57 protein-coding genes and 2 tRNA genes (1 of these 59 running past the window's edge) are annotated in these 57671 nt (G+C 42.8%); 9 read left to right on the top strand and 50 right to left on the bottom strand.

Annotated features, from left to right (window positions below; genetic code table 11):
• Window positions 1–396 carry the beginning of an Ig-like domain-containing protein gene (locus tag L2730_RS14670; RefSeq protein ID WP_248975277.1) on the bottom strand. The gene continues 3267 nt to the left of window position 1, outside the view, so 396 of the gene's 3663 nt are visible here — the first part of the coding sequence; it begins with the start codon at window positions 394–396; its stop codon lies off the left edge, out of view.
• Window positions 397–614: 218 nt separating this feature from the next.
• Here L2730_RS14670 and L2730_RS14665 point away from each other — a divergent pair, with 218 nt between their 5' ends.
• A complete protein-coding gene (locus tag L2730_RS14665; RefSeq protein ID WP_248975276.1) occupies window positions 615–1931 on the top strand; it encodes a dicarboxylate/amino acid:cation symporter in 1317 nt (438 codons plus the stop codon).
• 58 nt (window positions 1932–1989) lie between these two features.
• Here L2730_RS14665 and L2730_RS14660 read toward each other — a convergent pair whose 3' ends face one another.
• From L2730_RS14660 to L2730_RS14590, 15 genes are all read right to left on the bottom strand, one after another.
• On the bottom strand, window positions 1990–2544 hold the full coding sequence (locus L2730_RS14660; RefSeq protein WP_248975275.1) for a sugar O-acetyltransferase: 555 nt from the start codon (window positions 2542–2544) through the stop codon (window positions 1990–1992).
• Between the two features lie 88 nt (window positions 2545–2632).
• On the bottom strand, window positions 2633–3937 hold the full coding sequence (locus tag L2730_RS14655; RefSeq protein ID WP_248975274.1) for an inosine/guanosine kinase: 1305 nt from the start codon (window positions 3935–3937) through the stop codon (window positions 2633–2635).
• A 252-nt stretch (window positions 3938–4189) separates the two neighbouring features.
• Window positions 4190–5185: a ferrochelatase gene (gene hemH / locus L2730_RS14650; protein WP_248975273.1), complete on the bottom strand. Its 996-nt coding sequence runs from the start codon at window positions 5183–5185 to the stop codon at window positions 4190–4192.
• A gap of 129 nt (window positions 5186–5314) precedes the next feature.
• Window positions 5315–5959, bottom strand: coding sequence for an adenylate kinase (gene adk, locus L2730_RS14645; RefSeq protein ID WP_248975272.1), 645 nt, complete (start codon window positions 5957–5959; stop codon window positions 5315–5317).
• A 188-nt stretch (window positions 5960–6147) separates the two neighbouring features.
• Complete coding sequence (locus L2730_RS14640; RefSeq protein WP_248975271.1) at window positions 6148–6993, bottom strand: tetratricopeptide repeat protein; 846 nt, start codon at window positions 6991–6993, stop codon at window positions 6148–6150.
• Window positions 6994–7055: 62 nt separating this feature from the next.
• Entirely contained in the window at window positions 7056–8972 is a 1917-nt protein-coding gene (htpG, locus tag L2730_RS14635) for a molecular chaperone HtpG (RefSeq protein ID WP_248975270.1), read from the bottom strand.
• Between the two features lie 171 nt (window positions 8973–9143).
• The gene (gene recR, locus L2730_RS14630) at window positions 9144–9743 is read right to left on the bottom strand and encodes a recombination mediator RecR (RefSeq protein WP_248975269.1); all 600 of its coding nucleotides are present in this window, start codon (window positions 9741–9743) and stop codon (window positions 9144–9146) included.
• A gap of 270 nt (window positions 9744–10013) precedes the next feature.
• A complete protein-coding gene (locus L2730_RS14625; protein ID WP_020911867.1) occupies window positions 10014–10343 on the bottom strand; it encodes a YbaB/EbfC family nucleoid-associated protein in 330 nt (109 codons plus the stop codon).
• 100 nt (window positions 10344–10443) lie between these two features.
• Window positions 10444–13296 carry a DNA polymerase III subunit gamma/tau gene (gene dnaX, locus L2730_RS14620; RefSeq protein WP_248975268.1) on the bottom strand — a complete coding sequence of 951 codons (2853 nt, stop codon included), beginning with the start codon at window positions 13294–13296 and terminating at the stop codon, window positions 10444–10446.
• Between the two features lie 151 nt (window positions 13297–13447).
• Window positions 13448–13999: an adenine phosphoribosyltransferase gene (gene apt / locus L2730_RS14615; RefSeq protein ID WP_220736289.1), complete on the bottom strand. Its 552-nt coding sequence runs from the start codon at window positions 13997–13999 to the stop codon at window positions 13448–13450.
• 250 nt (window positions 14000–14249) lie between these two features.
• A complete protein-coding gene (locus tag L2730_RS14610) occupies window positions 14250–14618 on the bottom strand; it encodes a YbaN family protein (RefSeq protein WP_248975267.1) in 369 nt (122 codons plus the stop codon).
• 71 nt (window positions 14619–14689) lie between these two features.
• The gene (locus L2730_RS14605; protein WP_248975351.1) at window positions 14690–14839 is read right to left on the bottom strand and encodes a hypothetical protein; all 150 of its coding nucleotides are present in this window, start codon (window positions 14837–14839) and stop codon (window positions 14690–14692) included.
• Between the two features lie 62 nt (window positions 14840–14901).
• Window positions 14902–15663 carry an HvfC family RiPP maturation protein gene (locus L2730_RS14600; RefSeq protein ID WP_248975266.1) on the bottom strand — a complete coding sequence of 254 codons (762 nt, stop codon included), beginning with the start codon at window positions 15661–15663 and terminating at the stop codon, window positions 14902–14904.
• The gene (locus L2730_RS14595) at window positions 15663–16499 is read right to left on the bottom strand and encodes an HvfB family MNIO-type RiPP peptide maturase (RefSeq protein WP_248975265.1); all 837 of its coding nucleotides are present in this window, start codon (window positions 16497–16499) and stop codon (window positions 15663–15665) included. Before L2730_RS14595 ends, L2730_RS14600 begins: the two co-directional genes overlap by 1 nt.
• 79 nt (window positions 16500–16578) lie before the next feature.
• Window positions 16579–17016 (bottom strand): HvfA family oxazolone/thioamide-modified RiPP metallophore, encoded by a 438-nt coding sequence (locus tag L2730_RS14590; RefSeq protein ID WP_248975264.1) that lies wholly within the window; start codon window positions 17014–17016, stop codon window positions 16579–16581.
• Window positions 17017–17401: 385 nt separating this feature from the next.
• Here L2730_RS14590 and dusC point away from each other — a divergent pair, with 385 nt between their 5' ends.
• Complete coding sequence (gene dusC / locus L2730_RS14585; RefSeq protein WP_248975263.1) at window positions 17402–18358, top strand: tRNA dihydrouridine(16) synthase DusC; 957 nt, start codon at window positions 17402–17404, stop codon at window positions 18356–18358.
• Window positions 18359–18473: 115 nt separating this feature from the next.
• Window positions 18474–18830, top strand: a complete 357-nt coding sequence (locus tag L2730_RS14580; RefSeq protein WP_248975262.1) for a TraR/DksA C4-type zinc finger protein — start codon at window positions 18474–18476, stop codon at window positions 18828–18830.
• An 82-nt stretch (window positions 18831–18912) separates the two neighbouring features.
• On the opposite strand, the gene L2730_RS14575 is transcribed toward L2730_RS14580, so the two are convergent.
• From L2730_RS14575 to trmJ, 13 genes are all read right to left on the bottom strand, one after another.
• Window positions 18913–21672, bottom strand: coding sequence for a TonB-dependent receptor plug domain-containing protein (locus L2730_RS14575; RefSeq protein ID WP_248975261.1), 2760 nt, complete (start codon window positions 21670–21672; stop codon window positions 18913–18915).
• A 1504-nt stretch (window positions 21673–23176) separates the two neighbouring features.
• Window positions 23177–23608 carry a nucleoside-diphosphate kinase gene (gene ndk / locus L2730_RS14570; protein WP_020911854.1) on the bottom strand — a complete coding sequence of 144 codons (432 nt, stop codon included), beginning with the start codon at window positions 23606–23608 and terminating at the stop codon, window positions 23177–23179.
• A gap of 214 nt (window positions 23609–23822) precedes the next feature.
• A complete protein-coding gene (locus L2730_RS14565; RefSeq protein WP_220736297.1) occupies window positions 23823–23993 on the bottom strand; it encodes a hypothetical protein in 171 nt (56 codons plus the stop codon).
• A 198-nt stretch (window positions 23994–24191) separates the two neighbouring features.
• Window positions 24192–24389 carry a Fe-S cluster assembly protein IscX gene (gene iscX / locus L2730_RS14560; protein ID WP_248975260.1) on the bottom strand — a complete coding sequence of 66 codons (198 nt, stop codon included), beginning with the start codon at window positions 24387–24389 and terminating at the stop codon, window positions 24192–24194.
• Window positions 24390–24526: 137 nt separating this feature from the next.
• Window positions 24527–24865, bottom strand: coding sequence for an ISC system 2Fe-2S type ferredoxin (fdx, locus tag L2730_RS14555; RefSeq protein ID WP_248975259.1), 339 nt, complete (start codon window positions 24863–24865; stop codon window positions 24527–24529).
• A gap of 8 nt (window positions 24866–24873) precedes the next feature.
• Window positions 24874–26736, bottom strand: coding sequence for a Fe-S protein assembly chaperone HscA (hscA, locus tag L2730_RS14550; protein WP_248975258.1), 1863 nt, complete (start codon window positions 26734–26736; stop codon window positions 24874–24876).
• Between the two features lie 72 nt (window positions 26737–26808).
• A complete protein-coding gene (hscB, locus tag L2730_RS14545; protein WP_248975257.1) occupies window positions 26809–27333 on the bottom strand; it encodes a co-chaperone HscB in 525 nt (174 codons plus the stop codon).
• 17 nt (window positions 27334–27350) lie between these two features.
• Entirely contained in the window at window positions 27351–27674 is a 324-nt protein-coding gene (iscA, locus tag L2730_RS14540) for an iron-sulfur cluster assembly protein IscA (RefSeq protein ID WP_220736302.1), read from the bottom strand.
• 14 nt (window positions 27675–27688) lie between these two features.
• On the bottom strand, window positions 27689–28072 hold the full coding sequence (gene iscU, locus L2730_RS14535) for a Fe-S cluster assembly scaffold IscU (RefSeq protein WP_020911846.1): 384 nt from the start codon (window positions 28070–28072) through the stop codon (window positions 27689–27691).
• Between the two features lie 40 nt (window positions 28073–28112).
• On the bottom strand, window positions 28113–29327 hold the full coding sequence (locus L2730_RS14530) for an IscS subfamily cysteine desulfurase (protein WP_248975256.1): 1215 nt from the start codon (window positions 29325–29327) through the stop codon (window positions 28113–28115).
• A gap of 84 nt (window positions 29328–29411) precedes the next feature.
• Entirely contained in the window at window positions 29412–29873 is a 462-nt protein-coding gene (iscR, locus tag L2730_RS14525) for a Fe-S cluster assembly transcriptional regulator IscR (RefSeq protein WP_020911844.1), read from the bottom strand.
• Window positions 29874–30069: 196 nt separating this feature from the next.
• On the bottom strand, window positions 30070–30891 hold the full coding sequence (gene cysE / locus L2730_RS14520; protein WP_248975255.1) for a serine O-acetyltransferase: 822 nt from the start codon (window positions 30889–30891) through the stop codon (window positions 30070–30072).
• A gap of 13 nt (window positions 30892–30904) precedes the next feature.
• Window positions 30905–31669 (bottom strand): tRNA (cytosine(32)/uridine(32)-2'-O)-methyltransferase TrmJ, encoded by a 765-nt coding sequence (trmJ, locus tag L2730_RS14515; RefSeq protein ID WP_248975254.1) that lies wholly within the window; start codon window positions 31667–31669, stop codon window positions 30905–30907.
• Window positions 31670–31829: 160 nt separating this feature from the next.
• On the opposite strand from trmJ, the gene suhB reads away from it, so the two are divergent.
• Entirely contained in the window at window positions 31830–32633 is an 804-nt protein-coding gene (gene suhB / locus L2730_RS14510) for an inositol-1-monophosphatase (RefSeq protein WP_248975253.1), read from the top strand.
• Between the two features lie 237 nt (window positions 32634–32870).
• Entirely contained in the window at window positions 32871–33275 is a 405-nt protein-coding gene (locus L2730_RS14505) for a phosphate-starvation-inducible protein PsiE (RefSeq protein ID WP_248975252.1), read from the top strand.
• Window positions 33276–33365: 90 nt separating this feature from the next.
• On the opposite strand, the gene L2730_RS14500 is transcribed toward L2730_RS14505, so the two are convergent.
• The 11 genes from L2730_RS14500 to L2730_RS14450 all read right to left on the bottom strand — a co-directional run bounded on the left by L2730_RS14500 (window position 33366) and on the right by L2730_RS14450 (window position 43014).
• Entirely contained in the window at window positions 33366–33608 is a 243-nt protein-coding gene (locus tag L2730_RS14500) for a YecH family metal-binding protein (RefSeq protein WP_248975251.1), read from the bottom strand.
• A gap of 704 nt (window positions 33609–34312) precedes the next feature.
• Entirely contained in the window at window positions 34313–34858 is a 546-nt protein-coding gene (locus tag L2730_RS14495; protein ID WP_248975250.1) for a YaeQ family protein, read from the bottom strand.
• A gap of 118 nt (window positions 34859–34976) precedes the next feature.
• Complete coding sequence (locus tag L2730_RS14490) at window positions 34977–35888, bottom strand: precorrin-2 dehydrogenase/sirohydrochlorin ferrochelatase family protein (RefSeq protein ID WP_248975249.1); 912 nt, start codon at window positions 35886–35888, stop codon at window positions 34977–34979.
• 45 nt (window positions 35889–35933) lie between these two features.
• On the bottom strand, window positions 35934–36293 hold the full coding sequence (locus tag L2730_RS14485; protein WP_248975248.1) for a rhodanese-like domain-containing protein: 360 nt from the start codon (window positions 36291–36293) through the stop codon (window positions 35934–35936).
• Window positions 36293–36610 (bottom strand): putative signal transducing protein, encoded by a 318-nt coding sequence (locus L2730_RS14480; RefSeq protein WP_248975247.1) that lies wholly within the window; start codon window positions 36608–36610, stop codon window positions 36293–36295. Before L2730_RS14480 ends, L2730_RS14485 begins: the two co-directional genes overlap by 1 nt.
• A gap of 558 nt (window positions 36611–37168) precedes the next feature.
• Complete coding sequence (gene secF / locus L2730_RS14475) at window positions 37169–38116, bottom strand: protein translocase subunit SecF (RefSeq protein ID WP_248975246.1); 948 nt, start codon at window positions 38114–38116, stop codon at window positions 37169–37171.
• Between the two features lie 12 nt (window positions 38117–38128).
• Window positions 38129–39979, bottom strand: a complete 1851-nt coding sequence (secD, locus tag L2730_RS14470) for a protein translocase subunit SecD (RefSeq protein ID WP_248975245.1) — start codon at window positions 39977–39979, stop codon at window positions 38129–38131.
• 17 nt (window positions 39980–39996) lie between these two features.
• Window positions 39997–40329 carry a preprotein translocase subunit YajC gene (yajC, locus tag L2730_RS14465; RefSeq protein WP_012154722.1) on the bottom strand — a complete coding sequence of 111 codons (333 nt, stop codon included), beginning with the start codon at window positions 40327–40329 and terminating at the stop codon, window positions 39997–39999.
• 30 nt (window positions 40330–40359) lie between these two features.
• Complete coding sequence (gene tgt, locus L2730_RS14460) at window positions 40360–41493, bottom strand: tRNA guanosine(34) transglycosylase Tgt (protein WP_248975244.1); 1134 nt, start codon at window positions 41491–41493, stop codon at window positions 40360–40362.
• 182 nt (window positions 41494–41675) lie between these two features.
• Complete coding sequence (queA, locus tag L2730_RS14455; RefSeq protein WP_248975243.1) at window positions 41676–42713, bottom strand: tRNA preQ1(34) S-adenosylmethionine ribosyltransferase-isomerase QueA; 1038 nt, start codon at window positions 42711–42713, stop codon at window positions 41676–41678.
• A 139-nt stretch (window positions 42714–42852) separates the two neighbouring features.
• Window positions 42853–43014, bottom strand: a complete 162-nt coding sequence (locus L2730_RS14450; protein ID WP_248975242.1) for a hypothetical protein — start codon at window positions 43012–43014, stop codon at window positions 42853–42855.
• A gap of 154 nt (window positions 43015–43168) precedes the next feature.
• Between L2730_RS14450 and L2730_RS14445 the strand changes: the two genes are divergently transcribed.
• Together L2730_RS14445 and L2730_RS14440 are read left to right on the top strand one after the other, a co-directional pair.
• Window positions 43169–43762: an acyl carrier protein phosphodiesterase gene (locus L2730_RS14445; RefSeq protein WP_248975241.1), complete on the top strand. Its 594-nt coding sequence runs from the start codon at window positions 43169–43171 to the stop codon at window positions 43760–43762.
• A gap of 224 nt (window positions 43763–43986) precedes the next feature.
• Window positions 43987–44640, top strand: coding sequence for a pseudouridine synthase (locus L2730_RS14440; RefSeq protein WP_248975240.1), 654 nt, complete (start codon window positions 43987–43989; stop codon window positions 44638–44640).
• A gap of 83 nt (window positions 44641–44723) precedes the next feature.
• Here L2730_RS14440 and L2730_RS14435 read toward each other — a convergent pair whose 3' ends face one another.
• Window positions 44724–45137, bottom strand: a complete 414-nt coding sequence (locus tag L2730_RS14435) for a hypothetical protein (protein WP_248975239.1) — start codon at window positions 45135–45137, stop codon at window positions 44724–44726.
• Between the two features lie 305 nt (window positions 45138–45442).
• Between L2730_RS14435 and L2730_RS14430 the strand changes: the two genes are divergently transcribed.
• Window positions 45443–46813, top strand: coding sequence for a Gfo/Idh/MocA family protein (locus L2730_RS14430; protein WP_248975345.1), 1371 nt, complete (start codon window positions 45443–45445; stop codon window positions 46811–46813).
• Window positions 46814–46908: 95 nt separating this feature from the next.
• Here L2730_RS14430 and sstT read toward each other — a convergent pair whose 3' ends face one another.
• The 7 genes from sstT to L2730_RS14395 form a co-directional block, all read right to left on the bottom strand.
• The gene (gene sstT / locus L2730_RS14425; RefSeq protein WP_020911822.1) at window positions 46909–48129 is read right to left on the bottom strand and encodes a serine/threonine transporter SstT; all 1221 of its coding nucleotides are present in this window, start codon (window positions 48127–48129) and stop codon (window positions 46909–46911) included.
• A gap of 189 nt (window positions 48130–48318) precedes the next feature.
• Complete coding sequence (locus L2730_RS14420) at window positions 48319–49221, bottom strand: chemotaxis protein (protein ID WP_248975238.1); 903 nt, start codon at window positions 49219–49221, stop codon at window positions 48319–48321.
• A 78-nt stretch (window positions 49222–49299) separates the two neighbouring features.
• The gene (locus L2730_RS14415) at window positions 49300–50844 is read right to left on the bottom strand and encodes a phospholipase D-like domain-containing protein (RefSeq protein ID WP_248975237.1); all 1545 of its coding nucleotides are present in this window, start codon (window positions 50842–50844) and stop codon (window positions 49300–49302) included.
• A gap of 27 nt (window positions 50845–50871) precedes the next feature.
• On the bottom strand, window positions 50872–51342 hold the full coding sequence (locus tag L2730_RS14410; protein WP_248975236.1) for a phosphatase domain-containing protein: 471 nt from the start codon (window positions 51340–51342) through the stop codon (window positions 50872–50874).
• Between the two features lie 53 nt (window positions 51343–51395).
• Window positions 51396–52718, bottom strand: coding sequence for a DEAD/DEAH box helicase (locus tag L2730_RS14405; protein WP_248975235.1), 1323 nt, complete (start codon window positions 52716–52718; stop codon window positions 51396–51398).
• A gap of 129 nt (window positions 52719–52847) precedes the next feature.
• On the bottom strand, window positions 52848–53375 hold the full coding sequence (locus L2730_RS14400; protein WP_248975234.1) for a methylated-DNA--[protein]-cysteine S-methyltransferase: 528 nt from the start codon (window positions 53373–53375) through the stop codon (window positions 52848–52850).
• Entirely contained in the window at window positions 53372–54901 is a 1530-nt protein-coding gene (locus L2730_RS14395) for a DNA-3-methyladenine glycosylase 2 family protein (RefSeq protein WP_248975233.1), read from the bottom strand. The genes L2730_RS14400 and L2730_RS14395 overlap by 4 nt, the downstream gene beginning before the upstream one ends.
• A 173-nt stretch (window positions 54902–55074) precedes the next feature.
• On the opposite strand from L2730_RS14395, the gene L2730_RS14390 reads away from it, so the two are divergent.
• Window positions 55075–56904: an ABC transporter ATP-binding protein gene (locus L2730_RS14390; RefSeq protein WP_248975232.1), complete on the top strand. Its 1830-nt coding sequence runs from the start codon at window positions 55075–55077 to the stop codon at window positions 56902–56904.
• 547 nt (window positions 56905–57451) lie between these two features.
• Here the strand turns inward: L2730_RS14390 and L2730_RS14385 are convergent.
• A tRNA-Ala gene (locus L2730_RS14385) sits at window positions 57452–57527 on the bottom strand.
• Between the two features lie 35 nt (window positions 57528–57562).
• Window positions 57563–57638 (bottom strand) — tRNA-Glu (locus L2730_RS14380).
• Window positions 57639–57671 lie beyond the last annotated feature (33 nt).

The following is a 57671-nucleotide window of genomic DNA, read 5'->3' as shown; positions in this document are numbered from 1 at the left end:
TGGAGTCTGAGTTTCAGTCATTCCCACAACACTTGCCGAAACGCTGCCCGCCCCTTTTAGATTCAATGTGGCAAGCTCAATAGTTGCTATACCTTCACTATTTGTAAGCGCTGTACCCGTTGCAGGATCGAATGCACCAAGACTAACGTCACTTAGTGAAAAAGTGACTAAGGTGTTTGCTAAAGGACCATTTAAACTACTTTTAGCTGTTGCCGTAATAGTGGCTGGATTTGCAGCTGTAATTTCGGTATTTGTAATAGTCAACGTGACTGAAATAACATCTGTTGGCTCAGGAATTGGCGTATCGGGATCAGTGGATATACTCCCACCGCCTCCGCAACCAACGAGAAAAAACGACCATATTAACGCAATAAAAACACTATAAGCTGACTTCATTGTCAGACTCCCTGTTACTCTGATTATAATATCTGGTAATTATCTGATTACCTAGATGACAACACTACACAATTTACTGGTAACTTATCTACCACGAAAGGTAGTAAATTTATAAATTTCATCAAAAACTTTAACTTTAATACCATTTCAACTGAGGCTCTTTCTTGCTAGGCTTTAATGCGCAAATTGAAAAGCATAAAAATTATACAGGAAGCACTATGTCTGCTACGAAATCAAAAAAGCTTGGGCTAACGAGTAAAATTCTACTCGGTATGGCATCAGGTATTATTCTTGGGTTACTTCTTCGTAATCTTTTCCCTGAAAGTGAATTCATCAAAGATTACATCACCGAAGGCTTCTTAAATGTCATCGGTACTATCTTCATTTCAAGTTTGAAGATGTTAGTTGTCCCCTTGGTATTTGTATCGCTAGTTTGTGGTACATGTTCGTTAAGCGAACCGTCTAAGTTAGGTCGACTCGGTGGCAAGACCATCGCGTTCTATCTTTTTACCACCGCTATTGCACTGTCAATGGCGATCCTCATCGCGATTGCCGTTCATCCAGGTCACGCGACCTTGGTAACTGAGAGCATGCATTTTGATGCTAAACAGGCGCCAAGCTTGGCTGATGTGATCATTAATATCGTACCCACCAACCCGCTGCAGGCGATGAGTGAAGGCAACATGCTTCAAATCATCATATTTGCGGTTATTTTTGGTTTTGCTATCTCCCATATCGGTGAACGGGGAAAACGCGTTGCAGCGCTGTTTACAGACCTTAACGAAGTTATCATGCGCGTAGTTACGCTCATCATGCAACTTGCGCCTTATGGTGTATTTGCTTTGATGGCAAAACTGGCATTAACACTCGGTATGGAAACCTTTGGTAGTGTGGTGCAATACTTCTTTGTAGTACTAGGTGTACTGCTCATCCATGCGTTCATTGTTTATCCAACGCTATTGAAAGTATTTTCAGGCCTAAGTCCTTTTACCTTCATCCGTAAAATTCGTGACGTGCAGCTATTTGCATTCAGCACAGCAAGTTCAAACGCAACCTTACCAGTAACGATTGAAACTGCTGAGCACCGTATGGGTGTCGATAATAAGATTGCTTCGTTCACTTTGCCATTGGGTGCGACCATCAACATGGATGGCACCGCGATTATGCAAGGCGTTGCAACGGTATTTATCGCACAAGTATTTGGTATTGAATTGACCATTACTGATTATGCGATGGTCGTTGTAACTGCGACTCTTGCTTCAATCGGTACAGCGGGTGTGCCTGGTGTTGGCCTTATTATGCTGGCGATGGTGCTAAACCAAGTGGGTCTTCCTGTAGAAGGTATCGCATTGATTATCGGCGTGGACAGACTACTTGATATGGTGCGTACTGCGGTGAACGTTACTGGTGATACAGTAGCTACCGTGGTCATTGCTAAATCTGAAAATGAGTTTGATGAAAAGGTTTTCAACGACACTCAAGCAGGTAAAGTTGCACCAGGTTTTAACGCACAGGTTCATGCTGAAGAAAAGTAATACTAATTTAGCATGAAAAAAGGCGCCTCTGTGGCGCCTTTTTTATCATCTATAACCCTTAACTAGTAGCTAGTTTTTTTAATATTCTAGCTGGTGTACCGCCCACTAAAGTGTCGGCCGGGACATCATGATTGACCACCGAGCCTGCAGCCACTACCGACCGTTCACCGATAGTCACTCCTTGATTAATCACAACGTTACCACCAATCCAAACATCATCTTTAATAATGATCGGCTTACAAAAGGTTTCCCAACGTCGGCGACTTAAATAATCAAGGGAATGTGAGGCGGTATAAAGCTGGCTATTAGGCCCAATCATTACATTATCGCCAATAGTTATCATCGCACCATCTAACATAGTAACGCCCATATTAATAAAACTGTCGCGGCCGATATGGATCTGTTGACCAAATTCACAATTGAACGGTGCGCTGACCAGTGAACCCGCTGCTATGCTGCCTAAGAGTTGCGTCACTCGCTGTTGAGATTCGGTAAAGCTAGCGCTATTATTAATTTGCTTAGTTAAGATAAATGCCTTGTCTCTCACCGCTGAAATTTCAGCGTCACCACCATCGAATACCACGCCACTCAACATCTTTTCATATTCAGTCATCTTTGCGACCTCGGTTGCTATAAAAAAGGCACCGCCAAACAAGTCTTGGGGTGCCTTAGTGATAAAGTAATCAATCTAAACTTGGGAGTTACCTTTCCCAGTATGACTCTTCTAGACTATCTTCACGCTCTGGTAAGCCGCGTGATAATCTTGGGCTATGTTGCGCTAACACTTCATAAGCGACACGGTTAGCGTACTTACAGATCTGCGAAAATGACGAGTAACATAGACCGTCACGATTATGTTTACTTGAGCCCGGCACGTTGGTCTTATGGAATCGATTAGACGCTAGATCATGCAGTAACGCAGCTAACGCACCATCTCCTGCACCATTAGTGTTACGGATTTTTTCAGGGCCGCCCATATAAGGTGAAATATGCGCGTACACTTTAAGCGGCGACTCGCAATCAGCTTTTAACTTAGGACGAGAAAACTCATAACGGTTAAACTCTGGAATTGCGCCAGGTAACAAGGTATGACTTGTTTCACGCTTTTCAGAGTCTTCAGTATAACCTGCAGTATAAAGCCCTAAAGGCCCAGCGGTAGTTAACACCATGTCACACCACTCTAATGCAGATTCACTAGCTTGTAGCGGATCTTTAAAGCCCGTTAATGCTTCGCCTTCATCTTCATTCATTGCCAGTATTGTGACATGCTCTTTAATGAAGTTTTGCCACCATTGTGGATCTTCTTCAATTAAGAAACGCGTGCCTAAAGTAAGTACGACTGGTACTTCGGCTTCTTTTGCGTACTCAATGGCTTTCATGGCAGCTTCGGTGATCTTGTCTTCACCACTAGCGCGCATTAGGTATGCAGTTAAGATCAGTGCTGAACCACCTTGAACAATATCTTTATCGATATACTCTGGAGTCAGCTTATCCATTGAACCTTTGCTGATAGCAAAAGTACGCTCACCACATTCTGAAATCAGAGTGAAGCAACGGCCGATAGGCCCAGCAACAGGCTGTAGTTGGTTCAAGTCAACTTTTGATGAAGTGTTACAAAGATAGCGATAGGCGTAGCTACCAATTTCAATATTTCGGCTCATTACGCCAAATAACACAGAGCGGTCATCGGCTAGAATCGAATAGTTGTGTACTGTATTACCTATGGTACCACCCGCAAACTCATCACTAACAAGCTCGCGATCTTTTAATTCGTTATACAAAGCGTGTGCCTTGTCATCATCTATCAAAGTCGAATTACCTTTGGGTAACTCATAGCGACTCAGTAACTCATCTTCCACTTTTGCTTCAATGTCTACTAATGTTTGGTCGATGCCAGACACATAAGTAGAAATTGGCTGAGGCTGTTGGATCAACTGCGCTAATAGCGGATCACGATTTTTAACTGGAAAATAATGTTTAGACTTACGCTGACCTGGAAACTTCATATTGAGCTCTCTTTCATTCGGCATCCATGCAAAAGATAATTATACGGGTAAGTAATCACAAGTTATTACGCTTAGCTTTAACAAATAACTCATGGTTTTAAAATTCTAGCAGCCTAAAATGCTAACGTGTCTAACAGATTAACCATGAATAAACACGCTAAGTGCTAAATCATAAGCAGAGACAAAAAAGGCGGGGAATTCTACCATACCCAGCCTCTTTCGCCAGTTGAAATCACTGACTAGCCATTAAATTTAGCACCAACCTAAGGTTTGTTGCTTAACTATTTGCTGTAATAGCTCAATATGAGCATCTGAATCGTTTAAACAGCCAATAAACTCGTAACGTTCTCCACCCGCTGATATGAAACTTTCCTTAGCCTCTTGTGAGATCTCTTCCAGTGTTTCTAAGCAATCAGACGAAAATGCCGGGCACATAATATCAACGGATTTAATCCCTTGCCCAGGCAGAGACTCTAGTAACTGATCCGTTGCTGGCGTTAACCACTCCTCTTTACCAAACTGAGATTGAAAACAGATCCGCCACTGCTCAGCCGATAAACCAAGTGACTCAGCCACTAGCTCTGCAGTTTTCTGGCACTGCATTTGATAAGGATCACCTTCGGTCACATAACGAACAGGCACGCCGTGGAAGGACATCAACAGCACCTCTGCTTGACCTTTACTCTGCCAGTGCTGCTTTACTGACTCAGCCAGCGCTGCAATATAACTAGGATGAGCGTAATACTCTTTGTTGATCCGTAGTTCAGGGAAGTCGCGCTTCGATTTATGTAGCTCGCTAATTGCATCAAATACCGGTGCAACGGTTGAGCATGAGTACTGAGCATACAACGGCAATACAAAAATCTTACTCACTCCCTGGGCTTTTAGTTTATTAAGGCCTGAATCTAATGACGGATTGCCGTAGCTCATGCCAAGCTCAACAGGCACGTTGAAGCCAAAACTTGTTTGTAATGATTGCGCTAGTTTGTCGCGCTGTTGCTGGCTTATTACCATTAATGGCGATCCATTATCCCACCAGATAGACTCGTAAAGTTTGGCGACTTTGGCTGGACGGGTATTTAAAATGATGCCATTAAGAATCGGCTTCCAGATCCAAGGAGAGATATCGACAACACGAGGGTCGCTTAAGAACTGCTTTAAGAATTTTTTAACATCTGGCGCAGTTGGGGAATCAGGCGTGCCAAGGTTAACCAATAAAACACCGAATGGGGAGCTTGTGTCGTTCACGTTTTCTCTCTTTTAACCAAGATATTCTGCGTCAGGCTATCATTGGAAAAAGCATAAAAAAAGCCCACTTACATGGGCTTTATTAAATATGAGAACTAGCTCATAAACACACAGCTATTTTGTGTAAATTTAGCTAAGTGCAGCAACGATCTCTTCACTGACTTTAGCAACAGTTTGAGTGCCGTCGAACTTGTTGTAAGTCGCTTCACCTTTTGCAGCTACAGCGCCGTAATATTCAACCAATGGCTTAGTTTGCTCATGGTAGATATCTAGACGCTTACGCACTGTTGCTTCTTCGTCGTCTGGACGAATAGCCAGATCTTCACCAGTGACATCATCCTTACCTTCAACCTTTGGTTGGTTGAAAACAATATGGTAAACACGACCAGAACCAGGATGAACACGACGGCCGCCCATACGCTTAACAATCTCTTCGTCTGGCACGTCAATTTCAACAACGTGGTCGATAGCAATGCCACCAGCAGCCATCGCATCAGCTTGAGGAATTGTGCGTGGGAAACCATCAAGTAGGAAACCTTTAGCACAATCATCTTGTGCTACACGTTCTTTCACAAGACCAATAATTAACTCGTCAGAAACCAGTTGACCTGCGTCCATCACTTTTTTAGCTTCTAGGCCAAGTGGTGTGCCAGCTTTTACTGCAGCGCGCAGCATGTCACCCGTTGAAATTTGAGGAATACCGTACTTTTCCATGATGAATTGGGCTTGGGTACCTTTACCGGCACCTGGGGCACCTAATAGCATAATGCGCATCTCAATCTTCCTCTTATTTCGCATTGTTATACCAACCTCTAACGCAGACAAATGTCTAAAGTGTGGTCACGCGATTGGTATTATTATGTTTAGGGCGGCGATTTTCGCATAAATAGCCGCCATTTTGAAGCGATTTACCTTCGACTTTAGCCTCAGTCAGGGCAAATAAGTCAAGATATTGACCTTTATCAGTAAAGTAAGGTGTAAAGTTTACGTCGATACTGGTTAGCCAACGTATTCCCCTGGCCTAAGGCGGTTAAGATCTCCAAAAACAACCCTTTGACCTTGCCATCTAACGCAGCCACATCTTGTTGCAATGGCGTAAACAGTAACTCTAGCGCTTCATCATTACGTTTTGCTTGGTGCAGTGCTTTCGCAAGGTCAAGCAACGTCGTCATGTCATTTGGAGATTGCTCAAAATCTGCTTGTAGCTTTCTGATCTCCGGCGTATCAGCAGCATCAAGTGCCAATGCTAACTTTGCCTTTAAGCTTTGGTAGTAGCTGTCTTGATCGGCAAGACCGACACTATCGAGCAGCGCTTTAGCATCCTCTAGCGCACCAAGAGATAAATAAACATCCGCTAACGCCAGCGCTATCTCAGCAATCGCTTGCTCAGCATAGGCTTCTTTCAACAATGGTAGAGCGCCAATTGCATTTTGCTCAGATAAAAACACCCGTGCTTGATTGAGCTTTAACTGCCACTGCGTCGGCAAATGCTTATCGAGCATTTCAGTAATTTGCGCCGCGTCTTGCACCCCGGCAAAACCGTCAACAGGTTTTCCTTCATGCAGTACTAAGGTGGTCGGCAAATTCTGGATCTGGAAATAGTTTGCTATCTCCATCTCTGTTTCGCAGTTGACTTTGGCTAGTACAAAACGGCCATTTTGCTGTTGCGACAAGCTTTCAAGCGTTTGCATCAAGGTTAAGCTTTCAGGGCTTTGACTCGCCCAAAATGCCAACACTATGACCTGCTCCATCGAAGCGTCAACTACTTGCTGTATGTTTTCTTTAGTCAGTTCTAGAATATTTTCCATAACTTTCCTTTAGCCATAAAAAAAAAGAGGCAGATTAACTGCCCCCTTATTATAGTTGTTTACTACTTAACGTTTGCTAGCAACATCTGATTCATCAACTTAATGAACGCTGATGGGTCTGCTAAACTACCTTTTTCAGATAGAAGTGCCTGTTGCAGCAGTAGATCAGACCACTGTGCGAACAGCTCTTCATCTTGCTCATCGTTAAGGCGAGCAACGAGTGGATGCTCAGGATTAAGCTCAAATGTAGGCTTAGACTCTGGTACTGCTTGACCTGCCGCTTGCATCAGCTTAATCATCTGCGTCGACATTTCACCTTCACCGGCCACAACACAAGCAGGCGTATCAGTTAGACGCGTAGTCACCTTAACCTCAGAGACTTTGTCACCTAAGCTATCTTTAACACGCTTAACTAGACCTTCAGACTCTGTTTCAAGCTTCTCTTGCGCTTCTTTCTCACCAGCATCTTCGAGTTCGCCCAATTCAAGGTCGCCGCGAGTCACTGAATGCATCTGCTTACCGTCAAACTCGGTAAGGTGGTTAATCAGCCACTCATCAATACGCTCTGACATCAGTAATACTTCAATGCCTTTCTTGCGCAGCAGTTCTAGATGCGGGCTATTTGCCGCCGCTTCATGGCTATCAGCAACAATGTAATAGATCTTAGTTTGACCTTCCTGCATGCGCTCAACATAATCTGCAAGCGCAACATCTGGCGTTGCTTCACCAGTATGCGTCGATGCGAAACGCAGTAGACCAGCAATACGTTCTTTGTTAGCGAAATCTTCAGCTGGACCTTCTTTCAATACTTGGCCAAACTCAGCCCAGAAAGACAGGTACTTTTCAGCGTCATTCTTAGCCAGCTTCTCAAGCATGCCTAGTACACGCTTAGTGACTGCAGTACGCAGTGAAGTGGTCACTTTATTGTCTTGTAAAATTTCACGCGACACGTTCAGTGGCAGATCATTTGAGTCAATCAAGCCTTGTACAAAACGTAAGTAGCTAGGCATAAACTGCTCAGCATCATCCATGACGAATACGCGTTGAACGAATAATTTTAGTCCGTGCTTACGGTCTCGGTTCCACATATCAAATGGCGCTTTAGCCGGAATATAAAGTAGGCTGGTGTATTCCTGCTTACCTTCAACACGGTTATGGCTCCACACTAGCGGATCGGTGTAGTCATGTGAGATATGCTTATAAAACTCTTGGTATTCTTCTTTAGTCACGTCACTCTTGTTACGCGTCCAAAGTGCAGTCGCCTTGTTCATTGGCTTCCAGCTACCTTCAGTTGCAGCAACGGCTTCAGTCTCTTCAGTCGCTTCAACTGCTGGCGTGCCCTCTTCAAACATCTCAACCGCTACAGAGATATGATCTGAGTACTTAGTGACAATAGAGCGCAGGCGGTAATCATCAGCAAACTCTTTTTCGTCATCTCTTAAATGCAGTGTAATTTCAGTACCGCGAGTCTGCTTGGTGATAGTTTCAACGGTGAAATCACCTTCACCAGCTGACTCCCACAGCACACCTTCATCGCTACTGTGACCTGCTGCACGGGTGCGAACAGTCACTTTATCTGCAACGATAAATGCCGAGTAAAAACCAACACCAAACTGACCAATCAGTTGAGAGTCTTTTGAATCATCACCTGACAAGTTCTTGAAGAAATCAGCGGTGCCTGATTTAGCAATCGTACCTAGGTGTTCAATCACACCGTCACGGGTCATACCAATACCATTATCAGAAATGGTCACTGTGCCTTTTTCTTTATCAGCACTGATGCGAACGCGTAGTTCGCCTTCACCTTCATAAAGGTCATTGTTTGTTAATGCTTCATAACGCAATTTGTCAGCCGCATCAGCTGCGTTAGATACCAGTTCGCGCAAGAAAATTTCTTTGTTTGAATACAAAGAGTGGATCATCAAATGCAGTAGTTGTTTGACTTCAGTTTGAAAGCCATGAGTCTCTTGTTGTGACATGAAATGTTCCCTTTAAAATTCGGTTTAAGTTGAGCTTGTTACTAGAAATGGGGCTATAAAAACGCTTTTCAAGGGGAAAAGGTTGCATTGACTTCGAATGCACAAAAAAAAACCAGTTAATGGATAAACTTTAACTGGTTTTCAAATTTTAACTCACTTTTAGCAGTTAAGTTAAATAGGCAAGCGCCCATTAAAAGACAAGGCTAAAGTGGTGCTATCCACATATTCTAATTCCCCACCCACTGGCACGCCGTGGGCAATTCGGCTCACAGCCAATTCATGTTTCTTAGCCATATCGGCAATATAGTGTGCAGTAGCATCACCTTCAACGGTTGGGTTAGTCGCCAAAATAAGTTCTGTCACTTCTCCTGATGCCAAATGCGTTTCTAACAGTGCCAAGCCCAATTCATCAGGTCCCACTCCATCAAGCGGTGACAGGTGGCCAAGTAACACAAAGTAACGTCCTGAGAAGTGTCCACCAGCCTCAATAGCCAAAACATCAGCAGGTGTCTCGACCACACAGATCACAGTTGAGTGACCACGCTTGGTACTTACACAAATTGGGCAGTAGGTTTCTTCAGTAAAGGTACGGCAAGACTGACAATGGCCGACTTCAGACATGGCTTTACCGAGAGAATCAGCAAGCTTACTTCCTGCTTTACGATCACGTTCTAATAGTTGAAATGCCATACGCTGCGCAGACTTAGGCCCCACGCCCGGCAGGCATTTAAGTGATTGGATAAGCTCATCAACAAGTGGACTAAATTTCATTTAACATTCCGTATAACAAGGCAGTTAGCAGCCTAAAATAATAATATTGATTTTGAAGTGACACTGACGACGTTAAAGCCCTGCGCACAGCCAAACAAATGAGTCGCGAATATTAGCATAGAAAAATGCTACAGCAGCTAAATTCATAGCAAGCTAGTGTCCTCTATTGCAAAGAGCCTATGAAACAACCACAAAAAAGCCCAACTTAAATTGGGCTCTTAACTTCAACAGACACATTTTGACTGTTATTAGCAGCCTATAAACCTTGTCTTAGAACGGCATCTTCATGCCTGGTGGAAGTTGCATTCCGCCAGTCACTTCTGCCATTTTGTCTTTTTGATTCTCTTCAACACGGCGAGCAGCATCGTTACATGCCGCTGCGATAAGATCTTCTAGCATCTCTTTATCGTCTTCAAGCAAGCTTGCGTCGATATCAACTTTACGCACACTGTGAGAACCTGTCATAGTGACTTTTACTAGGCCAGCACCAGCTTCGCCAGTAACTTCCATACGTGCAATCTCTTCTTGCACTTTAGCCATTTTGTCTTGCATCTGCTGGGCTTGCTTCATCAAGTTGCCCATACCGCCTTTTCCAAACATACTCTGATTCTCTTCTATTATTTATCACAACAAATAAACTGCGCTAATCTTACTAAATATAGAACGATTAGCAATGAAAGCTGAAATTTCAATTGTAAAATTATGACTCAGGTAACCGCTTAAAGTTCGACATATCGACCAATTCTATCGATTTTCCCTTATTAACCAGCAATTCTGGCGCATAAGATAGTGAGTCTGGCGTCAAATGTGCGCCCATGTGTTCGCTCAACCAGCGCACGTTATCATCGGTTATCATCCCGTGATGCGCTTGAGCTAATATCTCTTTGTGAAAACGGCGTCTCACCTCAAGTGGGGTCTCACGCGAGCTATCGACTCCAACAGAGATCCGCACTTCACTTGGCTGTCCGAGTGCTTTACTCATCGCCTCTTCTAGCTGCTTAATAGCTACATCGGCGCCAAGATGCTTTTGATCTGGTTTAAGCAATAACGACAGAGGCTGTTCAAATTGGTGACAAACAGAGTTAACCGCGAGTTGTCTTACGCGTCCACCCACTTCAAGGTCAGCCATGAACCGATACCATTTAAGATCGATATCGTTACCGGTTATCTCACCACTAGGCAATGCAGGTAAGTTTAACTCAACATCCTGAACTGAAGTTGAATCAAGCAATGTAACAGGCGGTTTGCCCTGCTGCTCTGCTTGATTTTGTGGCTGAGCTGTTTGTTTCGACTCTACAGCGACATTGTCAGCAGTTTTATTGACTGTTTTATCAGCTTCTTTGTCAGCAGCTACATCATCAAACCTAGGTGTAGGGTCCTGTGCATGAGGCTCTTCCCAAGGCGGCCGGTCAACAGTCTCCTCTAGGCTATCTACAGCCTCTGCTTCTGTATTTTTCTGCGGTTGAACGCTGCTAGCGCCAACGGTTACAGGAACACTATTTTCTATTTCAGAATCTGGTTTAGGCTTTTTGACAGGTGGTGCAAAAGGTTTTCGTTCAGTCACAGACTTTTTTGCTGAACTCTCCTGAGGATCTTCTTCACCTATTCCGTCGAGTAATGAATCTCTAGCGGCTAATACAGCATCTAGAATGTCGTCACTTGCCGAGCTATCTTCTGCGCTGGGTTGACTCTCTAGCTGACTGGGCGCCAGTGAAGTCGATATTGCTGCTGACTGCGCTGCATTTTGTCTGCTGTCTGTGATGTCTTGCGCTAAAGGTTCGGACTGCTCTAGTGCAAAGTCAAAATCGCTGTCATCAATGTCAGTATCGTACGCCCCCGCGTACTGCGAGTATGCAGCTAGATCATCGTCACCTTCAAATTGGCTATCTTGAACCAGCTGGCCCTTTTGTGCTTCCAATTTAACGCTAGCATTGTCAACGACAGTGTTATTTAAATTTGAGTCAATGTCGCTTGGCTTTGGCAATTGCTCTGGAGCACTGCTTATTACTGCAGCGTCACCCGAGGCACTCGTATCAGCAAGCTGTTGAGCTTTAACTGGCGGTTTAACCTCGCTCAGGGTCTGCTCAGTACTAATATCTTTAGTCTCTGAGATGTCTGAGCTTGAAAAGCCTTGGCTCTGTGCTTGACTGAGTATGACCGCCATTTCGCTATTCATACTCTCAAGCGTACTGGATACTGGCGCACCGACGCTGGCTTCAATGGCTGCTAACTCAGGTTCTGGCTTATCTGCAGCAACTTGCTCTTGACTCGGCTGCTTATCATTGACGCTGCTAGCGGTTAAAACTGTTTTTTTTTCCGCTGCCTCTTCAACAGGCGCAGCTTTAACTTGCGGCTGTGGAGCAACTATTGCTTGCGGCTCAGTAGTTTCAGATGACTGTGTTATTACAGGTGTTGCTGCCTCTGGAATCGCTATCGATGCAGGACTTTCTGTCACCCATTTGCTAACAGGTTGCTCTGGCACAAAGGTAACGGCTCTAAGCAGTGCCATCTCTAGACCAGACTTAGGATCTGGTGCATGAGGTAAGTCTTTACGTCCAGTCAGTAATAGCTGGTAATACAGCTGTACCTGCTCCGGCGATAGCTGCTGTGCAAATGCTTTTATCTGCTCACTATAAAGCGACATTTGTGCCGCGGCGGGAGCAAATTGTGTCAAAGTAATTTGATGCAGTAACTCTAATAAGCTACGTAACACCTCTTCAGGTTCGGCGCCAAAAGACAATACACCAGCACTGACTTGCATCAATGCCATAACGTCCGCTTTTGCAAGTGCTTCAAGCAAAGCGATAACCTGCTTTTCATCAATGCTGCCCAGCATGGTCTGCACTAATTCAAGTTTCACTTGTCCTGCACCAAACGCAATCGCTTGATCGGTTAAGCTTAATGCATCACGCATACTGCCATTGGCGGCTTTTGCTAGTAGCGTTAACGCTGTGGCTTCAAACTCCAGCGATTCGGCGGTTAACACATTAGTTAGCTGATCACTGATTTCGTCTTGAGTTAGACTTTTTAAATTAAACTGCAAGCAACGCGACAGTACTGTTACCGGCAAACGTTGAGGATCGGTTGTCGCCAGCAGAAACTTAACATGCTCTGGTGGCTCTTCAAGCGTTTTGAGCAGTGCATTGAAACTGCTGCGAGACAGCATATGCACTTCATCAATCAGGTAGACTTTATAACGGCCACGGCTAGGACGATACTGGACATTATCAAGAAGCTCTCGGGTATCATCAACTTTAGTGCGCGACGCCGCATCAACCTCTATAAGATCGACAAAACGCCCCTCTGCGATTTCTACACACGCTGAACACTGACCACAGGGTGTAGCAGTAACACCTTGTTCACAATTCAAGCCTTTGGCGAAAAGACGCGCAAGACTGGTTTTACCCACTCCTCGTGTGCCAGAAAACAGATAAGCATGGTGCAATCTTTGCTGAGTGAGCGCATTGGTTAAGGCATGTAAGACATGCGACTGACCAACCATTTGCTCAAATTTGGCAGGGCGCCACTTTCTGGCCAACACCTGATATGACATGGAACTCCCCAACGTGTCATGAATATGATTACGGGAGCACGCTCCTCGACTTATTTGAACAATAGCATGCAAAGGTTTTACATGCCATATCAAGCGTTCAAGGAGCGGTTTGGCGGTGATTAAATCACCTTAAACAGAAATTTTAGTCTGATTATTCGCCTTCGAATTCACACAGGCTGAGTAATTCTAAATCCATTGTCTCTAATCGCTTCTCACCACCAAGATCAGGCAGTGAAATAACGAATGCAGCATGATTAACCTGGCCGCCAAGATTACGGATAAGCTTTACCGTCGCTTCAATCGTACCGCCAGTTGCTAATAAATCATCAACAACCAATACTTTATCTTCCTTGGTAATGGCATCAACATGAATTTCCAACACATCGTGACCATACTCTAGCTCGTAACTTTCAGAGATAGTCTCTCTTGGTAGTTTGCCTGGCTTACGTACGGGAACAAAACCTATACCTAACTCGAGTGCTAAAGGTGCGCCAAATAAGAAACCACGGGCTTCAGTGCCGACAACTTTAGTAAAACCTTGCTCCTTGTAGTGTTCAACTAAAAGACCAATTGTAAGTTTATACGCTTGTGGATCTTCTAATAAACTGGTCACATCTCTAAATAAAATACCCTCTTTAGGGTAGTTAGGGATGGTTTTAATGCTGTTCTTTATTAGTGCCAAGCTGTCAGTATTCATTACCATAATTATTTACTTTATCTTATTTAGTTTTGCTGACAAACGCCAAAGTAACACGTAGGCAGAATGTCATCGAAGTGTAAAAATCGGCATAAAGCTTAAGCCGCTTTATGTCCAGTTGCAACAATGGATCGTAAGAACTGTAGCCTAAGCCACTGCTAAATGTTGCCATTATTGTTCACTCTCAAAAAGAGCTGTCCTGACTAGCAATATTTAACTTTTGTATTCAGTAGCATGCTGCAATACAGTCATGTGCTTAATCTTCAATTTCAGGGATACTTCTTAAATAAACAATCAGTCCAGTACCAATACATACCAGCATCACTTTCACCCAGAGCAACGGCACAATAGCGATACTGATAACAAAGCTGAGGCTACTAACAACGTATGCCTTCTTCTTCAGACCTTTTTTAATAGCCCCCTTTGCTTGCCAATCTCGCAGCGCTTCAGAAAACCATGGATGGGTCATCAACCACTGATAAAGTCGATCACTTGAACGAGCAAAACAGTACGCCGCCAACAAAATAAACGGCACCGTTGGCAATATAGGTAACAAAATACCAATCAAGCCTAACGCTAAACTACAGAGCCCAGCCAACAGAAAGAAACCACGTTTTAACGCCATCAAAATCACCTAAAAACAAAAAGCCACTCATAAAGAGTGGCTAGTATACCTCAGCAAAAATGAAAGAGAGCTTAAATTAGCCCCATCACCTTTAACCAAGACAAGCTTGCTGGCAATGTCGGTAACAACATCACTAGAATAAAACCAATAAAATAAACAATGTTAAATGGGTCTTTAAACGGCTGACTCATGACTTCCTCTACGACTGTTGCTAACGACATTTATTGATCTAGATCAATTTTTTGCGCCATTATAGAGTTTCATCACGCCGATAGAAAGCCTATTACCCAATAAACTCTCGAATAATCCCTTTATCACTCAGTTGAAGTAAAAGCTCAATGCAACCTTGCTGCAAAACCTCAGGTTCGATATTAGTGAAAGTCTTTAATAACCAGTCAATTAGATCAGAATACTGTACTGATTCAAATTGCGACATATATGCCAATACTTGCGCAGTTAATGGATTAAGCTGTAAAAAACTCACTTCATCATCGAAATCAGCGTAAATGCAGAAAAACTGTGGTGCTTCGGTGGGCGCATTTGGACGATAATCTTCACTAATATGCTGTACATCAAAAGTGTATTGAGCAATTTGCGAAGTTGATGAAACACTAAGCGACATTTTAACTATCGCGTCAGTATCGATATCGGCAACATTAATGACCTTTTGCTGAGGGCTCTCTTGAGCGACAGCGACGACAAGTTCGAGCCACTCATAGTGAGCGAGCTCAAGCATAAAAGGCGGGTCTTGCTCTGTTGCTGTATATTCAGTTTGTAAAAACAGTAGGAACTCTTGCGCGATTTCAATAAATATCGGCGTGTGACAATCATGTTCAACAAAAAATTGCTGTACTCTTTGCTGCCAGTCTTGTTCGCTGTATAAACTTTTTAATACAGGAAAAGCATTAGAGACAAATCCATCAACATTATTAAAAAAAAGTTCTCGGTAAATTTTCATTCGCCTAGCTTCAATTCCCTCTGGTAAGGGGCTTGATGGATCTTTAATGTAATCCATGAAGTTTTGTTGGGTTTCAATGAAACTCATCAAGCGCTCCTTTTCAAGCTGGCAATATGGCGGTTCTGATAATCATGGATCTGATTAATCTCAATCATAAGCTCACTGGTGGAAGGAATATTAAAATCTCGTTCTAATAGCGTTGGATAAGCACCATGATATTGATGACATGCATCGAGCAATTTCCATACCGGGTCAATGATATCTGCGCCATGGGTATCAACCATTAAATCTTCAGCTTCTTCATAATGACCAGCGATATGTAAGTACTGGATCCTATCCGTTGGCATCGCTTTTAAATATTCAAGCGCATCATATTGATGGTTAATTGAGTTAACGTATATATTGTTAACATCCAGCAGCATCTTACAATCAGCCTCAGCCAATACTGATGTGACAAACTCTAGCTCAGACATTTCGGCACCTGGAGCGGCATAAAAAGAAACATTCTCTAATATAAGTGGTCGTTCAATAATATCTTCTACTTGCTTAACCCGCTGAGCCACATGTCGCACCGCTTCCCCTGTAAACGGGATAGGCATTAAGTCATACATGTGCCCAGAGCCTGAACAGTAACTCAAATGCTCTGAATATATTTTTATCTGGTGTTGATCAAGAAAACTTTTGACGTTTTTGACAAACTGCACATCAAGCGGTGCAGGACTACCTATTGATAGTGAAAGACCATGACAATAAAACTCATGCTTTTCAGTTAATGCTCGAAATTGACGACCAAACTTACCACCCAGCGTCATCCAATTTTCAGGCGCCACTTCAAAAAAATCAATGCCAGCGGGGACACCTTGGCAAAATTCATCCAACATTTCTCGTCTTAAGCCGAGACCCACTTGTCCTTTATTTGTCATACTGCTTGCCCGTCAATTATTGGGTTAAATTAACAAATAGGGCCAGCAAACGCTGGCCCCGTTTTACTAATTATAAAGCTTACTTAGAACCACCACATTTACCTTCACCACACTTACCTTCTTTCTTAGCTTTCTTGTCGCCGCCGCACTTACCTTCGCCACACTTACCTTCTTTGGCTTTAGACTTAGCCTTGTCGCCGCCACATTTACCTTCGCCACACTTGCCCTCTTTGGCTTTCATTTTGTCGCCGCCACATTTACCTTCGCCGCACTTACCTTCTTTGGCTTTCATTTTATCTTCGCCACATTTACCTTCGCCACACTTACCTTCTTTGGCTTTCTTTTTGTCTGCGCCGCATTTACCTTCGCCACACTTACCTTCACCTTCTACTAACTGGTAACCGGCTTGCATTTCACTAAAGCCAAATGGGCTTGCTTGAACAGATGCAGCCAAAGAGCTTCCAAGAACAACAGCGCCAACAGCAACAGTAACAGCAGTCTTATTAACTAGTTTCATAATATCTTCCTTCTTGATTTAATCTACAGTATTTCGGTTACCAACAATGTATTTTGCTGGCTTGCTTAAAGAGACCTGACCACCAACAATTTAATTTCATTTTTTCTACAACCATCACATTTATGGCGCAAAAAAGCTGATAGTGCAAACATTGTTTATATCTATTAGCCTCAGTTTAGCGCCACTATTCGTTATATTTGATATATAACAACCTTGAATAAAAGCCTGCTAAGTTATGAATATTAGCTGAATAAAAAAACAAACAGCCTGCCGACAATACGCAATTAGCTTGATTTAAGATCACGCCAATTTCGCTTTCGTTTGGTGCCACAGAGCACATGATGTAGAATGCAGCGCCTTTTAAACTTGATGAATGGATAGTTCTGTGCGAATAATTTTGGCGCCTATGGAAGGTGTTGTTGATGATTTAATGCGTGAAATTCTTTCAGCAATTAATCCTTATGATTTAATGGTGACCGAATTTGTTCGCGTCGTTGACCAGTTATTGCCAGAAAAAGTGTTTTATCGGATCTGTCCTGAGCTTAAAACCAATGGTGAAACTGCATCAGGAACGCCTGTTAGAGTTCAACTACTAGGTCAAGAGCCTGGTTGGATGGCAGAAAATGCTATTAGAGCGATAGAGATGGGCTCAAAAGGGGTTGATGTTAATTTTGGCTGCCCAGCCAAAATGGTCAATCGCAGTAACGGTGGTGCAGTAATGCTGCAATACCCTGAACAGCTCTATAACGTAGTAAAAGCCATGCGTGAAGCGGTGCCAGAACAGCATCCTGTTACCGCTAAAATCCGCCTTGGGTTTAACGATAAGTCACTTTATATGGAAAATGCACAAGCGATATATGAAGCGGGTGCGAGTGAGCTCGCAGTGCATGCAAGAAGTAAAGTTGACGGTTATAAACCACCAGCTTACTGGGAGTACATCACCGATATAAACGCCAAGCTACCTATTCCGGTGATTGCTAATGGTGAGATATGGAATGCCGATGACGCACGTCGTTGTATGGAGGTTACCGGTTGTGACAGCATCATGGTTGGTCGCGGCGCGATATCATTACCTAACTTGGCTGCAAGTATCAAAGGTGCAGCGCCTTACACATGGCAGCAATCATTGGCACTGATGCTTGAGTACACCAATCGCGAACTTGTCGGCCGCAAAAGTACCTATTACCCAGCTCGAATTAAACAGTGGTTCAACTACCTCAATCGCCAATATCCTGAAGCTGATACCCTATTTCGTGAGCTTAGGATCTTTAAGACAGCTGAAGAAATTATTCATGTTCTGCAAACCGCTAACACCAATCTGTACCATCAACAGCTTGATTAACAGAATAATTGGTAATTATTAGTAATAATGCCCGCTGATTTGATCTTAGTCATTACCTTCAATTGTAACGCGTTTAGACTGATAAACCGTGAAATCAATAATTGTAGGCAGAACCGTGAGTACGAACCAAATCAAACAAACCCTTTCCGATATTGAATTGGAACTAAGGCAGAAGATTGGTGCGCACCCAGAGTTGCAAGCCAAGCTAATGGATCAGCATAATTATTCCCTGTGTGAGCTTATCGAGATAATGACCCAAGCTTATTTATGCGACCATTCATTATTTTTCAAGTTGATGCAACTGGACGCTGCGCGTTGCCAACTGGAAATTGGTTTGTATGGCGTGTGCTCTGACTGTGAAGAGAATATCGAAGCGGAACTTTTAGCCGCAGATCCTCTCGAACAACGATGCTTAAGCTGTAATAACTTGCACAAACGTGAGCACCGACAAGAGCTGAGATTGAACCACTAAGATTGTCGCGTCTATCTTTTGATTAATCGAAGATATAAAAAAACCTCCTATAAAGGAGGTTTTTTATTATCTAAAAAATACTTTAGAACTTAACACTTGCTCTTACGAAGAAGTAACGACCTAATACGTCATAAGTGTACGGGTCGGTATTTGAGTCATTATTACCTGAGTAATAAGGTGCATCTTCATCTAAGATGTTATTTACACCACCAGATAGACGAACAGTATTAGTTACATCATAAGTCGCTGATAGATCGTGGTACACGATGCTATCGACTGTAGGAGCATAACAATCTGATGGGTCATCTTGACATGCAAATGAATCCATTCCGTCAATATAACGCGCTTCGTATGTTGCACTCCAGCTATCGCCAGTAGCACTTAGGTTAAAGTTAGTTTTTAACTTAGCGTATGCACCTGAACCACCAGTGATATATCCACGGTAATCTACAGCAACACCGTCTTGATCGAATTCTACATATTTATCAAGAATCGACGTATCTAAGCCAGCTTTCCAATCTAAACCTAAACCTTCAAATACATATGCTACGTTAATATCATAACCTGCAGCATTTGTTTGACCGATGTTTTGCAAACCATTGTCAAACGAGATGCGACCAGTACCATCAATTTCGATGTTAGAAGACTGACAAAGCGCTGTATCAGTATTAATCTTGTTACCGCTTGCATCAAGACACTGGTTAGCAATGTAGTTTGAATCTACAGCAGTAATTGTGTTACTGATTTCAATATCGTAGTAATCAACAGTGAAAGATAGACCTTCTACAAAGCTTGGAGAGTAAACCAAACCTAAGGTAGTGATATCAGCTTCTTCAGGTGTTAAATCAGGGTTACCACCAACAGTCACTTCAGCTTGTGTTTGATCTGTTGCCGGATGCTTGATTTGGTCAAATGATGGTGACTTACCGCCGTATAGCTCACTTACAGTTGGAGCACGGAATGCAGTAGACAAACCACCACGAAGCATCAAGTCATCTGTCATGCGCCATGTTAAACCAAGCTTCCAAGTATTATCTGAACCAAACGTGCTGTAATCGAAGTAACGAATAGCAGCGCTTAGGTCAACCTGTTGTGCAAGTGGCAGATCGCTCAATAATGGAATTGCTATCTCAGCATATGCTTCGTTTACATCAAATGAACCAGCAGTTGCTTCAACGCGTGGATCATTGGCTAGGCCTTGTGAAGTCAACGAGTCAGGTGTGTAATGTGCAGATTCTTTACGGAACTCATAACCTGCTGCGAAGCCTACAATACCAGCAGGAAGTTCAAAGATCTCACCTGATAGTGTTGCCGCTGCAATATCTAGCTCACTTCCACCACTGTTAATTTCAGTGTAGATATATGGAGCAATGCTATCGCCTTCCCAAGAAGACTGAGTAAATGGATCAAAGCTTTTATCTAAAACTGCATCATTAATTGAACCTAGGTTGTGCAGATTAGCAAGGGTATCAACTGAATCGTTCTTACCTTTGTTGTATGATGCATCCCAAGTCCAGCCATTGTCGAACTCACCTTCAAGACCAACAACTACACGAACAGTATCTACAACTTGAGAGAAGTCACGAGTACCTGATTCAACCACTCGACGACCATAATCTAACTTTTCGCCTTCTTGTACTAAACCAACTAGCTCTTTATTCATCCAAGAAGAGTCGTATGCCCATGCAGTGCTGTTCCAAATAGGCTGTGGCGCCATTTGCTGATCAGACCAACGCTTAGAGTACATTGCTTCAGAGAAGAACATGATTGAGTCTGATAACTCATATGTTCCAGAGAAAGATAGATTCAAACGCTCCATTGGCGTTGAAAGGTAGCTATCTTTTGAATAGTTGTATTTATCTTCATTGGTGAAATCATGGTATTCACCACCACGACCACTTAAGTCTGCTTCAGTCTTATTCGGATCTAAGTACTCATACTTTGGCTTGCCGTCGTCGCCTGCAACATAGTGACCATAATAACCACTGTCTCCGATAGCGTAAGCACCATCTTCACCTGTACCTACGATGCCATGATTTCTATCGCCCCAAATGTGTCCGCCTTGTGCGTATGAACTACCACCACAGTAAAGGCTCTTATCACCTGCATCACCGGTTTCAGCGATTGGACAGTTTGAAAAATCACGGTCTGCTTGACTCGCTTCACCACGCTTAGTGTACTGAGCATTAATGACAACGTTGCCTTTATCAAATGTGTTACCAACTGTGAAGTCGATGCTTGTTTCGTCAGCGTCGCCTTGACCAGACATGCCTGTTTGAACATTCATCTCAAAGCCTTCAAAGTCACGCTTTAAAATAACGTTTACAACACCAGCAATTGCGTCTGTACCATATACAGCAGATGCGCCGTCTTTAAGTACTTCAACACGTTGGATCATCGAAACTGGAATAGTGTTCAAATCAACAGATGAAGCTGCACCAGTGCCAGATGCAATCATGCGGCGGCCATTTACCAGTACCAAAGTACGGTTTGAGCCAAGTCCACGTAAGTTAACTCGCGCGTTACCACCAGAGCCGTTATTAACTGCGGCGTTAGTCATCGCGCCACCTGATGCTGTCATTTTCTGTAAAACATCATCAATAGATGTAGCACCTGAGGCAATAATTGCAGAAGCATCAATCACACTAACTGGGCTAGATGTTTCCATATCAGCACGCTTAATACGTGAACCAGTAACTTGTATACGTTCAACTTTATCTTCTGCTGTATTTCCTTCTACAGCGTCATCAGCCAAAGCAAACCCCGATAAAGCTACACTACTTGCAGCAACAGCAATAAAACTTCTACGAATAGCACTTGCCGTTAAGGTCAACGAGTTCATATTTTTCCCCTTCAAATCCCAACAATCAATTTATGAATAGTTATATTTTTTGTTTTATTATTAATAAGAAGTTAACTTCTTGCCTGCAATACTGTTAAATACCACAAAAAGAGTCAAGCTTTATTACAAAATAATAACCTTATTGATATAAATTGATACAGATCACAAAAACAAATACATGAGCATTAAAATAAAAAAACCTAAGAATCAAGAGCTTAGATGTACCCCCACAAAAAGCAAACTATTTATTTTAAACAATTCTTTAACATAACAACATATATTAACCTTAACATTTGATTGAATATCAAACTCCTAAAAACCAAACTAAAGCCCCTAGCAATAAAACCAAGCAACAGTCAACGAAATTAAAAAAATAAATATTAAAAGATATAAAACAAAAACACGCAACCTAACATTCGCATTAACTAATAAAGCAGTATAATTTTTACACTGCTGAACTCAAACAAAAATATTAATTAAAACAATTAGAAAACAAACCGAAGTAAAATAAAAGCAAAATGTCGCTCAAATAGGCGCCAATATAAACGATACAAAACCAGAACACTTGTAACTCACTCGTTAATTAAGTGTGAACAGTTATAATAACCAATGATAATTTCAAGTTAAGATAAAATAAGCTAATAATTATTAAATACGAAAAAACAAACATGAAATGAACCTTTATTATTCCCCTCGCTCCAATTTAGTTTCTGCAACCCACTTTATAAATGCTAAATTACAGGCACTTAAGAATGCAGCCTTGATTTTCAAACTGGAATTATCTCGAGTAGCCCTTACCAAAAAGCCTTTCAACACCGTAAAGATAAAGTTACAATAATTCACGATTAAAATATAAAACTAAAGTGCGGAATTGAGAAAAGGGTCTATGTAAGCATTCTAATGAGCAATACCAATTGCATTAAGTATTTAGTCAATTCAGAAGCGCTTAAGCTTTCCAATTAAATACACATTGATAGAAAGAATGGTTATCCCCTTGTGAGCTAATTTAAAGCTGAAGTGTAATGTTGGAGCATTTGTCTTTGGGTCGCTGACGTTAACGAGTAATACCTGAGTACTGTATGTTGCTGTATAAAAGCTTGATATACGACTGCATTGATACAGGAAGCAGGACAGAGAAGGATGCCAAGAGAGATCACCATTAGCTTCTAGCTTTCAGTTTACCGTCAGTGTTTTGAGAGCCCCGCGAATGAGCAAGTACTTAATGCTATTGGTTTAATAGATAAGGTCAGTGTATTCAGTAAAAATAGCGATTAGTTGTTCAGTCAGGGTCTATATGATGGTTTTGAGCTGATACAAATCAATCAGGAACTTCTTGCTCTTGTAAAAACTGAATTACTGTTGATATCGGCCTGAGAAGCAACAAGCCATTTGAGTTAAACTTAATCTATGATAATGATTGCTATCCTTTTCCTACCAGCAAGAAAGGGCGCCCATAAAAAAGGAGCCACAAGGCTCCTTTTTTCAAACTTAGCAACGTCTCATATTAACGAGTACGTGGGCAAAGCTCTTCAGTGCTGAAGAAGTATGCAACTTCACGTTCAGCAGAAGCAACTGAATCAGAACCGTGTGCAGCGTTCTCATCAATGCTTTCAGCGAAATCTGCACGAATAGTACCTTCCGCAGCTTCAGCTGGGTTAGTAGCACCTAGAATTTCACGGTGTGCTAGAACAGCGTTCTCGCCTTCAAGAGTCTGAACCATGATAGGACCAGAAGTCATAAATGCAACTAGTGCACCAAAGAAAGGACGTTCGCTGTGCTCAGCGTAAAAGCCTTCAGCTTGTTCTTGGCTTAGGTGTACCATTTTAGAAGCGATGATTTTCAGGCCAGCAGTTTCAAAACGGTTGTAGATAGCGCCAATGTGGTTTTTTGCAACAGCATCAGGCTTAATGATAGAAAAAGTACGTTCGATAGCCATGAAAAGCTTCCTTCTTAGATAAACGGGTTTTAATTTCGCGCGGATTATACGAAATTAATGCCTAATTGCCTACCCTTATAGTGCTATCAAATAGAGATAAGTCGGTTTTAGAAATACAGAAAAGCCAAATGGATCACAATTCAATGCTGAACGTGGTCTAAATATGGCTTCAAACATAACGCTTTCGGATTAACAAGTTCCCTATTAGAGAGGGTTACTTGCGATTTTTAACCCACATAACACCGGCAGCAATGACGACTAACAATGCCAGGGCAGGAGCTAGATCCATAAAATGGTGGAATAAGCCAACGCCACCATGACCTTCATGTGCAAATGCGAGAGTTGGAGTGAGTAAAGCTGTAGCAAGTATTAGAAACCTACTCATAATTGACGTCCTTTGTTTAACGGCTGAAACATATCACTTTTACCTTAATTTCCAGTAAAGTGCTTTCTATTTACCTAGCCTAGAATTAAACAAAGTGAGTGAACTTGATGTTGATCAATCCTACGTTTCTTTCACTTATTAGATCCCAAGTTACATGATTTAGATCACATCCACTTAAGCCATTGATGACAATTTGTCTCATTTCTCATCAATCCAGCGAGCTTGGATTGCTTCTAATACACGCTCATTACAATGATTCGGGTCATCGTCAAATGCCGCTAGTTTGATCACCCATTCACAAAGATCAGTAAAACGAAGAGTCTCGGGTTCAATATCCGGATAATGCTCTAAAAGTTCTAGTGCAATGTCTTGTGAGTCAATCCATTTAAGTCCCATGCCCTACCCCATCAAATCAACATAAATTGAGTATAAACCAAATTTAATACCGACAAGTTTGCTTCAGTAGAAATATCGAAAATCTTGCAAAAAAAAACCAGTAGCTTGGCTACTGGTTTTATATTTGTAATGAGTGGCTAGTGGCCTTCACTTACCATATTAATGGTGTACTTTGGTATTTCAACAACCAAATCACTCTCTGGAACTTTTGCTTGGCAAGACAAGCGGCTCTCGGGTTCGAGCCCCCACGCTTTATCAAGCATGTCATCTTCTAGCTCATCGCTCTCTTCTAGGTCATCGAATCCCTCACGCACGATGCAATGACACGTCGTACATGCACAAGACTTTTCACAGGCGTGCTCGATCATTATTCCGTTGCGCAGTGCAACGTCTAATACCGTTTCGCCTTCATTGGCTTCGACAACTGCGCCATCCGGGCATAACTCTTCGTGAGGTAAAAAAACTATTTGTGGCATATTGAAACCTATATATTGTCAACTGACTGGCCTTTAAGTGCCAGCTTGATTGAATTATCCATACGCTTAGCAGCAAAGTCCTGCGTCGCGGCATCTAATGCTTCGATTGCACGTTCGATAGCATCGGTGTCTTTTTCTTCTGCAAGCTGCGCAAGAGTTGCCATAGCGCTCTGTATCGTGCTTAGTTCATCAACTGTTAACAGTTGACCATCTTTATTTAACGCGGCACTCAGCGACTCTAATACTCTTGCTGCTTCAACTTGCTTCTCGGCTAACATGCGGCGAGTAATATCCTCTTTTGCATTCGCCATTGAATCTTTAAGCATGCTACCAATTTCTGCATCTGATAGACCAAACGATGGTTTCACCTGAATGGTTGTTTTTACGCCAGTTGATTTTTCCATAGCAGTCACGCTTAACAGACCATCGGCATCAACTTGGAAAGTCACTCGTATATGGGCTGCCCCAGCCGCTAGTGGCGGGATCCCATTAAGGGTAAACCTTGCAAGTGAACGGCAATCTGCAACGAGCTCACGTTCGCCTTGTACCACATGGAATGCCATTGCAGTTTGGCCATCTTTAAAAGTCGTAAACTCTTGGGCGCGAGCTACGGGGATAGTGGTATTACGAGAAACCACTTTTTCCACCAACCCGCCCATGGTCTCAATGCCTAAAGACAGTGGGATCACATCCAGGAGTAATAGGTCTGAATCTGGCTTATTACCGACCAAAATATCAGCTTGAATTGCGGCACCGATTGCAACGACTCTATCGGGATCAATTGATGTTAGCGGTGTTTTGCCAAAGAAATTAGCCACCTCTTCCCGCACTAGAGGTACACGAGTTGAGCCGCCGACCATAACAGTCTCGATCACTTCATCAGTACTCACACCTGCATCTCTAAGCGCACGACGACAACTAGAAACGGTCTTTTTGACTAACTTACTAATCATGTCATCAAATATTGCACGAGAAACGTTTAGAGATAGTACATTTCCGTTATCATCAGTTACATTTGCTGTGGTGCTATCGTTGTCAGTTAATGCTTCTTTGACCTTACGCGCTTCGATGAGCAGCTTGCGGCTTAAACCTGCACTAACCTCACCTAATGACCATTGCTGTTGGAAGTGCACTTGTAACATATGATCGAAATCATCACCGCCAAGCGCGCTATCCCCGCCTGTAGCCAGCACTTCAAACACGCCTTTATTCAATCGAAGAATTGAGATATCAAATGTACCACCGCCGAGATCATAAACAGCAATAACCCCTTCCTGACCAGAATCGAGTCCGTAAGCAATTGCCGCTGCAGTTGGCTCATTGAGTAGCCTTAACACTTTAACGCCAATAAGCTCTGCAGCATCCTTGGTACCTTGGCGCTGCGCATCATCAAAATACGCAGGCACAGTAATAACAACACCTTCTAACGTGCCACCTAATGTGGATTCAGCACGTTCTACTAACGGTTTTAGAATATCGGCAGATACTTGTATTGGGTTAACTTTACCCTGAGGCGTAATAAAAATGGGTAAACCATTATCACTGGCTTCAAAGGTATATGGGAATGCTTGGCTACCTGATTGAATATCATCAAGGCTGCGACCCATGAATCGTTTTACTGAAATGATGGTATTTTGTGGATCTTGCGCTGAAAAGGCTTCAGCTTCATGCCCAACAAATACGGAGTCTTGGGTATAGCGAACAACTGACGGTAATGAATGCTGCGCACTCTCATCTGCCAATGTATTGGCTACACCACTTCTAACTGCGGCAACTAAAGAGTTTGTCGTGCCTAAATCTATACCCACCGCTAAGCGGTGTTGATGAGGAGCTGCGGTCAGTCCAGGCTCTGCTATCTGCAAAAGTGCCATATATATCCAACTTAAAAAAATGTTGGCTCAAACATATTGAGCCAACAGAATTAGAAAATAACAACGAGTTTATTAACCTAAGAGAGCATCTTCCGCTCTAGCTAACTCGTCTTGTAATTTTGCCATAAACTTAAGTTTACGAATTTGGTCAGCCGCCTGCAAATGTTCAGATGCTAAATCACTTGCCAACTGCACTTTTAGTACAGCTGTGATCTGCTTTGCAAACGTATCAAATGAATCATAAAGCGCTTGTATCTCTGCGTCAGGATCATCACTGTCGCTAATCTCTTCAAGCGATTCACGCCACTCCATCTGTTGCATCAGAAATTGCGTGTCTTTCAGCGTAGTAGACTCATGGCTTAACTCTAACCCCTTAAGAGCAAGTAAGTGTTCTGCACGTTGAATCGGGTTTTTCAATGTTTGAAAGGCATCATTGATCTGCGCAGTACGTTGTACAGATAAGCGTTTATCTTGTTCACTAGCATTAGCAAATTTGTCGGGATGAACCGCCCTTTGCAGATCGCGGTAGCGCTCTGCAAGAATGGCGGTGTCGACATCATAGGAAGGAGATAAACTAAACAGCTCAAAATAATTCATAGTTTAACTTTCAAAGCTTATACGGTAAAACTCTCACCGCAACCACATTCGCCTTTCGCATTAGGGTTATTAAATTGGAAACCTTCGTTAAGGCCTTCTTTAACGAAGTCCAACTCAATCCCTTGAAGGTAGATAAAGCTTTTGGCATCGATAATGATCTTAACACCATCAATATCATAAAGTTCATCGTCATCATTCAAGTCATCAACAAACTCAAGTACGTATGCCATACCTGAGCAACCTGATGTTCTTAGTCCTAAACGCAGACCTAGACCTTTGCCGCGGCTCACTAAAAAGCTTTTAACGCGTTCTGCCGCAGCGGGAGTGATACTAATTGCCATCTTAACTCCAGGTATTACTTCGATTGCTTTGTTTTATACTCATCCAGAGCCGCTTTAATGGCATCTTCCGCCAAAATCGAACAATGAATTTTTACCGGTGGAAGTGCCAGTTCTTCAGCGATATCGGTGTTTTTGATTGCACCGGCTTCTTCAACTGTTTTGCCCTTAACCCATTCTGTTACTAATGAGCTAGATGCAATCGCACTACCACAGCCATATGTCTTAAATTTAGCATCTTCGATAATACCATTATCATCGATACGCAGCTGTAACTTCATTACGTCACCACAAGCCGGCGCGCCAACCATTCCAGTTACCACTGAAGAATCGTTTTTATCAAATGAACCTACGTTACGTGGGTTCTCATAATGATCGATTACTTTTTCGCTATAAGCCATGATACTACTCCAATTTATCTATTCGTTAATGTCGTTAAGGTTAGTGATGTGCCCACTGGACTGAATCCAGATCAACACCGTCTTTGAACATTTCCCAAAGCGGAGACATTTCCCTTAAGTTACCAATAGATTCTTTAATTGTTTCTATTGCATGATCGATCTCTTCATCAGTCGTAAAGCGACCAATTGAGAACCGAATTGAGCTATGTGCCATCTCATCATTTAAGCCAAGTGCACGAAGAACGTAGCTAGGCTCAAGACTTGCGGAAGTACATGCTGAACCCGATGAAACAGCTAAATCTTTAAGTGCCATCATCAAAGATTCACCTTCAACGAAATTAAAGCTGACATTTAAACTACCGCAATGTCTTTGATCCATATCGCCATTGATGTAAGTTTCTTCAATGTGATTAATACCATTCCACAACTTGTCACGCAGGCGGCGGATACGCTCGTTATCTGACTCCATATCCGTTTTGGCAATAGCTGCTGCTTCACCGAAGCCAACAATCTGGTGAGTCGCCAACGTACCACTGCGCATGCCACGTTCATGGCCACCACCATGCATTGCTGCTTCAAGGCGAATACGCGGTTTACGGCTCACATATAATGCGCCAATACCTTTAGGGCCATACATTTTGTGAGCAGAAATAGACATCAAATCTACTTTGGTCTTCTGTACATCAATTGGCATTTTGCCAACGCTTTGCGCCGCATCGACATGGAATACAATTTTACGTGAACGACAAAGCTCGCCAATTGCATCGATATCTTGGATAACACCAATTTCGTTATTAACCTGCATAATGCTGACAAGCAAGGTATCTTCACGCATTGCAGCTTCAATCATTGCAACCGGGATAAGGCCGTTAGCTTCAGGCTGAAGGTAAGTCACTTCATAACCTTCACGCTCAAGCTGACGACAGGTGTCTAAAACAGCCTTATGCTCAGTCTTGCTAGTGATAATATGCTTGCCCTTCTTCTGATAAAAGTGAGCAACACCTTTAATCGCAAGGTTGTCAGACTCAGTAGCACCAGAGGTGAAAACGATTTCACGCGGATCGGCATTGATAAGTTCTGCGATCTGGTTACGAGCAATATCAACAGCTTCTTCAGCTTGCCAGCCGTAACGGTGAGAACGAGACGCTGGATTACCAAAAATGCCGTCCATAGTCATACACTGCATCATTTTTTCTGCAACACGAGGGTCAACTGGCGTCGTCGCAGCATAATCTAGATAGATAGGTAGCTTCATCACACACTCCGTACTTTGTGGCAGCCATAGTGCTACCACTTACAACGTACAAAAAAATTATTTTTATGTTAATAACAGAGACGGCTAAATGCTGATTCTCTGTTCCTGCTGCAATTTATCTTGTTTTACAGAGATAAATTGCACATCTCTCTTTCGCATTAATCCGGCAAGCGAAATGCCGTTTAAAAAATCAGAAATCTGTGAACTCAGGTCGCCCCATAAAGAATGAGTCAGGCATCGCGTTCCGCTCTGACAATTCCCCTGCCCTTGGCAGCGTGTGGCATCAACTGATTCATCAACGGCTCGTACAACCATACCGACAGAAATTTCGCATGCATCTGTGCCTAAGCGATATCCGCCACCAGGGCCACGGACACTCGATACAAGACCGTTTTTTCTTAGCTTTGCGAAAAGTTGTTCTAGGTAAGATAGAGAGATCCCTTGGCGCTCTGAAATGTCGGCTAATGGCACGGGACCATCAGTTGAGTGCATTGCAACATCTAGCATTGCAGTGACTGCATATCGACCTTTTGATGTAAGTTTCATTGCTACTACGTCTCCCAAAAAAGCATAGGCTAATTTCATCATACCTGAGTAAATTAGTCAAGTATTTAACCTAGTGGTTTGGTCAAGTATTATAAGGATCATGGCAGGAATTAAATACCCCGTCATTTTGCTGGGGTATTTAACCTGTTTATTAGGCAAGATTCAATGCCATTTATTAAAAATGGCGCACATAAAGCTAGATAATGGGATCAAACTCATCTAATGACTTCTGACGCTTCTGCGCGGCGGCTAATTCAGCCTCGCTAAACTCGTCAACTTCTAGCTCTGGGAGCTTCTCTGTGCAGACGCTACCGCCCAAAGTTTGTACAGCTTGACAAACTTCTTGCACTTTCGAATCCATCAAGTGCATGTGATCTAGCATTTGGCCAATCGCGTTAGCGACTGGATCTGGATTGTCTGGTGCAACAGCGTAGGCATCGAAGCCATATTTTTTTGCCATCTCTGTGCGTCGATCGGTTTGCTCTTTAGATTGCTCTGAAGGACTGGCTACAGCGCGACCAGGGATCCCCACTACAGTGGTATCAATAGGCACATCTTTGACAACCACCGAGTTAGAACCTACACGTGCACCGTCATGCATGGTAATCGGACCTAGTATCTTCGCACCAGCGCCAATAACAACATTATTGCCTAACGTAGGATGACGCTTACCAGACTGCCATGTGGTACCACCGAGTGTAACCCCATGATAAAGCGTACAGTCATTACCAATTTCAGCCGTTTCACCAATCACTACCCCCATCCCATGGTCAATAAAGAAACGATCGCCAATCGTGGCACCAGGATGGATTTCGACTCCAGTTAACCAGCGAGAAAACGTTGATAAACATCGCGACGTCAGACGCCATTTACGTACCCAAAGCTTATTACTGACCCTGTGGATCCATATTGCTTGCATCCCTGGGTAATTGAACAGTATTTCAATTGTCCCATTCGCGGCGGGGTCTCTATGGTAAATAGACGCTATATCATCTTTTAGTCTCGCGATAACACCCATGCTAACTACTTCCCTACTTTTCGTTACTGTCTTTTTTGGCGACAACCTTATCTACCGAAGTCAGAATTCCGCGCAAGATATTCATCTCTTGACGCTCTATTCGTGCACGGCTAAACAGTCGGCGTAACTTGGTCATAACCTGACCTGGATGCTGTTTAACAATAAAATTGGTCGAAAGCAGCGTATTCTCCATATGCTCGAAGAAATTTTCGCGCTCTTTTGAAAACGGATATTCATTATCAGGTTCAACAAACCCTTCAGGCTTATTACTCTCAAACTCCTTTTGCACTTGGGCAAGATGAGCAACGCGCGCTTCATAACAAATAATCTGAACTGCTTGCGCTAAATTGAGCGAGGTGTATTCAGGGTTGGCAGGGATGGCGACATGGTAGTCGCAGCGCTGCAGCTCTTCATTAGTTAAACCATTATTCTCACGCCCAAACACGATTGCGACAGGCCCTGTCAGCGCTGACTCAACCAGTTTCTCACCAGCCTCTCGCGGTTCTAGCATTGGCCAATCCAGTGTACGACTGCGAGCGCTAGTTGCAATTACTAAACTACAATCTGCAATGGCTTCTTCAACAGAATCAACGGTAACAGCATGTTTTAAAATATCTGAAGCCCCAGCAGCTAATGCCACAGAGTGGCCATCTGGTGCCACCTTGGGTTCTGCTAAGTATAAAGAAGACAACCCCATGGTTTTCATTGCACGGGCAGTGGAACCTATATTGCCAGGGTGAGATGTACCGACAAGAACGACGCGAATATTGCTGAGCATGAAATTACTTAATTTATGTGAGAGAACACTTGAAAATATGTTACCACATAGCGGCTATTTTTACGTACACAAAAATCAGCATTTGATATAACCGAAAAAACGCGTATAATTCGGCTCCGATAATTTATATATCCGTTCTTTTACATCCAGGGGATTTGCAATGCTTCCAATGCATACTATTGCTGTGCGCGCCGCTCGCGCTGCCGGCCAAACGATTATACGTGCTTATGCAGAATTAGACCGTATTGAAGTCACTTCAAAAGGGACTAATGACTTCGTAACTAACGTAGATAAAGAAGCAGAAGCTGCAATTACCTATCAGATCCGTAAAGCTTACCCAGACCACACTATCATTGGTGAAGAGACTGGTGAGAATAAAGGCGCTAGCAAAGATTACGTCTGGATCATTGACCCACTGGATGGCACTAATAACTTCGTAAGAGGTATCCCCCACTTTGCTGTATCTATCGCGATGCAGTTTAAAGGCAAAACAGAAGTCGCTGTTGTTTATGATCCTATCCGTGATGAGCTATTTTCAGCTGTTCGTGGTAAAGGCGCTAAATTAAACGACTTCCGTATCCGTGTTAAGTCTTCTAATGATCTAAGTGACAATATCATTGCCACAGGATTCCCATTCAAGGCGAAGCAACACACTGAAACTTACATGAAGCTTTTTGCATCAACATTTACTCAGTGTGCCGATCTTCGTCGTGCAGGTTCTGCAGCACTAGATCTAGCATACCTTGCCGCTGGCCGAGTTGATGGTTTCTTTGAGATTGGCCTTAAGCCATGGGATATCGCAGCTGGTGATTTGATCGTCCGCGAAGCAGGCGGTACAGTGACTGACTTTACAGGTAACCATAACTACCTGACTTCAGGTAACATTGTTGCAGGTTCGCCAAAAACAACCACTGCACTCGTTAAGTCGTTCCGCCCATTATTGAGCGAAGCACTTAAACGCTAGTAATCACTGTGCATCTAGAGCAATCTAGATGAAGTGTTAAAAGCCGCCTTGTTTGGCGGCTTTTTTGTATCTATCGCTATTAGACTATATAACTCAGGTCTTCTGTACAGAAACTAGTCTTACAAAATGCTGATTTCGCTAAATAAAACACGCAACTGTGAAAAGCATCACATCACTCATGTCGCATTTTTAGCAATTACTGGTACTCTTTATTAAACGACTGCATTAGGGAACAACATGGACAAAATGTATCGAAAATACGGTATTACCAGTATCAAAGCCGTTGAACATTTAGTATTGATTATTATTGCCATCGCGACGATTGTCGCAATTGGCCAAGAGATAGTTCATATTTTTAAAGCTGGTGAAGTCGCTCTCGCGGACTTACTACTATTGTTTATCTATTTAGAAGTGTTGGCAATGGTGTCTCACTACGCTGAGTCTGGCAAGTTGCCTATTCGGATGCCACTCTATATTGCTATTGTTGCATTAGCTCGCTATCTCATTTTAGATATGAAAGCGATGGATGATTGGCGTATAGCCGCAATTTCATTCTCTACGCTTATTTTAGCGTCCACCGTTATCGTGATCCGTTGGGGGCAATTGAAGTTACCTTATCCACGCCCTAAGGATGATAATTAGTCTCCACCTTACGCTTTTGATACAAAAATGCTCAAAGCTTTTGCTTTGAGCATTTTTTTATAATCGCACTTTCGCTCTAGTCTAAAAAAGTTAGTGACTACAAATGCGATCGGCAGCGGTTGAAATCCCCGCTTCAGAGTGAATGAACTTACCTTTCTTTTCTAGAAATGCAATGAGCGCGTCTGCATCCATCTCTTGCGCAGAACAAGTATGATAATGAGCATCAACACCAAACTTAGCATGCATTAACTCTTTTAATGCCTGTGGCGTTAACGACTCGCCATGTTCTAGCATCATTTCCATCACTTGGTGACCGTGTATTGAATCTGACATAATTTCTCGACAATTAAGCTGTATTTATAAGGCACTTTATACGCGAAGTTTAGATATCAAACTTTGATCTAAGTAACAATGTTTAGTCATTATACCAATCGGCATAAGTAGTTGGTCTACTCAGAGTGTTTTTGGCGAACTAATTCAAGGCGGATAATTGACAGAATGGTTGTTCCCTTTTGCCTTTATCCAACACCTAAATAGGAAGCCAAAAACGCTCCTTACAGGCGAGTTTTAGCAGCTCTGATGCTGAATTAATGAGCTTGAGCGTAGAATAATTATGTACTTCACTCATTGCAAACCACATGGCCTAGCATGTTCCTGACATGCTTAAGGCATTCCCTCCATCCTTGTGGTGAATGTCATTCATGCACGACTATATGGTCTATTTTGTTCCATACAAAATCAGACATTCCCTCCCTCCTTGGAGGTCTGATATAGGAGGTACGAGAGCAAGGATGCTCGAAGCTAGAATAATGCAGGAGCGATTATCGAGAGTAACGCAGGAGTTGTTACCGAGGAGCATTTAATGACCTTGCCTCAAAACCGCTAAACTCTCGCTGAGCGACCAAATCTTTATACCGATTGGTATTAGATACAGATGGATCGTCACGACTAGATATGGCAGAGTTCTTCAGACATTAAAATACCAATCATTTGATTGGCTTTTTAATTGAAAAGGAGTGACGGACTAGACAACTACACTACTGCTCGCCTTTTAACAATTCAGGTTCAACTAAAACGCTATCATTATCATCTGAGATCCAAATTTGACCTTCACAAATATTGATCTGCAAAGCCATATTCTTACCGACTAGTTGCCCCATTGCTTTAACTGCGTCTTCAGGAATATTGGTTACCGTTAGATTGTCATAACGCTCGAGTGCGGCTTCATTTTGCTTCCACCATATTGGTACGCTTCGGCCACCATAAGTAATAAGCAAAACCTGTTTTGATCGACCACAAGCTTTACGCAACCATTTTTCATCACTTTGGCCAAACTCGACCCAAAGGTCAATTTCTCCAGATAGTGTTCTGTCCCAAAGCTCAGGTTCATCTTCAACACACATGCCTTTACTAAAAGCGAGTGATTCACTGGCATTCATTGCAAAAGCAAGTAATCTCACCATCATGCGCTCGTCGGTCTCTGACGGATGCTGCGCAAGTGTAAGCTGATGATCATTATAATAGCCGCGATCCATATCGGCGATTTGAATAGAGACTTTGAATACTGTTGCTTTTAAGGCCATAAGAAAGTTCGATGAGGTATTTGCGGCTAAGTGTACCTTATATTAAGTAACAGAGGGCTAAAGATCGCAGCGCTAGTATCGTAAACAGTAAATTTAATTTATCAGCATTAAATAGCCGTTAAATAGCACCCATTTTTAAACGCATTGCTTGTGGAAATAATACTGATAATCGGTTGATTTCATCAGGTTCTGCATACACCAAGCAATGTTCCCCATCATCCAGTGCTAGCTTAAGATCTTTATCACTAACGACTGAACCTCTTGCAGCGTCACGCCGAAGCAGTTCATTAAGCGAGTGGGGCAACGCTATGCAGCTAAAAATGGAGTCCAATTTTTGTAAATATGGCATAGCAGCAATTGGGAGTAACTCTGCTTCTATTTTGGTATCTAGCAGTACCAGCTCTCCTTTAACCTTGGAAAGCGAAAAACTATCTTGATAATGGTTTGGAGTATCAGCATCAAAGCGAGACTGGTTAAGCTTAAAGAAACGTTCCCAAAATACTCGTCTATCTTTGAACACAGGTAACCTTTGCTGTACATCGTTACGGCGCTCGGCGATAAAGTCAAATAGCGGTGTAATAGAATGTGGTAACCATGACTCAAGCCGAGATCTTAGCTCTCGAGCAAAAACAGGTGCAGCTCCAGCGGTACTAATTGCTATCTGTAAACGACCTCTATCTATAATTGATGGAGTAATAAACCGACAAAACTCTGGGTTATCGACAACATTAACCCAAATATTACGCTGTTGTGCCAATGTCGCTAGCTGTTCATTTAGCGCTTTATCTGCAGTTGCTAAATAAACAAGGTCCCAACCATTGATATCCTCAAAGTTAACTTCCCGCTCCTCAAGGCTAATACGCTCTTTGCGCTGATACGCTAGCATTTCATTGCTGCTATCCTTTGCAATCACATGAATATCTGCATCAGTCCGACTCAGTAGATCCAGCTTGCGACTAGCTACTTCTCCAGCGCCAACAATCAAAATTTTTAAAGATTGGGTATCTACAAACAATGGGAAATACTGCATTTAGCTAAAATACCTCTGAGGCGATGTGATAGATTTTTGGGAGGATTAATCTGTTTCGAGCGGCAATTGTCTCTCAAGCCAAGCTTTATAACCACCTGCTACTGAGACGACTTCGGAATACCCCATAACTTGCAAGTTTAAAGCAGCCATCGCAGAGCGATAACCTCCTCCGCAATATAGTGCTATAGGCATATCTTTATCAGGGAATCGAGTTTCAATATCTCTTTCGATAATCCCCTTCCCCAAATGCTGGGCATTCGGTAAATGCCCTTTATTCCACTCATGATCTTCACGAACATCAATAAGCGTATAATTTGGGTTAGCCTGGAACTCCTCAATCGTTACTTCATTGATCTGAGGAAGAATACTCTCAACTAAAGCTAAAAATGCGGGGTTATGTTTCATCAGCTGTATTTCTCACTTCTTTCTGCACTGCAATTCCAACAAAGCTCAAAACTGGCTTCATTAACTTCATGGCAATTCACACATTTCCATTGCGGTTTTTCTGCATTAATAGAAATCATCTGTGCTTTAGCATTAACGTAGTCAGTTTCTGCCACCCAAAGCTCAACATTTTGGATCCCTGTCGGTAATTCACCTACACCACCTAAAAGCGCCTCTCCTTTTAGCTCTACCGCTATGCCACTTGATTCAAGCATGCCTTTCCAAGTATGGGCTTCTAATAAATTCCCAGCTGCAAGTAACCGCATTTTGTCATCCATGTAATTTCCTACTGCATTTGCTTTATTGGCAAGTTCTAATAACTACAACGACTAATAACATCCAGATTAACGGTTATTATACCAATCGGCATAAGTAGTTGGTCTGCTCAGAGTGTTTTTTAGCGGCTCTGATGCTGTGTTAATGAGTTTGAACCTAGTTTAACTATGTACTTCACTCACTGCAAACCACATGGCCTAGCATGTTCCTGACATGCTTAAGGCATTCCCTCCATCCTTGGAGGTCAGATGTGGTGAATGTCATTCATGCAGGAGCATTTAATGACCTTGCCTCAAAACCGCTAAACTCTCGCTGAGCGACCAAATCTTTATACCGATTGGGTATTATTAGTCAGTTCTAGCTATTTTAGCTCGTCATAAAATAGCCTTCCATGCTACTGCTAAAACATTACCACTGTCGAGGCCTGTTTTAAGCTTTAATACAAATCACCACAATCAGTTAGATTAGCTAGTAACATCAACTCATAAAGAATATGCATCCAGCACAAAAAACAAAAAGGCCACCTATATAAGGTGGCCTTTGCAGATTATAGCAGTACTTTATGGCATCAAGGTCTCTTGATCTGCGCCCTCTTTTTCAATCTCTACTGGCATCATGTGTTCACGATTGATCCCAAGTTTAATCGCTAAGAAACTTGCGACATAGATTGATGAGAACGTACCAACGAAAATCCCCATAAGCAGAGCAGTTGCAAAGCCATGGATCATTGTGCCGCCCTTAAGGAACAAAGCAACAACAACGACAAGCGTGGTACCTGTAGTAATAATCGTTCGACTCATAGTCTGAGTGATTGACGTATTGACCACTTCTTCAGGACTACCTTTGCGTAGCTTGAGAAAGTTTTCACGAATACGGTCAAAAACAACAATGGTATCGTTGAGTGAGTAACCGACAACGGTTAACAAACCAGCCAGTACGGTCAAGTCAAACTCTAGTTGGAATATTGAAAATACCCCAAGCGTAATGATTACGTCATGCGCCAAAGCCGCCACAGAACCTAACGCTAGGCGCCATTCGAAGCGGAAAGAGACATATATAAGAATACATATCAACGCCACTAGAACCGCTAAGCCACCTTGTTCAGCAAGCTCTTTACCGACTTGAGGACCAACAAACTCAACACGCTTTTGAATTACAGCAGGGTCGAGTTGAGTCACGCCTTCCATCACATGAGCAACTTGAGTGTCACTTTTTACGCCTTCCTTGACTGGAAGACGGATAAGTATGTCGCGGCTCGAACCGAAGTTTTGAACCACTGCACCGTCAGTTTCTTCTGTAGAAAGTCCTTCACGGATTGCCACTAAATTAGCTGGATTAGAAAATTCAAGCTCAACAACCGTACCACCGGTAAAATCCAAGCCCCAATTAATACCTTTGGTTGCTAGGGACCCAAGAGAGCCCAGCACTAATATCGCAGAAAGGATACTAATAGGTACAGCATGGCGCAGGAAGTTGATAGAGCCTTTGATATTTAAAATCTGAAACATTTCAACTTCCCCTTAGATAGACAGTTTCTTCACGCGCTTACCACCCCAGATCGCGTTCACTATAGAACGAGTTCCGACAATAGAGGTAAACATCGACGTGGCGATACCGATCATTAAGGTAACCGCAAAGCCTTTAACAGCACCCGTACCAACCGCAAATAAAATAAGTGCTGTCATAAAGGTAGTAATGTTTGCATCGGCAATGGTTGAAAACGCATTTCCGTAACCTTCATGAATCGCTTGTTGGACACTACGACCATTGCGCAACTCTTCACGAATACGTTCATAAATAAGCACGTTACCGTCGACCGCCATACCAACAGTCAGTACCATACCTGCGATACCTGGCAGTGTTAATACGGCGCCAGGGATCATCGACATAACACCCACAACCATAACGAGGTTAGCTGTTAATGCAAGGTTAGCAATAAGGCCAAAACCACGGTAGTAAACCAACATGAAGAGAAGCACTACAGCCATACCCCATATCATTGCTTGCATACCGTTTTCGATATTTTCAGCACCAAGGCTTGGACCAATAGTACGCTCTTCAACAATGTATACTGGCGCAATCAAGGCACCAGCACGTAGCAACAGCGCAAGGTTCTGTGATTCTGCATGACCAAGACCAGTGATAACGAAGTTACGACCAAGACGAGCTTGAATCGTTGCAACTGAAATAACTTCTTCAATCTTCTTCATTTTAACGCTGCCATCAGCGTTCTTCTCACCAGTATCTTTATACTCAATGAATAAAGTCGCCATAGGGTTACCTATGTTGTCTTTAGTCACATTCGAAAAGATAGAACCACCTTTAGAATCTAAGTTAATAGAGACTTGTGGGCGACTGTACTCATCGTAGCTAGGTTGTGCACCTTGGATATGGTCGCCGGTAAGCATCACTGCTTTCTTCAGCACGACCGGACCACCTTCACGGCGCTGATACACTTCAGAACCCGCTGGCACACGACCACTTGCTGCTGCTTGAGCATCAGCATTTTGGTCAACCATGTGGAATTCAATTGACGCCGTCGCACTTAAAATCTCTTTTGCACGCGCAGTGTCTTGAACACCAGGAAGTTCTACAATAATACGCTCAGCGCCTTGACGCTGTACTACAGGCTCGGCAACACCCAGTTCATTAACACGATTACGTAAAGTGGTAATATTTTGCTGCAGTGCTTCTTCCTTGATCTGTTTTAAATAAACATCGCTTGGATTGGCGATAAGAAAATAATCACTACCAGAAGAGCGATCGGTAAAGACCATGTCAGCGCTACGTGATTTTAAGAAACGCTCGGCATTCGCTAACGTTTCTGCATCACGGAACTTGATTTCGATGCCTCTGGCGCCGTTACGAATACCCGCATAGCGAATTCTCTCAGCACGTAAATCAGTTCTGAAGTCAGCGACTTTAGCTTCGGTCATTTTACGTACGGCTTCACCCATATCGACTTCCATCAAGAAGTGAACGCCACCACGTAAATCAAGACCTAACTTCATAGGCGAACCGCCCATAGCTTCAAGCCACTCAGGTGTTGCAGGTGCAAGATTTAATGCTACCGTAAACTTATCGCCAAGAGCCTCAGCAATAGCTTCTTTAGCAAGCAACTGTTCTTCACCATTACCGACACGAACTAATAATTGACCATTTTCAAGCTCAGATCGCTTAACAGCAATTCCTTTGCTTACTAATACATCATTTACTGCCGACTGAGTCGACGCTGTCACCTCAGCTCCTCGGGTTGCAACCACCTGTACTGCATGGTCCTCACCGAATAAGTTTGGTATCGCATAGAATCCACCTATGGCGATGATTATCATCACCATAAGGTTTTTCCACATTGGGTATTTATTTAACACGCCATAGCCCTCTTGGCTTAAAGTGACTTAATAGAGCCTTTAGGCAATACCGCCGCAATGTAATCCTTTTTAATCGTGATTTCGCTAGTTTCGTTAATCGTCAACAAAACGTAGTCGTTCTCATCACTGATCTTAGCAATTTTACCTAAAATGCCACCACTGGTTAGCACCTCATCACCTTTGCTCAATGAGCTCATTAGGTTCTTATGCTCTTTTACACGCTTAGACTGCGGGCGGAAAATCATAAAGTAAAAGATAAGGCCAAAAATGACCAACATGAAAATAAGTTCCATAGTGCCGCCAGCGCCGCCTACAGGTGCATCTGCTGCATATGCATTTGAAATAAACATAGTATTCTCTTCTTATTGTCTGAGTAAAAATTAATCGGTTAATTCAGGAACTTCAGGTACTTCCCGGCCTTGGCTGGTATAGAACTCTGTAACAAAGTCGTCTAATGTACCTGTCTCAATCGCGCCACGCAAACCTTCCATCAATCTTTGGTAATAACGAAGGTTATGAATGGTGTTTAATCGAGCTCCTAGAATCTCATTACAACGATCTAAGTGGTAAAGGTATGCCCGTGAGTAATTCTTACAGGTATAACAATCACACTTATCATCAAGCGTTGAAGTGTCGTCACGATGACGTGCATTACGGATCTTAACAACGCCTTCACTGGTAAACAGATGACCATTTCGAGCGTTTCGTGTTGGCATGACACAGTCAAACATATCAACACCACGGCGTACGCCTTCAACTAAATCTTCTGGCTTACCGACCCCCATCAAGTAGCGTGGTTTATCAGCAGGAATTTGCGGGCATGTGTGCTCAAGAATGCGATGCATATCTTCTTTTGGCTCACCCACAGCTAAACCACCGACAGCATATCCATCAAAACCAATATCGACTAAGCCCTTTAAGCTCTCGTCGCGTAGGTCTTCATAAACACCGCCTTGAATAATGCCAAACAAAGAGTTTGGATTTTCAAGTTTGTCGAATTCATCTCGTGAACGCTGCGCCCAACGCAGTGACATCTGCATCGATTTACGTGCTTCGTCTTCTGTTGCAGGGTACGGTGTACACTCATCAAAAATCATCACCACATCACTGCCCAAAGAGTTTTGGATCTGCATTGATTTTTCTGGGTCAAGGAAAACCTTCTCTCCATTTATCGGTGAACGGAAATGTACACCCTCTTCGGTGATCTTACGGATATCGCCCAAACTGAACACTTGGAACCCACCCGAATCGGTCAAAATTGGACGCTGCCAATTCATAAAGTCATGTAGGTCACCGTGCTTACGCATGATCTCTTCACCAGGACGTAACCACAGGTGAAAAGTGTTACCGAGTAGTATATCAGCGCCGGTTTCACGAACTTCTTCAGGCGTCATCCCTTTAACCGTACCGTAGGTACCTACGGGCATAAACGCTGGGGTTTCTACGGTTCCGCGTTCAAACACTAAACGGCCGCGACGAGCACGACCTTGGGTTGTATCTAATTCAAATTTCATTATTCACCTCGCCAGAGAAACAGTCTGACCTGAGTTAACTCATCAAATGAGTTATAGATTAACACTAGAGATAAGGGCTACAGATTAAGTATCAACCCTTATCAATAAAATAAGTACCAAAATGAAGATGAAAAAAACCCACCTCATCGGTTTGGGTGGGTATTTTAAAGCATATTTAAAGATTAGTTCGCTTTTTTAGTCACAAACATGGCGTCGCCATAGCTAAAGAAGCGGTATTTTTGAGCAATCGCATGCTGATAGGCGTTTTTTACCTCATCGAAGCCAGCGAATGCACTCAGCAACATTATTAACGTCGACTCTGGCAGATGAAAATTTGTCACCATTGCATCGACTACTTGGAACTGATATCCAGGATAGATAAAGATATCGGTATCACCACTAAATGCCTCTAACTCTGCAGCTGATGCCTTAGCGGCACTTTCTAGTGAACGCACTGATGTTGTACCAACAGCAATCACTCGATGGCCGTTTGCTTTTGTCGACGCTATGAGGTCAACCACATCTTGCGAAACCTCAGCCCATTCAGAATGCATTTTATGATCAAGGATCTCATCGACTCGTACAGGCTGAAAAGTGCCGGCACCGACGTGCAAGGTAACAAAAGCCGTGTTTACGCCTTTGTCTTTAAGTGCAGTTAACATTGCGTCATCAAAATGTAAGCCTGCTGTTGGGGCTGCCACTGCACCAGGAGTTTGGTTGTAGACTGTCTGATAACGCTCTTTATCTGCATCTTCATCAGGTCTATCTATATAAGGCGGTAGCGGCATGTGCCCTACTTCTTCCAATACCTCAAGAATGGTTTTATCCGATTGTAGCTCAAGTTCGAATAAAGCATCATGACGGGCACACATCTTCATTTCGTACCCGTTGTCGAGACAAATAATATTATCTACTTTTGGTGACTTAGAGCAACGGACGTGAGCAAGAATACGCTTGTCATCAAGCATCCGCTCAACCAGTATTTCTAACTTACCGCCAGATTGTTTTTTACCAAATAAGCGCGCAGGGATAACTCGGGTATTGTTAAATACCATTAAATCACCAGGCTGTACTTTTTCTAGTATTGCGGTAAATTGCAAATCGGCTAATGCGCCGCTGTTACCATCTAACGATAAAAGTCTTGAAGCTGTGCGCTCTGCCGTCGGATAACGGGCAATAAGCTCATCGGGAAGTTCAAAAGAAAAATCTGCAACACGCATGGAAAGTCTCTACTGTCTCTAAATCGGCGGCCAGTCTATGACTAGAGAGAATGAAGATCAACAATTGAAGTACATTTATTCCGCATAATTCTGCTAATGTAGAACTGCTAACGTTTTTTACTGTTATTTTATTCGCTATTTAAGCTTTATCCTGCTTAGTTTCTTCAACTGTTGTTTCAGAATCTATATCGAAATCCTCAATACGATAGCGATGCTGCTCAAAGGGAATATCTATGTCTACTTTTCTGCGCTGTGGCTGCTCTGTACGAACGAGCTTTTTCGATAACCAGTTCCACATCATCCTTGACCCTCAAACCGTTAATTGGATAGGTAAATTGCCGTAAAGCGATGCACGTCCATGAAGTAACTCTTCACATTAAAATTTGTAATAAAGAATTTCCTTCGCATCGCGCTGCATGTTACCGTGAAAGTACTCATATCACCAAGTATAAAATATGAACTTTCTTGCCCACCTACATTTAGCTGACGTCAGCCAGACATCGTTAGCAGCGAACATTGCTGGCGATTTCGCCAAAGGCAGTATCGAATATTTTCCAAAACACCTACAGCAGGGGATCTGGTTACATAGGCAAATAGATCAACTGACCGACTCTCATGAGCTCACCAAAGAGTTGTTACACAAATTCCCAAAATCACTCACTCGAGCAGCGCCAATTATTATTGATCTCTGTTTTGACCATATGTTGGCAAAATATTGGGATGAATATCATCATTTAAGCCTCGAAGCGTTCGCTGCCAAAGCTTATGATGCAATCGATGAATGTCAGGAGCTACCAGAAGCACTCGTTTCCATCGCGCCTAAAATAAGGAAAGAGAACTGGCTGGTTGGCTACCAAAGCCGTAAAGGTCTTAATCAAACCCTAGCTTCTGTGGCTAAACGTGTTTCAAAGCCTGAAATATTTAATGGTGCACAAGAAGCAGTAAAAAAACTGGACATAGAAATAGAGACAGCTTTTAGAACATTTTATCCGCAACTTATGGCTTATAGTCGTCTATGGACACGTAACACACCAACCGAGTATCTTTAAACGTAAGCAATGAAATGACCGTCTTAGCAGTGCCTTATATAACATGACTTTTTAAAAGGCGCTGTACTATAATTTGGCGCCTTCGTTTCCAACGCTCGAAACTCAACGTTAGCCCTTCCCATTTTAAGATAATGACTCAAATCGAGTACACATAAGGGATTAATGCAATAACGGCTTGTCTTAGACAATCATTTTGCTAGAATCGCGGCGTAACAGGAGAATCCATGCAAATATTTACTTATCAGCCCCCAACTATTCCTTGGTTAGATCTTCGTTATGTCGACAGGGACATTATCATCATAAATAAACCTTCAGGTTTACTGTCTAATCCAGGCATAGCAGATTATACCCATGACTGTGCATTGACTCGGATCCAGCAACGATTTAAAGATGCCATTTTGGTGCACCGACTAGACTGTTCAACGTCAGGGATTATGGTATTTGCTCGTAATAAAAAGGCAGAGTCCAGCCTGAAAACTCAGTTTCAAGATAGAAAAACACAAAAAACCTATATCACTGAAGTCAGTGGCCATCTAAAAGATGCACAGGGAGTTATTGAACATCCTCTTGCGGCCGATAAAGCTAACCCTCCAAAGCAACAAGTCTCAGAGACAGGAAAGGTAGCTATTACTCATTTCGAAACACTAGAGGTTCGAGCTAACAGCACTTTACTCGCACTTAAGCCTGTTACAGGCCGTACTCATCAGCTACGTGTGCATATGTTAGCGATCGGCAATCCAATTTTGGGTGATGACTTCTATGCTGAACAGCACATTGTAGATTCAGCTTCTAGACTAAAACTTCACGCCCAATCTTTGAGCTTTACTCACCCATACAGTGGCAAGCCGATGCATTTTTCAAGTCATTGTTCTTTCTAATTCTATACGCTAAACAGTATAGAATGCGCACAAGAAAGGGGCTTAAAGCCCCCTTCGCATAGAATCACTATAAACCTAAAGGTCTAAGCGGCTTCAACGTCATGTTTAACTGCGGTGTAATAACATAAGCTGGAATTGCAAAACATCAGATCATTACTCGCGGTGAGCATAAAGTACTCGCCGAAAATATTGCCACCTTTATCCTCAAGCTTTACACCGTCATCTGTATGTTCGGAGATCATTTCATCCAAACTGTGGCAACCATCGTTATACCAAGTCTCTAAATAGTAGGTCTCAGCCTGCTTATAAACTGTAATTTTATCGCCGAGTAAGGGTCTTTCATCGACCCAGCGGCCGACGACTTCTCGGTTTTCAACAGCGCCAACTTTCGAAAATAAACGCTTACGCTTTTCAACTACTGACATCTCCATCTCCTTGAGCTTGGTGCGATTCTCAATTTGAATAACTTCTTTTGCCTTATTGCGTACTACAGCCATCGAATTATCTACCCCGGAACAGTTAACAAGTTACTATTTTATTATGTAAATCAATTGTTATAGCAGGTGAGTTTATCGCTAAAGCGACTACCTTGTAACTTAAATTGTATCGCACAATTAAAATAAAAACGCGATTTAAGTCACTTTCTATGCATTACTTTAGTAAATTTGAATAGAAACGCAAGCGCAACAAACCGTAACGAGTTTTTTAGCCTATTTATTGCAAAGTTTGATATAACTTTGTTTGATTATAAAAACAAAAATTAATATGGCGTGCAACACGCTTGCTCTACTCTATAGGACAGATAATGAAATTTAATCGCAGACACTTTCTGAAAACTGCCGGTATTGCGGCAGCAAGCCTTGCCAGCCCATCTTTTGGTTCAGTTTCTAATACCGTTCCAGCGCCTCCGCTGCAAGGAAAAAGCGTAATGGGCTTGATAGCTCCAAAAATGGACACGGTTAGAGTAGGGTTTATTGGTGTTGGCCAACGTGGCTCAGGCCATGTAAAGCACTTTTGCCATTTAGAGGGCGTAGAGATTGTTGCGATATGTGATACCGATATTGAAGTACTCGACAGATCAGTCGCTTTTGTTACAGAACAAGGACTAAAGACGCCCGCGCGCTATAGCGGTAGCGAAAAGTCTTATCTTGAATTACTCCAGCGCAAAGATATCGATATAGTGATCATCTCAACCCCATGGGAATGGCATGCGCCAATGGCTATCGATACGATGGAGAGTGGTAAGCATGCTTTTGTTGAAGTACCACTGGCACTTACCGTCGAAGAGTGTTGGCAAATCGTTAATACTGCAGAAAAAACTCAGAAAAATTGCATGATGATGGAAAATGTCAATTATGGCCGTGATGAGTTAATGGTACTTAATATGGTACGCCAAGGTGTTTTTGGTGAGCTTTTACATGGGGAAGCGGCATATATTCATGAGCTTCGTTGGCAGATGAAAGAGCTCAATCAAAAAACAGGCTCTTGGCGCACCTACTGGCATACGAAACGCAATGGTAATCTATACCCTACTCACGGTTTAGGCCCCGTATCGCAGTATATGAATATCAATCGCGGTGACCGTTTTGACTACCTCACTTCAATGAGTTCTCCAGCGCTTGGTCGCGCACTATACGCACAACGTGAATTCCCTGAAGATCATGAACGCAATCAGCTCAATTATATCAACGGCGATATTAATACTAGCCTAATTAAGACCATAAACGGCCGAACCATTATGGTACAACACGACACGACTACCCCAAGACCTTACAGTCGCCATAATCTTATCCAAGGCACGAATGGGGTATTTGCAGGCTTCCCAAATCGAATTGCAATTGAAAAAGGAGGCAGTGGAAATTTCCATAAGTGGGATATGGATATGAGCAAATGGTATGACAAATACGACCACCCTCTTTGGCAACGAATGGGGCAAGAGGCGGAGAAAAATGGCGGCCACGGTGGCATGGACTTTTTAATGCTTTGGAGGATGGTGTACTGCCTGCGCAATGGCGAGCCTTTAGATCAAGATGTTTATGATGGTGCAGCTTGGTCAGTGGTCAATATACTTAGCGAAGAGTCGGTGAATAATCGCAGTAATTCGGTTAATTTTCCTGACTTCACCCGCGGCGCTTGGAAAACCGGTAAGCCTCTAGGAATTATTGGCGCCTAACACCTGTTTCGTTAGTTTATAAAAAAGCCCTACAACACTGTTGTAGGGCTTTTATCTATAGCCAATATACTTAGGGCCATGAGACTAAATATTCATTAGCTCTCTTTACGTTCTGCGGCTTCGCACGCTGCAGCGGTAAAAATCACGTCAGTAGAGCTGTTTAGTCCTGTTTCAGCTGAATCTTGAATCACACCAATGATAAAGCCAACAGCTACAACCTGCATTGCCACATCGTTTGAAATGCCAAATAAGCTACATGCAAGCGGAATAAGCAACAAAGAACCGCCTGCAACACCTGAAGCACCACAAGCAGATACTGCAGCCACAACACTCAGTAAGATAGCGGTCAAGATATCAACCTGTACACCTAAAGTATTTACCGCAGCCAAGGTTAAAACTGTAATGGTGATAGCAGCTCCGCCCATATTAATGGTGGCGCCTAGTGGAATAGAAACTGAGTAGGTATCTTCATGCAACTTTAGCTTTTCGCACAACGCCATATTAACAGGAATGTTGGCTGCACTAGAGCGCGTAAAGAAGGCTGTAACACCACTTTCACGCAAGCAAGTAAATACTAACGGATAAGGGTTTCGACGGATCTTGTAATAAACAATCGCAGGGTTAACCACAAGCGCTATGATTGCCATTGCACCGAGAAGCACAGCGAGCAATTGAGCATAACCAGCAATTGCCGCAAAGCCTGTAGCAGCAAAGGTCGCTGATACCAGGCCGAAAATACCAATTGGCGCTAAGCGAATAATAAAGCGTACCATTTGTGAAACACCATGGCTCACGTCAGCAAATACCTGCTTAGTTGAATCACTTGCATGGTGCAGTGCAATACCTAAACCTACGCCCCAAGCTAAGATACCGATGTAATTGCCTGTCATTAGTGCATTAACCGGGTTATCAACAACTTTGAACAACAAAGTATTGATAACTTCACCAATACCTTCTGGCGGAGTGGCGCCTTGGGCACCCGTCACTAGAACCAGAGTAGTTGGAAATGCAAAGCTCATGAGTACTGCGGTTAATGCTGCGCAAAAAGTACCAAACAAATACAACAACACAATTGGTCGCATATTAGTTTTGGCATTCTTTTTTTGGTTTGCAATAGAGGCGGCAACTAAGATAAAAACCAATATTGGTGCAATAGCTTTCAATGCGCCAACAAATAGCTCACCAAGAAAGGCAACGTTTTCTGCCCCTGTTTTTGAAACTGTCGCCAATACAACACCGGCGATAATACCTACGAGAATTTGTAATACGAGACTGCCACTTGCCATTTTGGCAAACAGAGATGTTTTTTGATTCATTACTTAACCTGCATTTATAATTTTTAGTTTTTATTAATTTGATTTAAGGGCTAGCAGCAAAGTTGTAAGCCTTAAATTAAATTAATCTTCCTTCAACAGTGTTTGTATCGGATGTGGCCATAGTTGTCTACCTTTGCTAGACAATTAGACCTCGTTATTACTCTGAGGCAGCATCTTACTAACAAGCTACTAAATATTAGCGATAGCTTTTACTTTATTAGCGCCACGCAGCATAGCTTCAATAAGTTCATGAGCATCGAATTTAGTCAGTGCTTCATTAGCGCCAACTTGATGAGCCTGGCTAACACTTATCTCACTCGATAAAGAAGTATGTAAGATGATATAGGCATCTGCGATAGCGGGATTATTCTTAACTTCAAACGCTAATTCATAGCCGTCAAGTCCAGGCATCTCAATATCACTGACTAAAATATCGATAGCATGGCCATTCTTTTCAGCCTGCTCCATAATTGCAAGAGCGTGCTGACCATCGGCGGTCACCTGATAAGGGATGTTGATGCTATCTAACGCGTCCGAAAGTTGTTTGCGGGCCACCATCGAGTCATCTACCAGTAATATTTGTAGTGGCTTAAGCTGTTCGCGCTGCACATCAGTTAAAATTGCCCGAGTTGTTTCAGGACTTGCAGGAAACACTTTAGAGAGTAGTAGCTCAACATCTAATAGCTGAACTAATTTATCCTCGATACGAGTGACACCGGTTAAGAATGCATTTTTACCTAAATTATTTGGCGGTGATTCTATATCTCGCCAATTGCATTCGATGATTTTGTCAATTGAACGCACCAGAAAGCCAATCACCATTCGCTGGCAATCGGTAATAATAATATAACTGTCTTTTAGCTCTTCATCCGATATCGGCCGATAACCGATGGCCGCTGCCATATCAACAACGGGAATAGTGGTGCCGCGGATGGTTGCCGCCCCTAATATCGTCGGATGAGATTGAGGAATGATACTGAGCGGACTATAGGGAACCAACTCCCTGACTTTTAATGTCCCCAGCGCAAACAATTGAGTATACGACAGCTGAAACAATAATAATCCTTGGGACTGCGTTGCCTTACTTTTCATTATATTGTTGTCTCTTAGTTACTTAAGTCATCCAGTTCAGCGCAAACAAACTTTACCCTAATCGTATCAAACTCACAATTAAAGCTGTGACTCGATGGGCAATAATGCGATGCAATCAACTAAGAATTTACGCCAAAGGCCTGCATCAGGCTCGCTATAGATCTCGCGCCCTTTTAGATCGTCATGCCAAATAAGCTCATCATCTTCAAGTGATAATCGGTAGGTACCTGCAGCTAAGCTAGTTTCAATAACCTCAACCGCTCCACCTGCTAGTTTTTCATTGTGAATAATCAGTCCCATTTCGGTATTCAGCCACGCCGAACGCGGGTCAAAATTAAATGAACCAACAAAAATTGAAGAACGGTCTATTATAAATGTTTTCGCATGTAAGCTGCTCTTAGAGCTACCAGTCCAACTGCTACTTTTTTTAACATTAAGGTTCGCTTTAACTTCAAATATACGTACGCCAGCCTCTACAAGCCTTTCACGGTAAGTTCGATAACCTGCATGTACAGCGAGTACATCTGTCGCTGCGAGACTGTTCGTTAACACCGTGACCTCGATTCCACTTTTGACCGCATCGATTAGATTGCTCGTTCCCTCTCGAGTAGGGACAAAATAGGGCGATACAATCATGACCTCTTTCTCAGCTTGAGATATAAATGCGCCCAAATCCGCTAACATGCTATCTGATTCAGATTGATGGTTTTGTTTGTCAGGTTGATCATAGATAAGCTTAGCCTCCCCCCAAAACCACGGTAAAGAATGACTTTGCATTTTTTGAATTAAGTCACTGTCTAATAGACGTTTAATATAGGTGTTGCTGCGGTATTCAGCTTTAGCATCATCAACCACAGCCATTGCTTGTGCTAAGTCTTGTTTACTCACCTCGTGCTTGGCTAGTGCATTAATGTTAACAGTTAGCGGTGCATTCCAATACAGGTCAAACTGATCTGACACCTCATCAACAGATTCACCGATCGCCATCAAGTCAAAGTCACCAAAATCAACATCGGTGTGATTTGAGAAATACTCATTACCAATGTTGCGACCACCGACAACAGTAATCGTATTGTCAACCGTTAACGACTTATTATGCATACGGTGATTTAGCCGAGAGAAACTACTTAAAAAGGCGAGATTTCTAAAAGTACGCTCGAATGACGGATTATATAAGCGCACATAAATATTTCTGTGCTTAGCCAACAAGATTAAGGTGTCATCGGCGCCCTTTGTTGCCATATCATCAAGTAGAATTCGAACTCTTACACCGCGATCAGCAGCATCCATCAGGTGCCACAGCAACAACCTACCAGTGTCGTCAGCGCGATAAATATAATACTGCAGATCAATACTGCTTGAGGCGGCATTAACCAAAGCCAATCTTGCAATAAAAGCATCCACCCCATCTGTAAGAGGCACCACCCCAGTAAGATTTGGGTTAGCCTGCAGATCCGAGGCTACATACTGTGAAAGCGCAGACTGGCGATCAACTGACAGCTTAAATGTTGCGGCCTTTTCAGGGTATTGAGGGGATACTTGGCAGCCAACCAACAATATAATGGCTGCCCACAGCAATAATAACTTTGTAGGAAAAGCAGTTAGCAATCCGATTGCTTTCATTGAATAACTTAAGTTGTTAACTAATACCTATTCTTGTAACGCATAAAGCACATCAAATGCAAATTGATCCCAGCCATCAGCGCTGAATGCTATATCGCGAATAGCCCTTATCTGACTCACAGCATGTAAAGGCGCAGCGCCGTTATCCATTAAGTAGTAAGCCATAATCAAGCCAGTTCTATCTTTACCAGAGCGACAATGAACTAAAACCGTTTTATTTTGCGCTTCACATTGGCGAATATAAGCCAATGCCTTAGGCACTTGTTCTACGCAATACTCAAGATCTCCCGCTTCAGGCGGCGCATTGCGCGAAAAAGGAATGCACTTGTATTCGATGCCTACTGAAGAAAAATCCTCATCTTCACAGGATTCACCATTATTAACTGAAAGAATGGCATCAATGCCCTCCCCTTTCAATTCTGATAGATCCCAAGCGTCTTTGTTGGGGCCACTGCGTCCTGCAATTTGTCCTTCTACTAACCAAAATAGGTGTTGCATACTTTGTCCTAATTAATCTTAGCGTTATACGAAGTAAAATTTACAATGGGTACTTATTTCTTTGCCCAAAGGTCAGCATTTGCCTTCGGTAGTTTGTTACGGTGTTTCTTGCCTGTGCCAGCGGGTTTTGCCATCGGCTTCTCAATACGTGATGGACAATCTTCAGGTGCTTCAGCATCAGCTTCAAAACCTGGGTGCTGTTCTCGTTCAAGTCTTAGCTTATTCTTTTTCTCTATCACTTTGAAATGTTGATACTCATCATGGGAGATAAGTGACAATGCTAACCCCGCTTCGCCAGCTCGACCACTTCGACCAATACGGTGCATGTAGTCTGCTGGGCTGCGCGGTAACTCATAGTTGATGACGATTGGTAGCTTTTCAATATCAATACCGCGAGCGGCAATATCGGTTGCTATAAGCACCCTAATTTCACCACGTTTAAAGCCATCAAGTACTCTCGTTCTTGCCCCTTGGCCTTTATCACTGTGGAAAATCTCTGCGGTTATACCGGCATTGTCTAATTTTTGAGCTAGGCGATTACAAGTATATTTTGCACTGGCAAATATCAAAATTTGCTGCCAGTCATTCTGTTTTATCAGCTCTACTAATAATGGCGTTTTACGATTACGGTTAACCGTAATAACACGCTGAACTAAGGTGTTTTTCTCTTCACTCTGTAGTTGCACTTCTACTGGATTATTAAGCAGAGATTGGGTCAGTAATGACACTTCTTCAGGAAAGGTCGCCGAGAAAAGCAGTGTTTGTTTCTTAGCAGGCAACTTCTCTAGCAATGCAGTTAATTCATAGGTAAAACCAAGGCTCAACATACGATCAGCTTCATCGAGGACAAGGCTGCTCACTTTATCTAGCTTGACTGCATTACTAGAGATCAAGTCAAGCAGTCTTCCTGGCGTCGCCACTAAAATGTCTGCACCGCCACGTAAACTCTGCATTTGACTATTCGTTGATACACCGCCATAAACAGCCAGTACTTTTAGGTTTGGCTTTATGTTTTGTGCATAACGCATAAAGCTGTCAGCGACTTGCTGGGCGAGTTCTCGCGTAGGAACCAATATTAGGCTAGATACACAGTTGCTTTGACGAGACTGCTTAGATGATTTCGCAAGTAACTGAATAATCGGCAGGGCAAATGCCGCTGTTTTGCCTGATCCGGTTATCGCGCCGCCAAGCACATCTCTCCCGGCGATAACGGCGGGGATCATACTCTGTTGAATCGCTGTCGGTGACTGATAAGCCAATGCATCAAGTGTTACTAACAATTCAGGGATTAGCCCTAAATCCGCAAAGTTTTTAAGCTGCGGCGTTTTTTCAGCAGAGGTTGAAGTCGCTGGCGTTGTCGGATCTAGCTGAGTCATATTTACGGGCGTGACCTAATCAAAAATAAGGCGGATATTCTACGCTAATATCGCTTAAAAAGCTTACCTTTGATGCTAAATAACGCTCATCTACCTGCAAATTTCACTATGATGCGAGCTGCCTACTGATTAAATATGTGAAATTCCCTCTAACTGCAACAGCTTTTGTTTCAGCGCTAAGCCATAGGCGTAACCCGTTAATTTGCCGTTTTTTCCTATCACTCGGTGGCAAGGCACAATAATGGCTATAGGATTAGCACCGTTGGCAGTACCCACGGCTCTAACTGCTTTAGGTCGCCCAATATTTTCAGCAATATGCGCGTAACTACATGTACTGCCATAACCTAACTGGCTCAATGCATGCCACACTTGCTGTTGAAACTCTGTCCCTTGCGGTGCAAGGGCTACAGTAAACAACTGTCGCTCACCCGCTAGATATTCAAGCAGCTCATTCTTAGCTTGTTTGAGGTGAGACTTGGCGAGCGATATTGACTCCTTTTCGTTTGAACCATCAAGCAACACCTCTCTTGTTTGCCAATCGTCACCTGTTTGAGGTACAAAATTAAGATGACTGATCCCTGATGCATTGGCGCAAAGCGAAATAACCCCCGCTGTTGTTTCAAAATTAAGCTTGGCTAACGGTGCGAGTTTTTTCATGATAAATTCCACAACTGAAACGTTAAATAACTTCCCCAAGGACTGATAGTTTTCGCTATTTCCTTGGTTAGCGCAGTGTAATCTAATGCGTCTATTTTCTCAGCATCTTGTTGGTACTGCTGATACAAAGACAACACTCGCTTTTTAACAACGAGATCACCACATAACAATATGTCAGGATGACTTTCGCCGCGCATTTGTGCATAAGCGATAGTCCAGGGACCAATCCCTTTTATTGATAACCAATCATCAAGAGCTTTATCTGGGTGTTGCTTTACAAACTCACCAAGGGCATTAAGTGCGAGCTTTCTTGCACCTGGCATTTTTAATTCATCTAGACTAGCACTAGCCACGACCTCAGGGGTTGGAAATAACACAACTTCTTTATCACCAATAATACGCCGCTCCCCGTAGGCAAGTACTAACTGATTGAGTAGTTTCGACGCTTGTATAATACTCACTTGTTGACCGAGTACAGCCCTACAGCCAGCTTCAAAGGTTGACCAAGTTCCAGGTAGCCGTAAACCTGAGATCATCAGTGGTTTCAGCGGAGCTAATAAAGCCAAATCTTGCTCTATTGCTTGCATATTGGCATTAAGGTCGAGGAGCCTTTTAATATTTCCAATAATAGCACTAAGCTCAATCAGCCCTTGCTCATTCTCCAGAACAATATCTACGGTAAAGCTATTGCGTGCCCGATTGTGATTGGCATCGAAGTAACCACTCACACCATTTAGACTAAAGCTGCGTCCATAATTGCTTTCAGACTGAAGCCATTCCATGTTAGTTACCGCTCTAACCTGGTAAAAATCATGCTGCGCCTGCCATGCGAACGGCGGACGGTATGATAGCTCCACGGCTAATTTAATCGATGCGGCGGTTTTTATTTCTGATGCATCGTTTACTGATTTATCGGAGGATATTGATTGAATTTCAAGAGATACAGCCTGCTTTCTGAAAGTCGACGGCGTTAGTTTTAATACCTGTTTAAAAGCTTCATTGAAACGGCGAATACTGTTAAAGCCCGCGGCTAACCCTACTTGCGTGATAGTTAATTCCGTCTGATGCAATAATTGTTTGGCAAACATTAGCTGCCGATATAGCGCATATTGTTTAATAGAAGTTCCAACGCCTTCGTTAAATAGCTTTCGAAGATAGCGACTGCTTACTCCAAGCCTTTCAGACAGGCGCTCGATACTGATAGCATCAGCTCCTGTTAATGCACCATCTTCAATGAGTTGTATCGCCCTTTCTAGCGTAGTTGTAGTACCTTTCCAAGCATATGAGCCTGGCGCACTGTCAGGACGGCAGCGTAAACAAGGTCTTAGACCTGCATTTGCCGCTTTCAATGGCGAATCAAAATAACGTACATTTTCCTCCTTCGGACTGACTGCTGGACAGGTGCTACGACAATAAATACCTGTCGTTAGCACACCCGTAAAAAACTGGCCGTCAAACCTAGCATCTCGAGCTAGCCTTGCTTTACGACAAATGTTGCTGTCAATTATACAATCATGGTTGACCATCTGGTTTCCGAAGCTGTAATTACCTTAAGCAAATATTACCACCTACTAGCGTGATGACTAGCGGAAAACGGTACTGAATATAAATACCGATTTCTTGCCCCTATTTATTCAATACCTTGTATGCTATCGCTATTGAGCAACATTTTCGCAACGAATATACACAGAGACATTAAATGTTTAAAAGATTTGAATCTTGGGTAAACGCCTTACCAGCAGAAGAGCCTGAACAACCACCAAAAGGGATATACGCCTTTTGTCGCCACTACACTAAAGGTTTCGAAGTTCCACTGGTCATTATGTCTATTTTGACTGCATTACTGGCTATTTTAGAAGTATCGTTATTTGGCTTTATGGGAGATTTGGTTGACCTTTTAATCAACAACGACCCAGATACCTTATTCGAAAAAGAGGGAATGAAACTGCTTGGGATGACTATTTTAGTGTTAGTCGTTATTCCGCTGTTGGTCTTACTACATGCATTGATTGTTTATCAGGGCTTGCTCGGCAACTATCCCATGTCCATTCGCTGGCTAGCTCATCGTTATTTACTTAAGCAAAGCGTATCTTTTTATCAAAATGACTTTGCTGGACGAATCGCCACAAAAGTGATGCAAACTTCATTAGCGGTAAGAGAAACCGTAACTAAGCTATTGGATGTATTAGTTTACATTATGGTCTATTTCACCTCTATGGTAGTTATGATTGCGAAAGCTGACTTAAGACTCATGTTACCTATGTTGATTTGGCTACTGATCTACATAGGTTTACAGGTAAGGTTTTTGCCACAACTTAAAAAGGTATCTACAGAACAAGCAGACGCCCGTTCAAACATGACCGGCCGTATTGTCGACAGTTATACCAATATCGCCACGGTCAAATTGTTCTCCCATACCCAAAAAGAAGCTGAATATGCTAAAGGCAGTATGACTACCTTTTTGCATACTGTTTACCGTCAAATGCGCCTCGTCACCAAGATAAACGTAAGTGTACAGGTCATTAACTACGTACTGGCCTTTAGTATCGCGGCGGTGTCAATTTGGCTATGGCGTGATAGCGCGATTAGTGTAGGAGCCATAGCCATTGCCATTAGCTTATCTCTGCGCCTTAACGGTATGTCACAGTGGATAATGTGGGAGATAAGCTCTCTATTTGAAAATATCGGTACAGTCGCAGATGGAATGAATACATTATCGAAACCCACCGATATAACCGATATTGAAAATGCCCCCGAACTTAAGGTAGAAAAAGGCGAGATTAATTTTGATAATGTGAGCTTTCACTACGGTGAGAACAGTGGCGTGATAGACGAACTCGATCTCAAAATTAAAGCTGGAGAAAAGGTGGGCCTTGTTGGCCGCTCAGGCGCAGGTAAATCTACTTTAGTAAACTTGTTAATGCGCTTTCATGATGTTGAATCAGGAAAGATACTCATTGACCAACAGAACGTAACCCAAGTCACACAGGACTCACTGCGCGCGCATATTGGTATGGTCACTCAGGATACTTCCCTACTCCATCGCTCTATTAGAGAAAATATCCTCTATGGCAATCCAGATGCATCTGAAATTGAGTTATTAAGTGCAATTAAGAACTCACAAGCATACGAGTTTATTCAAACTCTGACAGATCCCGATGGCAACATAGGGCTTGATGCCCAAGTTGGTGAACGCGGCGTTAAATTATCTGGTGGTCAACGTCAACGGATTGCCATTGCGCGTGTACTTCTTAAAAATGCACCGATCTTGTTACTCGACGAGGCAACATCCGCATTAGATTCCGAGGTAGAGGCTGCTATTCAAGAAAGTCTATATCAGCTAATGGAAGGTAAAACGGTAATTGCAATTGCACATCGCCTATCAACAATTGCCGCTATGGATAGACTCATAGTCATCGATGAGGGCAAGATTGTCGAGCAAGGAACTCACCAAGAGTTGATTAACGCAAGTGGTATATATGCCCAACTATGGGCACATCAAACAGGGGGCTTTCTGGGGATTGACTAATTAAAAATAATCTATAAAACAACAATCACTAACAAAGCCACCTTTAAGGTGGCTTTGCTTTATCCTTGACTGAGGCTTGAGGCTATTATTAACAGCTCAGTGATAGATACAACCACGACCTAATAAAGTTACCTAGCTCCTATATCCATACTAGTCGTGCATTTATGACATTCACAGTATCTGACCTCCATGAATGGAGGGAGTATCTAAAGTATATTTGGGTCATGCAAGATCATGTTGCGTACAAGGTGTGAAGAGCATCATTATTCTAAGCTTAAGCTGATTAACGTAGCATTCGAGCCACTAAAAACTCGCCAGCATAGCGTGTTTTGGTCTTGCAGCTTCAACATTAAATCAATTCATAAGGGAATAACCATTACGTCATTCACTCCTTTGAATTTATTCGGAAAAACACTCTGAGTAGATCAACGTCTTATACCGATCGGTATAAGCGAAAATAGATGACACCATTATCAGGGAGTGAACTATAGAGACAAAAAAACCACCTTACGGTGGTTTACAGTATTCATCAAATTATTGATAAATATGGTGGAGCCTAGCGGGATCGAACCGCTGACCTCAACACTGCCAGTGTTGCGCTCTCCCAGCTGAGCTAAGGCCCCGTTTTACGCAAACAGTATCAGCATAAAATAAAAAGTGGTATCCCCAAGGGGATTCGAACCCCTGTTACCGCCGTGAAAGGGCGGTGTCCTAGGCCTCTAGACGATGGGGACCCGGACTGCATTAGACTCTGCAAAGAGTGAATC

This window comes from Shewanella kaireitica, assembly GCF_023284045.1.
GTDB lineage: Bacteria > Pseudomonadota > Gammaproteobacteria > Enterobacterales > Shewanellaceae > Shewanella > Shewanella kaireitica.
The sequence above is the reverse complement of the archived record's forward strand: the minus strand, read 5'-3'. Positions and strand labels throughout refer to the sequence as shown.

Excerpts from the sequence above, each read along its gene's own strand:
- L2730_RS14665 (WP_248975276.1), top strand. The coding sequence starts at position 615 with ATGTCTGCTACGAAATCAAAAAAGCTTGGGCTAACGAGTAAAATTCTA.
- L2730_RS14660 (WP_248975275.1), bottom strand. The coding sequence starts at position 2,544 with ATGACTGAATATGAAAAGATGTTGAGTGGCGTGGTATTCGATGGTGGT.
- L2730_RS14655 (WP_248975274.1), bottom strand. The coding sequence starts at position 3,937 with ATGAAGTTTCCAGGTCAGCGTAAGTCTAAACATTATTTTCCAGTTAAA.
- adk (WP_248975272.1), bottom strand. The coding sequence starts at position 5,959 with ATGCGCATTATGCTATTAGGTGCCCCAGGTGCCGGTAAAGGTACCCAA.
- L2730_RS14640 (WP_248975271.1), bottom strand. The coding sequence starts at position 6,993 with ATGGAAAATATTCTAGAACTGACTAAAGAAAACATACAGCAAGTAGTT.
- htpG (WP_248975270.1), bottom strand. The coding sequence starts at position 8,972 with ATGTCACAACAAGAGACTCATGGCTTTCAAACTGAAGTCAAACAACTA.
- recR (WP_248975269.1), bottom strand. The coding sequence starts at position 9,743 with ATGAAATTTAGTCCACTTGTTGATGAGCTTATCCAATCACTTAAATGC.
- L2730_RS14625 (WP_020911867.1), bottom strand. The coding sequence starts at position 10,343 with ATGTTTGGAAAAGGCGGTATGGGCAACTTGATGAAGCAAGCCCAGCAG.
- dnaX (WP_248975268.1), bottom strand. The coding sequence starts at position 13,296 with ATGTCATATCAGGTGTTGGCCAGAAAGTGGCGCCCTGCCAAATTTGAG.
- apt (WP_220736289.1), bottom strand. The coding sequence starts at position 13,999 with ATGGTAATGAATACTGACAGCTTGGCACTAATAAAGAACAGCATTAAA.
- L2730_RS14610 (WP_248975267.1), bottom strand. The coding sequence starts at position 14,618 with ATGGCGTTAAAACGTGGTTTCTTTCTGTTGGCTGGGCTCTGTAGTTTA.
- L2730_RS14605 (WP_248975351.1), bottom strand. The coding sequence starts at position 14,839 with ATGTCGTTAGCAACAGTCGTAGAGGAAGTCATGAGTCAGCCGTTTAAA.
- L2730_RS14600 (WP_248975266.1), bottom strand. The coding sequence starts at position 15,663 with ATGAGTTTCATTGAAACCCAACAAAACTTCATGGATTACATTAAAGAT.
- L2730_RS14595 (WP_248975265.1), bottom strand. The coding sequence starts at position 16,499 with ATGACAAATAAAGGACAAGTGGGTCTCGGCTTAAGACGAGAAATGTTG.
- L2730_RS14590 (WP_248975264.1), bottom strand. The coding sequence starts at position 17,016 with ATGAAACTAGTTAATAAGACTGCTGTTACTGTTGCTGTTGGCGCTGTT.
- L2730_RS14575 (WP_248975261.1), bottom strand. The coding sequence starts at position 21,672 with ATGAACTCGTTGACCTTAACGGCAAGTGCTATTCGTAGAAGTTTTATT.
- ndk (WP_020911854.1), bottom strand. The coding sequence starts at position 23,608 with ATGGCTATCGAACGTACTTTTTCTATCATTAAGCCTGATGCTGTTGCA.
- L2730_RS14565 (WP_220736297.1), bottom strand. The coding sequence starts at position 23,993 with ATGAGTAGGTTTCTAATACTTGCTACAGCTTTACTCACTCCAACTCTC.
- iscX (WP_248975260.1), bottom strand. The coding sequence starts at position 24,389 with ATGGGACTTAAATGGATTGACTCACAAGACATTGCACTAGAACTTTTA.
- fdx (WP_248975259.1), bottom strand. The coding sequence starts at position 24,865 with ATGCCACAAATAGTTTTTTTACCTCACGAAGAGTTATGCCCGGATGGC.
- hscA (WP_248975258.1), bottom strand. The coding sequence starts at position 26,736 with ATGGCACTTTTGCAGATAGCAGAGCCTGGACTGACCGCAGCTCCTCAT.
- hscB (WP_248975257.1), bottom strand. The coding sequence starts at position 27,333 with ATGAATTATTTTGAGCTGTTTAGTTTATCTCCTTCCTATGATGTCGAC.
- iscA (WP_220736302.1), bottom strand. The coding sequence starts at position 27,674 with ATGGCAATTAGTATCACTCCCGCTGCGGCAGAACGCGTTAAAAGCTTT.
- iscU (WP_020911846.1), bottom strand. The coding sequence starts at position 28,072 with ATGGCTTATAGCGAAAAAGTAATCGATCATTATGAGAACCCACGTAAC.
- L2730_RS14530 (WP_248975256.1), bottom strand. The coding sequence starts at position 29,327 with ATGAAGCTACCTATCTATCTAGATTATGCTGCGACGACGCCAGTTGAC.
- iscR (WP_020911844.1), bottom strand. The coding sequence starts at position 29,873 with ATGAAACTTACATCAAAAGGTCGATATGCAGTCACTGCAATGCTAGAT.
- cysE (WP_248975255.1), bottom strand. The coding sequence starts at position 30,891 with ATGGGTGTTATCGCGAGACTAAAAGATGATATAGCGTCTATTTACCAT.
- trmJ (WP_248975254.1), bottom strand. The coding sequence starts at position 31,669 with ATGCTCAGCAATATTCGCGTCGTTCTTGTCGGTACATCTCACCCTGGC.
- suhB (WP_248975253.1), top strand. The coding sequence starts at position 31,830 with ATGCTTCCAATGCATACTATTGCTGTGCGCGCCGCTCGCGCTGCCGGC.
- L2730_RS14505 (WP_248975252.1), top strand. The coding sequence starts at position 32,871 with ATGGACAAAATGTATCGAAAATACGGTATTACCAGTATCAAAGCCGTT.
- L2730_RS14500 (WP_248975251.1), bottom strand. The coding sequence starts at position 33,608 with ATGTCAGATTCAATACACGGTCACCAAGTGATGGAAATGATGCTAGAA.
- L2730_RS14495 (WP_248975250.1), bottom strand. The coding sequence starts at position 34,858 with ATGGCCTTAAAAGCAACAGTATTCAAAGTCTCTATTCAAATCGCCGAT.
- L2730_RS14490 (WP_248975249.1), bottom strand. The coding sequence starts at position 35,888 with ATGCAGTATTTCCCATTGTTTGTAGATACCCAATCTTTAAAAATTTTG.
- L2730_RS14485 (WP_248975248.1), bottom strand. The coding sequence starts at position 36,293 with ATGAAACATAACCCCGCATTTTTAGCTTTAGTTGAGAGTATTCTTCCT.
- L2730_RS14480 (WP_248975247.1), bottom strand. The coding sequence starts at position 36,610 with ATGGATGACAAAATGCGGTTACTTGCAGCTGGGAATTTATTAGAAGCC.
- secF (WP_248975246.1), bottom strand. The coding sequence starts at position 38,116 with ATGTTTCAGATTTTAAATATCAAAGGCTCTATCAACTTCCTGCGCCAT.
- yajC (WP_012154722.1), bottom strand. The coding sequence starts at position 40,329 with ATGTTTATTTCAAATGCATATGCAGCAGATGCACCTGTAGGCGGCGCT.
- tgt (WP_248975244.1), bottom strand. The coding sequence starts at position 41,493 with ATGAAATTTGAATTAGATACAACCCAAGGTCGTGCTCGTCGCGGCCGT.
- queA (WP_248975243.1), bottom strand. The coding sequence starts at position 42,713 with ATGCGTGTTGCAGATTTTTCTTTTGAACTTCCCGATGAGCTTATTGCC.
- L2730_RS14450 (WP_248975242.1), bottom strand. The coding sequence starts at position 43,014 with ATGATGTGGAACTGGTTATCGAAAAAGCTCGTTCGTACAGAGCAGCCA.
- L2730_RS14445 (WP_248975241.1), top strand. The coding sequence starts at position 43,169 with ATGAACTTTCTTGCCCACCTACATTTAGCTGACGTCAGCCAGACATCG.
- L2730_RS14440 (WP_248975240.1), top strand. The coding sequence starts at position 43,987 with ATGCAAATATTTACTTATCAGCCCCCAACTATTCCTTGGTTAGATCTT.
- L2730_RS14435 (WP_248975239.1), bottom strand. The coding sequence starts at position 45,137 with ATGGCTGTAGTACGCAATAAGGCAAAAGAAGTTATTCAAATTGAGAAT.
- sstT (WP_020911822.1), bottom strand. The coding sequence starts at position 48,129 with ATGAATCAAAAAACATCTCTGTTTGCCAAAATGGCAAGTGGCAGTCTC.
- L2730_RS14420 (WP_248975238.1), bottom strand. The coding sequence starts at position 49,221 with ATGAAAAGTAAGGCAACGCAGTCCCAAGGATTATTATTGTTTCAGCTG.
- L2730_RS14415 (WP_248975237.1), bottom strand. The coding sequence starts at position 50,844 with ATGAAAGCAATCGGATTGCTAACTGCTTTTCCTACAAAGTTATTATTG.
- L2730_RS14410 (WP_248975236.1), bottom strand. The coding sequence starts at position 51,342 with ATGCAACACCTATTTTGGTTAGTAGAAGGACAAATTGCAGGACGCAGT.
- L2730_RS14405 (WP_248975235.1), bottom strand. The coding sequence starts at position 52,718 with ATGACTCAGCTAGATCCGACAACGCCAGCGACTTCAACCTCTGCTGAA.
- L2730_RS14400 (WP_248975234.1), bottom strand. The coding sequence starts at position 53,375 with ATGAAAAAACTCGCACCGTTAGCCAAGCTTAATTTTGAAACAACAGCG.
- L2730_RS14395 (WP_248975233.1), bottom strand. The coding sequence starts at position 54,901 with ATGGTCAACCATGATTGTATAATTGACAGCAACATTTGTCGTAAAGCA.
- L2730_RS14390 (WP_248975232.1), top strand. The coding sequence starts at position 55,075 with ATGTTTAAAAGATTTGAATCTTGGGTAAACGCCTTACCAGCAGAAGAG.